Source organism: Micromonospora inaquosa (assembly GCF_003857055.1).
In the GTDB taxonomy this organism is placed as follows: Bacteria; Actinomycetota; Actinomycetes; order Mycobacteriales; family Micromonosporaceae; genus Micromonospora; species Micromonospora inaquosa.
This window is the reverse complement of sequence record NZ_QGSZ01000130.1, coordinates 1-53827: the sequence shown is the minus strand read 5'-3', so window position 1 is coordinate 53827 and position 53827 is coordinate 1. Positions and strand designations below refer to the sequence as shown.

Here is a 53827-nt window from a genome sequence, read left to right as displayed (position 1 = left end):
GCAACAAACAAATGTTGCCAAAGGAATCCCAACCAGCCAGCAAAAACTGACCAGTCCGGGGTATAAATCATAATTGGCACTGGCTTTACAAGCACCCTGTTGAGTTCTCAAAGAACAACCACACACCAACCAGAAGCCCCACCTCAGCGGAACCCCAACCGGGGCTTTCCGTACCCCGTACCCACCGCTATCAGCGCCAGGCACTTTTACTACGTTACCCGCCCGTTTCCGCCGTGTCAAACCGATGTTTCGCGGTCCGTCATGCTTCATTCGGTAATGCGGGCACCATGTCGTGACCGGCTTGCGCCGCTCTCGTCATGGATTCGGCAGGCCGGCCGTCGCGATTTCCCGCGACCCGCCCGGTGCCCTGCCGGTTCGTAACCATACCCGGTCGGTTTCGCCGCGCCAAATCCGCCTCGCGGCGTTTCTGGTGGCACCTCCCGGTCGGGGTTCCGGTGGGCATGCCCGCCCGACCCCCAGGCCGTTGGCCGGCGCTCCGGCCGTCTCAGGCTTTCGCCTGTTTCGTCCGTTCCGCGCTGGCAGAGAGAAAGTTACGCGTCCGGCGGGATGATCGTCAAATCCGCCGGACGCGTCCCCCGTCACATCGTCGACAGACGACTATTCGCCCAGCTCAACGCCGGCGAACGAACGCTTCCCCCGGCGCAGTACCAGGTATCGCCCATGCAGCAGATCGGCCGGCGAGACCTCGGCGTCCACAGCGGTCACCCGGTTGTTGTTGACGTAGGCGCCGCCCTCGGCGATCACCCGACGGGCCTCCTTGAGGCCATTCACCAGCCCCGAGTCCCGCAGCAGACCCGCCACATCCGGCAGTTCACCGGAGAGGCGTACGAGACCTGCCTCGGTCAGCGCCGCGCGCAGGGTCTCCGGCGACAGGTCGTCCAATGAGCCACGGCCGAAGAGCGCCTGGCTGGCAGCGATCGCCTGTCGGGTCTCGTCGGCGCCGTGCACCAACGTGGTCAGCTCCTCGGCGAGCGCCCGCTGGGCCAGCCGGGCCGCCGGCCGTTCAGCGGTAGCCTTCGCCAGCTCCTCCAGCTCGTCACGGGTCCGGAAGCTGAAGTACCGCAGGTAGCGGTCGACCTCCTGGTCCTCGACGTTGAGCCAGAACTGGTAGAACGCGTACGGGCTGGTCATCGTCGGGTCGAGCCAGACCGCGCCGCCCTCGCTCTTGCCGAACTTCGTACCGTCGGCCTTGGTGACCAGGGGCGTGGTGAACGCCTGCACGGGCCCCGCGCCCCGCCGTCGGACGTAGTCGACGCCGGCGGTGATGTTGCCCCACTGGTCGGAGCCACCGAACTGGAGCTGACAGCCGTGCCGCCGGTGCAGCTCGAAGAAGTCGTTTGCCTGCAACAGCTGGTAGCTGAACTCGGTGAAGCTGATGCCGGTCTCCAGCCGGGCCCGCACCACCTCCCGCGCGAGCATCTTGTTCACCGGGAAGTGTTTGCCGACGTCGCGGAGGAACTCGACGATCGACATCTCGCCGGTCCAGTCCAGGTTGTTGACCAACTGCGCCGCGTTGTCGCCGGTGTACGACACGAAGGGCGCGAGCTGCTCGCGGATCCGCTCGACCCAGCCGGCGATCACGTCGGTCGGGTTGAGCGCCCGCTCGGCGCTCTCCTTCGGGTCGCCGATCTGCCCGGTCGCGCCGCCGACCAGCAGCAACGGGCGGTGGCCGGCGAGTTGCAGCCGGCGGGCCATGAGGACCTGCATCAGGTTGCCGACGTGCAGGCTCGGCGCGGTGGGGTCGAAGCCCACGTAATAGGTGGCGGCACTCCCACCGTCGAGCAGCTCGCGCAGCTCGTCGAGGCCGGTCGAGTCCTGGATCAGGCCACGCCAGAGCAGGTCATCGGTCAGGGAGGCCCGCCCGGGGGGCGGGAGGCTGCTGTCGGTCACGGTCACCGATTCTCCCCCATCGTCGGCACGGACCCGTACCGGGTTTCGCGCAACTCGCCCCGGCTAGGCTTGCGCCCCGTTGATCGAGGAGGGCTTTGCCATGGAGATTCCGGATCTGACGGGCGGTTTGGTCGCCCTGCTCGGCCTCACGTTCGAGGAGGCGAGCGCCGACCGGGTGGTCATCAGCTGGCAGGTCCGCCCGGAGCTGCACCAGCCGTTCGGCATCCAGCACGGCGGGGTGTACTGCGCGGTCGTGGAGTCCGCGGCCAGCGTGGGCGGTGCCCTCTGGCTGGCCGACCGGGGCACTGTGGTCGGGGTGTCGAACCAGACCGACTTCCTGCGGGCCGTCCGCGACGGCGAGCTGACCGCCGTCGGCACTCCGGTGCACCGGGGCCGCAGCCAGCAGCTCTGGCAGGTGGAGATCACCGACGCCGATGAGCGGCTGGTGGCCCGCGGTCAGGTCCGGCTGCAGAACCTCTCGCCCGCCTGAGCGTCGACGTTCGGTGGGCAGGTCAACTGCGGGCCTCGTCCAGCACCGGCTCGGCGGCCTGGTCGGTGTCGACGTCGGCTTCGTCAGGCACCCGGCTGAGCCGTACCTCGGTGATCGCCCGGTGGTCGATGCCGGCCACGACCAGCACCCAGCCGTCCAGCGTGACGTCCTCCCCGGCGACGGTGGGGATGTGCCCGAGCCGGGCCAGCACCAGCCCGGCGACGGTGGTGTAGTCGCCGGCCGGTCGCGACGGCAGCTCCACGCCGATGTCCGGAAGGTCGTGCACCGGGAAGGTGCCGGGCAGCAGCAGCGCGCCATCGGGGTCGCGGCGTACCGAGTAGCCGTCCCGGTCGGTCTCGTCGTAGATCTCGCCGACGATCTCCTCCAGGATGTCCTCCAGCGTCACGATGCCGTCGACAGCGCCGCGCTCGTCCACGACGAGCGCGATGTGTTGACGCTCGGCCTTGAACTGACGCAGCGCGTCCACCACCGGTAGCGAGTCCGGCAGCAGCATCGGCGGTCGGGCGATCTCGTCGACCGGGCGGTCGTCGGGCACGCCCACCAGGTCACGCAGGTGGATCACTCCGGCCGTGTCGTCCAGGCCGCCGTGGCGCACGACCGGAGCCCGGGAGTGCCCGGTGGCGGCCAGCACGAGCCGCGCGGCCTCCGCGGTGGTTCCGCTGTCGAGCGTGAAGACCTGCAACCGGGGTACGAGGACAGCCCGCAACCGTCGGTCGGCGATCTCCACCGCGCCCGCGATGATGGTGCGCTGTTCCTTGGTGAAACCGTGGTTGCCGGCGACGATGTCGCGCAGCTCGTCCGGGCCAATCTCCTCCGGCTGGTGTTTGGGGTTGAGCCCGACCAGGCGGACCACCACGTCGCTGGTGGCGCCGAGCGCCCAGACGGCCGGCCGGGTGAAGGTGGCGAGCAGGTCCAGTGGGCGGGCCACCAGCAGCGCCCACCGCTCGGCGGACTGCATGGCGATCCGTTTGGGCGCCAGCTCGCCGAAGACCAGGGTGACGAAGGTCAGCGCGAGGGTGACCGCCACGATCGCCACCGTCTCGGCGGCGCCGCCGAACACCCCGAGCAGCGGCACCAGGGGTTTGGCCAGGGAGACCGCCGCGGCGGCGGAGGCCAGGAACCCGGCGAGGGTGATGCCGATCTGAATGGTGGCCAGGAAGCGGTTCGGGTCCTTGGCGAGGCGGGCCAGCACCCGCCCGGCCCGGCTGGTGCGCTCCAGCCGCTGGATCTGGCTGTCCCGCAGCGACACCAACGCCATCTCGCTGCCCGCGAAGAGCGCGTTGATCACGACCAGGACTCCGACCAGGGCCAGTTGGCTCCCGTAGCTCTGCACGCCCGGTTCGCTCCCTCGTGGTGGTGGCACCGGCCGCTACCCGCGGCCCCCGCCGGTCGGCGAGCCCGCCCGGCGTAGGCGTTGTCATTGCCCCGTCCGGTGCCGGCCGAATCCTGCCCAGGCGACGCTACGCCGAATCGGGCGGCGGTGACGCTACGCCGACGGGGGCAGCGGTGACGCTAGGCGGACGGGGGCGTGGATGACGCCGGGAGGTCGAGGACGTACGAGTCGCCCTCCGGGCGGAAGCCGAGCCGGTGGTAGTAGGGGGCGATCATCCGGGGCGGGCTGACCACCCGGTGGAAGCCGCGTTCGGTGAACAGGTGGCTGCGCCGGTAGACGAACTCGCCCGGGGTGAAGTCACGGAACTTCGGGGTCACATAGTCCAGGTCGATCTGGGCGACGCCGGGCGCCTCGGCGTGCGACAGCACCACACCGACCACCTCGTCGGCCGTGACCACGAGGAACGCCGAACACCCCGACGCGTCCGGATCCCAGTGGAAGTCGGGGTTGAACCGGGCGATGTCGGCGGCGTGCAGCCGCAGCGTGTGCGCGAGGAACTGGTCGCCGACACCGACCTCCACCACCTGGTAGGTCTTCTCGTCGTGCCGGGTGACGAGCATCCCGCGCAGGTACCAGATGTTGATCGCCGCGAGCACGACGTTGAGCCCGACCATGGGCCAGACCCCGATCGCGGCGTTGTAGCCGATCAGCACGACGCTGCCGACGAGGTTGAGCGCCCGAAGTCGCAGAACCCGCGACTGCAGCAGCGACCAGACCAGCACCGCGGAGCCGGCCCAGCCGACGAGATCCAACCAATTCACTCCGCGAGACTAGTGCCCGCCCAGGTCAGGGCCGTCGGCGGGCAGCTCCAGCAGCCACTCCTCGACGTCTTCGCCGCGGCCGTTCGCGTACCCCGAGTCTTCACCGACCACCACGAACCCGCACTTGCGGAGCACCGCGAGGGAGGCGGCGTTGTCCTTGGCGGCGCGGGCGTGCACCGGCCGGGGCAGCTCGCGCAGCAGGGCGGCCAGGGCCGCCGTGGCGTGGCCCCGGCCCCAGCGTTCCGGGTCGATCCAGTAGCTGACCTCGGTCTGGTCATCGACCGGGAAGGCGCTCACGTAGCCGACCACCTCGCCGTCGACCTCGACGGTGCGGACCCGGTTCGCCGGCTTGGTGAGCACCCGGGCCCAGTGCTGGGCGAACTCGCGACGGTCCGTGGGGTCCTTGGGGCCGAAGGCGGCCATCCGGTTGGCCTCCGGGTCCTGCTGGAACAGGAAGAACTCGACGAGGTCGTCCTCCAGGACCGGCCGCAACCGCAGATCGGAAGTCACCGGACGAGGGTACGCAACGGGGCTGTCGGAAAAAGAGGGACGCCGACTCAGCCGGTAACGCCGGGGCCGGCGCGTCCGGCCCCGCCAGCGCGGTCGGGCGGTCGACAATGACCTGACCGACCCAGGGAGCGCCGATGAACCGACCTGTCGTGGTGGGCGTGGACGGATCGCCGTCCAGCCTCGTCGCCGCCGAGCACGCGGCCCGGGCCGCGCTGCGCCGGTCCCGACCGTTGCTCCTGGTGCACGGATACCTGCATCCGTTCGGCTACGGCGTGCCGCTCAACCCGTACGAGATCGGGGTGCCGGTGCCCTCCGAGGAGGGGCAGAAGATGTTGGAGCGCACGGCGGCCGAGCTGACCGAGCGGTGGCCGGGCCTCGCCGTCGAGGGGCGTCAGGTCGCCGGTGGCCCCGGTGCCACCCTGATCGAGGAGTCTCACCGGGCCGAGCTGGTCGTGGTGGGCAGCCGTGGCCTGGGCGGGTTCGCCGGGCTGCTCCTCGGCTCGGTCGGCGCGCAGGTGGCCGCGCACGCGCACTGCCCGGTGCTGGTGGTCCGCCCGGACGAGCAGCCGATCCCGGTGGACGGCCCGGTGCTGGTCGGCGTCGACGGGTCCGAGTCGTCCCGACTGGCCGTGGGCTTCGGCGCCGACGAGGCGGCGCTGCGGGACGTGCCGCTGGTGCTGGTGCACATCGATCCTCCGGAGGGGGACCGGGCGGTGCCGGAGGAGATCGAGGAGTCGCAGGCCGCGTCCCAGGCCGAGGCGGTGCGGCTGTTGGCCGACGCCTCCGGCGCGGTGCGCGCCGAGCACCCCGACCTGGTGGTGCGGGAGCATCCGGTCCGGGCGGCCGGCGCGGCCCAGGGGCTCATCGAGGCCAGCGGCGCGGCGGCGCTGCTGGTCGTGGGCACCCGGGGCCGGGCCGGGTTCGCCGGTCTGCTGCTCGGGTCGGTCAGTCAGGCGGCGATCCAGCACGCGCACTGCCCGGTGCTGGTCGCCCGCCCGGTCAGCTGACCGGCGGGCCGTCACCTCGGCCGAGCATCTGCAGGAAGTCGGTGGTGAGGGCGAACGGGTCGGCCGGCCCGGTGGCCGGCGGCCGACGCTCGATCTGGTCGGCCAGCTCACCGGCGGCGCGCAGGATCCGAGCACGCAACGCGCCGTCGGCGGTGCCGTCCGCCCAGTCTTCCGGTGCGGCGAAGACCGCGGTCGGGACCACCACCGACCGGAGGTAGGCGAACATCGGGCGGACGGCGTGCTCCAGTGCCAGCGAGTGCCGGGCGGTGCCGCCGGTGGCACCGATCAGCACCGGCCGGTCGATCAGCGACTCGGAATCCAACACGTCGAAGAAGGACTTGAACAGCCCGTTGTACGAGGCGCTGAAGATCGGGGTGACGGCGATGATGCCGTCCGCCCCGGTCACCGTGTCGATGACCTCGCGCAACGCTGCCGGCGCGAACCCGGTGAGCATGTTGTTCACCACGTCGTGGGCGTACTCCCGCAGGTCGACGACGTGCAGCTGCACGTCGGAGCCGCGCCGGACCAACTCGTCGCGGGTAGCCGCGGCGAGCTGGTCGGCGAGCAGCCGGGTCGACGAGGGCTGGCTCAGCCCCGCCGAGATCACGGCCAGGGTGCGGCGGGTCATCGGGTCGCCCCCTCCGGCGCCTTGCCCGTCACGTCGTCGACGGCGTGCACGGTGCTGTCCTTGGCGCCGCCCGCGGCGGCGACCAGCGAGGCGTGGGTCGGCGCCGCCGGCACGTGCGCCGGGCGCAGCGCGTCGAACTCCTTGCGCAGCACCGGCACGACCTCCTCGCCGAGCAGGTCGAGCTGCTCCAGCACGGTCTTGAGCGGCAGCCCTGCGTGGTCCATCAGGAACAGTTGCCGCTGGTAGTCACCGACGTACTCCCGGAAGCCCAGGGTGCGGTCGATGACCTGCTGCGGGCTGCCCACGGTCAGCGGGGTCTCCCGGGTGAACTCCTCCAGCGACGGCCCGTGCCCGTAGACCGGTGCGTTGTCGAAGTAGGGCCGGAACTCCCGGACCGCGTCCTGCGAGTTGCGGCGCATGAACACCTGCCCGCCGAGGCCGACGATCGCCTGGTCGGCAGAGCCGTGGCCGTAGTGCGCGTACCGCTGGCGGTAGAGCGCGATCATCCGCTGGGTGTGCTCCTTGGGCCAGAAGATGTGGTTGGCGAAGAAGCCGTCGCCGTAGTACGCGGCCTGCTCGGCGATCTCCGGGCTGCGGATCGATCCGTGCCAGACGAACGGGGGCACGCCGTCGAGCGGGCGCGGCGTCGAGGTGAAGGACTGCAACGGGGTGCGGTACTTGCCCTTCCAGTCGACCACGTCCTCGCGCCACAGCCGGTGCAGCAGGTCGTAGTTCTCGATGGCCAGGGGGATGCCGGCGCGGATGTCCTTGCCGAACCACGGATAGACCGGGCCGGTGTTGCCGCGGCCCATCATGAGGTCCACCCGGCCGCCGGAGAGGTGCTGGAGCATCGCGTAGTCCTCGGCGATCTTCACCGGGTCGTTGGTGGTGATCAGCGTGGTGGCGGTGGACAGCAGCAGCCGCTCGGTACGCGCCGCGATGTAGCCGAGCATGGTGGTCGGTGACGACGGCACGAACGGCGGGTTGTGGTGCTCGCCGGTGGCGAAGACGTCCAGACCGACCTCCTCGGCCTTCAACGCGATCGCGACCATCGCCTTGATCCGCTCATGCTCGGTCGGCTCCCGACCGGTGGTCGGATCGACCGTGACGTCACCGACGGTGAAGATTCCGAACTGCATGACCAGCTCCTCGCGTGTCAACCGGGTGCCGTCGTGGTACCCGGACGCAGCTCACAACTTATTTGACGACGCAACTATTCCGTCGGCGGGACGCCTGGCAGTGGCGCCGGTCACCCCCGAAAACTGGACATTCGACTCGAAGGCCCTCTCGGTGGCGGCCGGTCAGCCGCCCGCCACCGAGGGCAACACCTGCACCTCCGCGCCGTCGCGGACCGGAGTGGCCAGACCCCCGGAGTGCCGGCAGTCTTCCCCGTCGACGAAGACGTTGACGTAGCGGCGCAGCTCGCCGCGCTCATCGCGGATGCGCCGCGCCAGCCGGGGATGCGCGACGGCCATCTCGTCGAGGACCGCCCGCAGCGTCCCGGCGGCGGTGACGTTCAGCCGACTCGCGCCCCCGGCCTCGCCGCGCAGCGGGCCGGGCAGCAGCACGGTGACCACGCTCAGACCGCCGCGGCGCGAACGCAGAGCACGTCGGGCAGGTGCGCCGCGACCACCGACCAGGAGTCACCCTCGTCGCGGCTGGCGAAGACCGAACCGGATCGGGTGCCGAAGTAGACCCCGCCGGGGCTGGCGTCGTCGGCGCACATCGCGTCCCGCAGCACCGCCGGATAGAACGGCCCCTCGGGCAGCCCCACCGAGAGCGGCTCCCACTTGCCGCCTGCGTCGGCGGAACGGAACACCCGGCAGCGGTGGTCGGTCGGGAACCGCTCACCGTCGGCCACCAACGGGAAGGTCCACACCATGCCGCCGCGCCCGGGGTGGGCCACCATCGGGAAGCCGAAGTCACTGGGCAGCCCATCGGCGATCGAGGACCAGGTGCGGCCGTCGTCATCGGAGCGGTAGACACCGTGGTGGTTCTGCGCGTACAGCCGCTCGGGGTTGCCGGCGTCCCGGGCGACCTTGTGCACGCACTGGCCGAACTCCGGCCACTCGTCGGGCATGAAGTAGGCGCGGATGCCGGTGTTGCCCGGCGCCCACGTCGCCCCGGCGTCCTCCGAGCGGTAGACCCCGCCGGTGGACATGGCGACCAGCAGCCGAGCCGGGTCACGCGGGTGGGGCAGCACGGTGTGCACGGCCTGACCGCCGAAGCCGGCCTCCCACTGGGGGCGGTGCGGGTGATCCCAGAGGGAACGGACCAGCTCGAAGCTGCGGCCACCGTCGGTCGACTTGAACAGGGCCGAGGGCTCGGTGCCGGCCCAGACCACGTCCGGCTCGTCGGGGCCGGCCGGCATCAACTGCCAGACCCGCCCGAGGGAGACGCCGGTGTCGGCCGGGAACGCGACCGGCGCCTGGTCGGGCTCGTCCCAGGAAGCGCCGAGGTCGTCGCTGGTGGCGACACTCGGGCCGAAGTGTGAGCTGGTCATGCCGGCGAGCAGCCGCGGGGTGGAACGACGGGTGTCGACCGCGACCGCGTACACACCGGTCATCGGAAAGTGCGGCCCGCTGATCTCCCAACTGCGCCGGTCGTCGGTGCTGGTGGCGAGAAACAACCCCTTTGCTGTGCCGATCGCGAGCAGCGTTGCCATAACGTCCTCCGAACCGTCGGTGAGCAGGTCCGGTGATTATGGCCACACCCCCCGACAGGCTCGGCCGCTCACACGCCGCCTCACGCGCTCAGCGCCGGATGCGGGGCACGTGCCGGCGGTACGCGCTGACCGTGGGATCGCCGTCGAGCCAGAACCGCCAGGGCAGGTCGTGCGCGCCGGTCACTCCCACCCGGGGGCCCGCCACCACCGCCTCCGGTGGCACCTGCCGGACCGGCGGCCGCAGCCGGACCGGGCCGTCGCCGAGCAGGTACGTCCCGTACGCCTCGCGGTCGATGCCGAGCGCGGAGCAGAGCCGGGCGGGCCCGCGGGCCAGGTCCACGTCGCGCCGGATGGCCGGTCGGCGCTCCCGTGCCGTGGCCAGCCCGTCAACCACCTCACCCGCGCGCAGCAGCACGGCGGTGGCCTCCCCCTCGACCCCGGTGACCACGTTGACGCACCAGTGCATCCCGTAGGTGAAGTAGACGTAGGCGTGCCCGGCGGGGCCGAACATCACGGCGTTGCGCGGGGTGCGGCCCCGATGGGCGTGCGAGGCGGGATCGCCGCCACTACCCGCGTACGCCTCGACCTCGGTGATCCGGACGGTGACCCCGCCGGCGTGCAACCGGCAGCCCAGCAGCCCGCGCGCCGCTGGCAGCAGTGGACCGGCGAGCAGGTCCGCCAGCGCCGCCAGGTCGGCGTCGCTGGTGCGGTCACTGGAGGACAGGGCCATGTTCCCGACGGTACCCATCCCGCCGCCCCGGCATCCGGGCGGGCGAGCCTCGCCCGGGTGTCGACGGCGGAGGCCGAGCACGGCCGACCTCAACAATCTGTTGACAACTGAACGTTGAGGGTGTGTGCTCGGGGTATGACGACGGACGATCCGTTCACCGCGCCCCACCCGGCCCGCGCCCGCGCCCACCGCACCCACGAGGCGTTACAGCGGATCAGCGAGCGGCACGCCGGCACCGACACCCAGCGGGGCCGGTGGGCCCACCCGTACGTGCTGGACCCGTGGGAGGCGGTCGCCCTGGTCACCGCGCTGGCCGCCGGCGGGGCCGAGCGCGAACCGGCCGAGGAGCCGATCGACGCCGCCGACCTGACCGCCGCGCTGACCCTGCTCCCCCACGTCCGCGCCGAGCTGGACGCCCTGGAGGCCGGCCTGTTGACGCTGGCCCGCGACCGGGGGCTGACCTGGCAGGCGATCGCGTACGGGTTGGGGTTGGGCAGCGCGCAGGCGGCCCGACAGCGCTACGAGCGGGTCGCCGCCCGCTCGTCCGAGCAGACCGCCGGATCCGGCGCGTCCTGAGCCGACACCCGGATCGGCACGTCTCGCCCGCGACACCGGTCGGGCGGGCACACTGTGCGCACGACGAGGAGGCACCCATGGAGCGCGCGGAGATGCTGGCGTACTGCCTGGCCAAGCCGGGAGCATGGCTGGACCAGCCATGGGAGGGCGACGAGGTGGTGAAGGTGGGCGGCCGGATCTTCGCGTTCCTCGGCAGCGCCGGGGGCAAACCGACGGTCGGCATCAAGTGCGGGCCGACCCGGGAGGTCGCCGACGAGTGGCTGCACCGGCACCCCGACGACGCCAGCGTGATGGCCTACATCGGCCGGTCCGGGTGGAACACGCTGCGCCTGGACGGCGGGATCGACGACGAGGAGCTGACCGAGGCGGTCGACTCGTCGTACGACATGGTGGTGGCCAAGCTCCCCAAGCGGGAGCGCCCGACGGCCTGAACCAGCTGCGGCGCCGGCGGCCAACGCCGACGCCGCAGCCCGGTCAGCGCGGGACGACCCGCTCGGCGGCCCACTCCCGCCAACTGGTCAGCCGGTCCGCCGCGTCGGCGAGCTGGTCGGCGACCGGGCCGGGGCCGGTGGAACCGGGGGTGGTCCGGGCCGCGAGGGCCGAGCGGACCGAGAGCACGTCGCGCACCGACGGGTCGAGGTGCCCGCTGATCGCGGCCAGATCCGCGTCGGAGACGTCGTTCAGCTCGCACTCCCGAGCCGCGCAGAGCGCCACCAGCTGGCCGGTGATCTCGTGCGCGTCGCGGAACGGCACATTGCGCCGGACCAGCCAGTCGGCGACCTCGGTGGCGAGGGAGAAGCCGACCGGGGCGGCGGCGACGAGGCGGTCCACCCGGACCGTCATCGTGGAGATCATTCCCGCCAGGGCCGGAAGCAGCAGCTCCAGGGTGTCGACAGCGTCGAAGGCCGGCTCCTTGTCCTCCTGCATGTCCCGGTCGTAGGTCATCGGCAGACCCTTGAGCATGGTGAGCACGGTCATCAGACCGCCGACCAGCCGCCCGGACTTGCCCCGGGCCAGCTCGGCGATGTCCGCGTTCTTCTTCTGCGGCATGATCGACGAGCCGGTGGCGAACGAGTCGTCCAGCTCCACCCAACCGAACTCGTGCGAGGTCCAGAGCACCACCTCCTCGCCGAGCCGGGACAGGTGCACCCCGATCAGCGCGGTGGTGAAGAGGAACTCGGCCACGAAGTCCCGGTCGGCGACCGCGTCCATCGAGTTGGCGAACGACGTACGGAAGCCCAGCTCCTTGGCCACCGCCACCGGGTCCAACGGGAGCCCGGAACCGGCCAGGGCGCCCGCGCCCAACGGGCTGATCGCCGCCCGGTGGTCCCAGTCGCGCAACCGCTCCAGATCACGCAGCAGCGGCTGCACGTGGGCCAGCAGCCAGTGCCCGAAGGTGACCGGCTGGGCGTGCTGGAGGTGGGTCATGCCCGGCGCTGCGGTGTCGATGTGCCGCTCGGCCTGCTCGACCAGCGCCTCGGCCAGCTCGACCAGCCGGCTGGCCACACCCCGGGCGTGGTCACGCAGGTAGAGCCGCAGGTCGGTGGCGACCTGGTCGTTGCGAGACCGGCCGGCGCGCAGCTTGCCACCGAGGCTGCCGAGGCGCTCCAGCAGGCCGCGCTCCAGCGCGGTGTGCACGTCCTCGTCGTCGATGGTGGGGCGGAACGACCCGGAGGCGCAGGCGGCCTCCAGGTCGTCCAGCGCGGCCAGCATCCGGCCCAGCTCCTCCGGATCGAGCAGGCCGGCGCCCGCGAGGACCCGGGCGTGCGCCCGGGAACCGGCGATGTCGTACGGGGCCAGGCGCCAGTCGAACTGCACGCTCACCGACAGTCGGGCGAGCGCCTCGGCGGGGCCACCCGCGAACCGGCCACCCCAGAGGCTCGTCCGGTTGGTGGCGGCGCTGTTCTCGGTCAGGCTCTTGTCGTCCACGTCGCCCATCATTGCTCTACTTGCCTTTCGCTCGCGACTGCGGGGCTCACGCGCCGCGCTCGCTCGGTTTCGTGCTGGCACGGGTCACCGAGCATGACCCGCTCGGTCACGGGATGGTTCCTTCGACTGCGTCTTCCCGGCGGGCCCAGCCAGCGAGCTTGTCGCCGAGTGCCGCCCCGCCGACGGCCTCACGGGCCACGACGAGGATGGTGTCGTCGCCGGCGATGGTGCCGACGATCTCCGGCAGGCCCGCCCGGTCCAACGCGCTGGCCAGATATTGGGCTGCGCCCGGCGGTGTCCGCAACACCGCGATGTTGCCGCTGGAGTCGACCCCGTTGAGCAGTTCGCGCAGCAGCCGTACCAGCCGGGCCGGGGCGGCCTCGGCGTCGCGCAACGGTCGCTGACCGTCCTCGGGGATCAGGTAGACGGCCGGACCGTCGCCACCGCGCACCTTGACCGCGCCCAACTCCTCCAGGTCCCGCGAGAGGGTGGCCTGGGTGACGCCCACGCCGTCGGCGGCGAGCAGGTCGGCCAGTTCGGTCTGCGACCGGATCGCCCGGTCCCGGATCAGCTCCACGATCCGGGCGTGCCGGGCCGCGCGCGTCAGCGGCGCGGTCATCGGGATTCCCCGGTGCGGGTGTCGCCGGTCGCGACGCCCTCCGTCGCGGTGCCCTCCGTCGCGGTGCCCTCCGTCGCGGTGCCCAGCAGGAACGTCAGCAGCGCCTTCTGGGCGTGCAGCCGGTTCTCCGCCTGGTCGAAGACCGCGCTCTGCGGGCCGTCGAGCACCTCGTCGGTGATCTCCTCGCCACGGTGCGCGGGCAGGCAGTGCAGCACGATCGCGTCCGGCGCGGCCTGGCCGAGCAACTCCTTGTTGACCTGGTACGGCAGGAACGGAGTGATCCGGTCCAGCCCGTCGGACTCCTGCCCCATCGACGTCCAGGTGTCGGTGGCCAGCACGTCGGCGTCGCGTACCGCCTGGGTCGGGTCGGTCAGCACCCGCACCGACCCGCCGGTCTCCGCCGCGATCTGCGCGGCCCGTTGCACCACCTCCGCATCCGGCGCGAACCCGGCCGGGCCGGCGATCCGCACGTGCATGCCGGCCATCGCCCCGGCCAGCAGGTACGACTGCGCCATGTTGTTCGCGCCGTCCCCCACGTACGCCAGGATGCGACCGGCCGTGCCGCCGAACCGCTCGCGGATGGTGAGCAGGTCGGCCAGCAACTGGCACGGGTGGAACCCGTCGGTGAGCGCGTTGACCACCGGCACGCTGGCAGCGCTCGCCACCTCGGCGATCCGGTCGTCGCCGTGGGTCCGCAGCACGATCGCCGCGACGTAGCGGGACAGCACGCGCCCCGCGTCTGCGAGCGACTCGCCCCGGCCGAAGTGGGTGGCCTGCGTGTCCACCACCATTGAGTGCCCGCCCAGCTCGGCGACCCCGGCGTCGAACGAGATCCTGGTCCGCAGGCTCTGCTTGTCGAACAGCACCGCCACCGAGCGGGGGCCGGCCAGCGGCCGGTGGCCGAACCGGTCCGCCTTCATCCGGGCCGCCAGGTCGAGGACCGCGGACTGTTCGGCGGGCGAAAGGTCGTCGTCGCGCAGGAAGTGCCGGGTCATCGAGTCGTTCCCGTCGTGGTGGCCAGGGTGGATGGTGCGATCTCCGCGCCGGCCGCGGCCGGGGCGGTCGCGTCCAGTGCGGCGGGTAGCGCCGCGAGGAAGGTGTCCGCCTGGGCGGCGGTGAGGATCAACGGAGGAGCCAGCCGAACCACACCCGGCTGCACCGGGTTGACCAGAAAGCCGGCTTCCCGCAGCGCCTCGGCCAGCACCGACGCCACCGGTGCGGTGAGCACCACGCCGAGCAGCAGACCGGCACCGCGCACCCCGGCGATCAACGGGTGGCCCAGTGCCTCAATGCCGCGACGTAGCCGCTCACCGACCCGCTTGACGTTGTCGAGCAGGCCCTCGTTGGCGATGGTCGCCACCACGGCGAGCGCCGCCGCGCAGCTGACCGGGTTGCCGCCGAAAGTCGTGCCGTGCGAGCCGGGGGTGAGCAGGTCCGCGGCCCGGCCGAAGGCCAGCGTGGCCCCGATGGGCAGCCCGCCACCCAGCCCCTTGGCCAGCGTGATCACGTCCGGCTCCACGCCCTCGGCCTGGTGCGCGAACCAGTGCCCGGTGCGCCCGATACCGGTCTGCACCTCGTCGAGGACCAGCAGCGCGCCGTGCCGGGCGGTGATCTGCCGGGCCGCGGCGAGATAACCGGCCGGCGGGACGAGCACACCGTTCTCACCCTGGATGGGTTCCAGAATGACCATGGCGGTGGCGTCGGAGACGGCCTCCTCCAGGGCTGCGACATCGCCGTAGTCGACGTGGGTCACCTCGCCGGGCAGCGGCCGGAACGGATCGGACTTCGCCGGCTGGCCGGTCAGGGCGAGGGCACCCATGGTGCGGCCGTGGAAGCCGCCCCTGGTCGCCACCACGTGGGTGCGCCCGGTGCGCCGGGACAGCTTGAACGCCGCCTCGTTCGCCTCCGCGCCGGAGTTGGCGAAGAAGACCCGGCCGGGCCGGCCGGCGAGCGCCAACAGCAGCTCGGCCAGGGTGACCGGCGGCTCGGCCACATAGAGGTTGGAGACGTGCCCGAGGGTGGCGACCTGCTTCGACACCGCCGCCACCACCGCCGGATGGGCGTGACCGAGAGCGTTGACCGCGATGCCACCCACCAGGTCCAGGTACTCCCGGCCGGCGTCGTCGACCACGACGGCACCGGCGCCGGAGACCAACGCCAACGGCGGCGTGCCGTAGTTGTCCATCATGGACTGCTTCCACCGCTGCGCCAACGTGCTCATGTCGCGTCCGTCCCGTCTTCCGGCACCACCATCGTTCCGAACCCTTCCGAGGTGAACACCTCAAGCAACGTGGAGTGCGCCACCCGACCGTCGACGACGTGCGCGGCGGGCACACCCCCACGCACCGCCCGCAGGCAGGCCTCCATCTTCGGCACCATCCCCGACTCGAGGGTGGGCAGCAGCTTGGCCAGGTCGTCCGCGGCGATCTCGGAGACCAGGCTGGTGGTGTCCGGCCAGTCCGCGTACAGACCCGCCACGTCGGTGAGCACCACGAGCTTGCGGGCCCGCAACGCGATGGCCAGCGCCGCCGCCGCGGTGTCCGCGTTGAGGTTGTGCAGAACCCCCTCCACGTCCGGCGCCACCGTGGAGATCACCGGAATCCGACCCGCCGCGATCAGATCGGTCACCGCGGACACGTCGACCGACTCGACGTCCCCGACCTGACCCACGTCGACCGGCACCCCGTCCACGTACGCCGGACGACGCACCGCGGTGAACAACCGGGCGTCCTCACCGGAGAGGCCGACGGCGTACGGACCGTGCGAGTTGATCAGACCCACCAACTCCCGGCCCACCTGACCGACCAGCACCATCCGGACCACGTCCATCGCCTCGGCGGTGGTCACCCGCAGACCACCCCGGAACTCGCTGGCGATGCCGAGGCGACCCAGCATGGCGGAGATCTGCGGACCACCGCCGTGCACCACCACGGGCTTCAGGCCGGCATAGCGCAGGAAGACCATGTCGGCGGCGAACGCCCGCTGCAACTCCGGATCGGTCATCGCGTTGCCGCCGTACTTCACCACGACCGTCGAGCCGGAGAAACGCGCCAACCAGGGCAGTGCCTCGATCAGCGTCTCCGCCTTGACCTGGGCGCGAGCCAGGTCGCTGCTGAGACTCACAGTGCCGCCCTTTCGTTCGCGACGGCGGGACTCCGCTGCGCTGCGTTCCTCGCGCTCACAGTGCCGCCCTTTCGTTCGCGACTGCGGGACTCCGCTGCGCTGCGTTCCTCGCGCTCACGTTGAGTACGCCGAGTTCTCGTGCACGTACGCGTGGGACAGATCGTTGGTCCAGATCGTGGCGGCCGACGTGCCGGCGTGCAGGTCGATCCGGATCGTCACGTCCCGACCGGTCAGGTCGACCTTCGAGCGGTCCTCGGCGGCGGCACCGCCCCGGCACACCCACACCCCGTTGACCGCCACGTCCACCTCGTCCGGTTCGAACGCCGCAGCGGTGGTGCCGACGGCGGCGAGGATCCGCCCCCAGTTGGGGTCGTTGCCGAACAGCGCGGTCTTGACCAGGTTGTTGCGGGCCACCGTACGGCCCACCTCGACCGCCTCGTCCTCGTTTGCCGCGCCGACGACGTCGATCGCGACCTGCTTGGTGGCGCCCTCGGCGTCGGCCACCAACTGCTGAGCCAGGTCGTGGCAGGCCTCGGTGACGGCAGCGGCCAGCTCGGCCGGCGTCGGCTCGATGCCGCTCGCCCCGCTGGCCAGCAGCAACACTGTGTCGTTGGTGGACATGCAGCCGTCGGAGTCGACCCGGTCGAAGCTGACCCGGGTGGCCGCCCGCAACGCCTCGTCCAGCGTCGCCGGCCCGGCGACCGCGTCGGTGGTCAACACGCAGAGCATGGTGGCCATCCCCGGCGCGAGCATTCCGGCGCCCTTGGCCATGCCGCCGACCGTCCAGCCGCTCCCCCGGGCCACAGTGGTCTTCGACCGGGTGTCCGTGGTCATGATCGCCTCGGCGGCGGCCAGGCCACCGTCGCGGGACAGCCCGCGAATCGCCGAGCTGACGCCCGGCAGCAGCTTCGGCATCGGCAACCGCTCACCGATCAACCCGGTCGAGCAGACCGCGACCTCGCCTGCGCCGAGGATCAACCGTGGGCTGACCGAGGTCAGCGCGGCGGCGGTGTGCTCGGCGGTGGCGTGGGTGTCCTGGAAGCCGGCCGGGCCGGTGCACGCGTTGGCGCCACCGGAGTTGAGCACCACCGCGCGGACCACGCCGCCCTGCACGACCTGCTGGCTCCAGAGCACCGGCGCGGCCTTGACCCGGTTGGTGGTGAAGACGCCGGCCACGCCGGCGTCCGGGCCGTCGTTGACCACCAGGGCGACGTCCGCGCCGCCGCTGGCCTTGAGGCCGGCGGCCACACCGGCCGCCCGGAACCCCCGAGGGGTGGTGACGCTCACGGGGTGACCCCCCAAATCGACAGCCCCGTCGTCTCCGGCAGGCCGAGCATCAGATTGGCGTTCTGTACGGCCTGACCGGCCGCGCCCTTGCCCAGGTTGTCCAACGCGCTGAGCACGATCAGACGACCCGAGTCGACGTCGACGGTGGCCTGGAGGTGACACGAGTTGGAGCCCAGGGTTGCGGCGGTGTGCGGCCAGCGGCCCTCCGGCAGCACGTGCACGAACGGCGCGTCCGCGTACGCCCGCGCCAGCACCTCCTGCGGGTCCACGCCGCGCGCCGGCACCGCGGTGACAGTGGCCAGGATGCCGCGCGGCATCGGCGCCAGGACCGGGGTGAGCGACAGGCCGGTCGCACCGCTGGCCTGTTTGATCTCCGGCACGTGCTGGTGGGTGCCGACCCGGTACGGCGACAGGTCGCCCATCACCTCGCTGGCCAGCAGGTGCGGCTTGGCCGCCCGGCCCGCGCCGGAGGTGCCGGAGGCGGCGACCACCACCACGTCGGCGGGGCTGGCCGCGCCATCGGCGATCAGCGGAGCGAGCGCCAGGGTGATCGCGGCGGCGTAGCAGCCGGTGTTCGCCACCCGGGTGGAGCCGGCGATCAACTCCCGCTGACCGGGCAGCTCGGGCAGGCCGTAGGTCCACTGCCCGGCGTGCGTGCCGCCGTAGTACTGCGCCCAGGCGTACGGGTCGGCCAACCGGTGGTCGGCGCCCAGGTCGACGATGCGCACCTCGGGCGGAAGCTGAGCCGCGAGGGCCGCCGACTGGCCGTGCGGCAGAGCCAGGAAGACCAGGTCCGCGTCCGCCAGGATGGCCGGATCGGTCTCGCCGAGCACCAGGTCGAGCCCGGTGAGCTGTGGGTGCACCACGTCGACGCGGTGCCCGGCCTGGCTGTGCGCGGTGGCGGCGACCAGGTCGAACTCCGGGTGCCCGGCGATCAGGCGCAGCAGCTCGCCCCCGGCGTACCCGCTCGCTCCGGCGACCGCGACTCGAATCCCCATACCCACCTCCGCATGACTATGCAGCGAAGATTAACAAGGACGACTCACGAGTGCAAGTTCATGCAGCCCACTGCATGGTAATGAATAGATCGACTCCATGAAGGCAGGTCCCCCATCCCGGCGAGCGGGACGTTCTTCATGCTTCCGGCTCCTCCTCTGGTCGCGGAGAGCCGATCTCAGTCATCCGGTCGGAGCGGGTGTGTCGGGAGGGCCAGCCAAGGAAGCGATCGAACATGTCACTGGCGCAACCGGTGGTGGTGGGGTTGAGCTTATGCAGGTCGTCGATGGCGTCATGAAGGAGACTGGCCAGGTAGAGAAACAGGCTGACCGGGTTGCCGTCGTACTCGGCAACGAGAGCGAGCTTCGCCCGGCCACAGGGCCAGGGTTGCCCGCAGGCCCGGCAAAGCCAGATCGGACGCAGCGCGGTGTGCTCTCTGGGCCCGTAGTCGAGGCGTTGGGCTTGGGTAGGGCGCGTGGGCTCTTCGTGGGTCCGAGCGGAAGAAGGCGCTCCGGTGGAATCAAGCGGTTCTCGCTCCTGGGCACTCATCTTTTCCCCCACTCAATAGGTCGGGCTTGGGCTGGCAGCGGAACGGACGGGAGCTCGCGCAGTCGTCACGCCTTGTGTAGCGGCTTCTGCTCTCGCCCGGTCCGGCCATGCGTCTACACAAGCCCCGGCGATCGCTGACGCCCAGCGCGGCAACGGCGCAGAACTGACGCATCCCCATTGCGTCACACGGTGTGAGCTGGATGAATGGACCGTGACGGATGGCGGCGAAGGGAGGCGGCACGTCGTGGCAGATAGGCGTCGGCACCTGCTCGCCCAGCGCCGCAAGACGATCGGTCTGAGCCAGGAACGCCTCGCCGAAGCCCTCGGCGTCGATCGCTCCACCATCGTGCGGTGGGAACGGGCGGAGACTGACCCCCAGCCCTGGCACCGGCCGCGTCTCGCCGCAGCCCTCAAGCTGTCGATCGAGGCACTGGCCGACCTCCTGGCCGACGTCGGCCAGGCACCGTCACCGCCCGATGAGCGTCTCAGCTACGTGCTGCGCAACCCCGGCCGCGTCGACCTGATCGCCGTGGCGCACCTGAGGGAGCGCGTGCAGCGCCTCGACGAGCGCTACGATCAGACGCCCTCGACGCTCCTGCTCGCCGGGGCCGGGCAACTACACGGTCAGGCAATCTTCCTTCGCCAACACGCCAGCAACGGGCCGGTCCAGCGCGAACTGGCGGCAGCAGTCGCCGAGTCCGCGACCTTGATGGGTCAACTCGTCTGGGACGCCTCGCAGCGGCGCGACCATGTCACCAGCGCCGCCTACTTCGATCAAGCGATCAGCGCAGCCCAGGAAACGCGAGACCCGGTCACCGAGGCTAACGCGTTGCTCCGCAAGAGCTACCTCGCCCTCTACGGCACCAAACGACCCGACACCGGCCTTGTCCTGACGACGCGCGCCGCCGCCGTCAGCCACACCGACAGTCACGTCATCGCCGGCCTCGCCCAACTGCATCGGGCCGAGGCACACGCGATGCTCGGTCAGGCCGGGGACTGCTCCGACGCTCTCGGTACCGCTGAAGCTCACTTCGCCGCCGTCGACGCCCGAGACCCAGCTACCGACATCTTCTGCCCCAGCCACTACACAAGACTCGCGGGCTCCTGCTGGCTCTCCCTCAACAAGCCAGACCAAGCCGTGCGAGCGCTCGGAGACGCCCGAAACCTGATCGCCGCACGCCGCAAATCCACCGCCGTCATCCTCGGCAATCTCGCCCTCGCCAGCATCCTCCAACGCGACGTCGACGCCGCAACGTCCTACCTGCATCAGGCCATCGACGTCATCGAACGGACCCGTGCCGGCGGCGGACTCAACCTCACCTTCGCCGCCGCCCGACAGCTACGCCCCTGGCGCAACGAGCCCTCGGTCCAGGACGTGAACGACCGACTCCTCACACTCATGAGCCCATAGGAGCATCAACGTGACCGACATCGACCGCGCCAAACACGCCGTTCGGCAACACGTATGGGACCTCCTTGAACGTGACGGCACCGCCCCACTTGGCGTGCACGGTCACATCCCCGACTTCGTCGGCAAGGAAGAGGCCGCAGCCCGCCTCGCGGAACTGGACGTATGGAAGAAGGCCCGAGTAATCAAGTGCAACCCGGACCGGGCACAACTTCCCGTCCGGGTACGAGCCCTGCAAGAAGGCAAGCTGCTCTACATGGCGGTCCCGAAACTCGCTACCCCCAAGCCCTTCTATCTGCTCGACCCCGCCAGCCTCACCGCACCAATCGAGACCGCAGCTACGAGTAGCGGTGCGCCGCAGGTCGCTCCCACCGTGGAACCCGCCGAAATGCGCCCGGTGGACCTCATCGTCTGTGGCAGCGTCGCAATCAGCCGCCAAAGCGGCGTGCGGGTCGGCAAGGGCGCCGGCTACTCCGACCTGGAGATTGCCCTCCTCACCGAGGCCGGACTCGTCACCACCGAGACCGCCATCGCCACCACGATCCACCAGACCCAACTCCTCGACGATGCGCTGCCCGACGCGGACCATGACTTCAGCGTCGACTTCGCGATCACGCCGAACGAGGTAGTGGCTTGCAGACGCGACCGGGGACGGCCGGCCGGCATCATCGGATCAAACCTTCGCCGAGATCAGCTCGACAGCATTCCCATACTGCGCGCCTGAAGACGGCAGGACACGTGGCTCGTGTACCTAAAGCTCCTCGGTCATGGCGCCAACTGCCGGTGCCATGAAATTGAAAACGGGCTTCGGCGCGGCGTCACTTGTCCACGGTCACCCGAACACATTCCAGCCAGTCCGTCCATGCTGCCGAATCAGTAGGATTCCCATCGGCCTCGAGGGAAATATCACCCAATAGCGTGAGTAGATCATCCCCCGCCCGATTTGCGAATTGCCAGATGAACCTTGACATCGCCTCAAATGCTTCACGTTCATCCATTGAATAGCTACCCACGAGAACCTCCGCAACGGGGTGCCGTATTCAATCCACCATTTTTAAGGCTCTGGCCAGGTGAAGAATCACCTGGCCAGAGCCTTAATTGCAGGTGCGCCGTCAAAGACTCGGACCCCGAACCCGCGGATCAAGAGATCGCGGGGGTGGGGCGGCGGCACCCGTCAGGCGCCGCGCAGGGTGGCGCCGAGGCGCTCCGCCGCGACGGCGACCGCCGCGTCCCGTGCCGCGACCGCCTCCTCGACGGTGAGCGTCCGGTCCGGTGCCCGGAAGGTGAGCTTGTACGCCAGCGACCGGCGGCCCTCACCGAGCTGCGCACCGGAGTACACGTCGAAGAGCCGCACGTCCTCCAGCAGCTCACCGGCGCCCGCCTCCAGCGCCCGGCGCACCTGCTCCGCCGGCACCGAATCGTCCACCACCAGCGCCACGTCGATCAGCGCCGGCGGGAAGCCGGAGACCGTCGGCGCGGGCGTCACCGGGGTCGACGGCAGCGTGTCGAGGTTCAGCTCCATCGCGCTGGTGCGGCGGGGCAGCTCCAGCGCCGCGACCACCAGCGGGTGCAGCTCACCGGCGTGTCCGACGACTGAGCCGTCGACCAGCAGCTCGGCGCAGCGGCCCGGGTGCCACGGGGCGTACTCGGCAGCGCGCACCTCGACCCGCTCGTCGGGGATCCCGGCGGCGGCCAGCACGTCACGGGCCGCCTCGATCGCGTCCGCCCAGCCGGCCGGTCGACCCGGCCCCCACCAGCCGGCCGGGTCCAGGTCGCCGGCGAGCACCACCGCGACGTGCACCGGCTGCGCCGGCACCACCGCGTCGGCGGCAGCGAACTCCTCGTCGGTGGGGCGTCGGTCCACGCCCATCGCCGGCGGGCTGCCGGCACCGACGCGCGGGTGGAAGACCGCGCCGATCTCGTAGAGGGCCAGGTCACGGTGACCCCGGCCGAGGTTGCGCTTGAGGATGCCGAGCAGCGGGCCGAGCAGCGTGGTGCGCAGCAGCGGCTCCTCCTCGGACAGCGGGTTGGCCAGCCGCACCGCGGGCCGACGCGGGTCGTCGGCCGGCAGGCCGAGCTGATCGGCCAGCTCCGGAGACACGAACGGGTGCGCGAGCACCTCCACGTACCCCCGCTCCGCCAGCGATCCGGCGACGGCCCGACGGCGACGCTGCCGCGGGGTCAGACCGCGGCCCGGAGGCGCGGTCGGCAGCACCGACGGCACCCGGTCGTACCCGTCGAGGCGGACCACTTCCTCGACCAGGTCGGCCGGGTCGGTCAGGTCGGGTCGCCAGGTCGGCGGGGTGACGCTCAGCACCGTCCCGACGCCGCTGGCCACGCCGACCGCGCCCGGGTCCTCGGACAACCGGTCCGCGCCCTGCGCCACAGTGCAGCCGACCCGCTCCAGCAGGGCCACCACCCGCGCCGGCGGGTACTCGACACCCACCCGCCGGGTCGGCAGGTCCGCCGGCAGACTGATCGGGGTACGCGGCCGGACGTGGTCGATGTCCAGGATCTCCGCGCTCGGGGTGCCTCCGCCGTGCTCGGTGAGCAGCCGCACGGCACGCTCCAGCGCGACCAGCGCCACGGCCGGGTCGACGCCCCGCTCCCAGCGCTTCGCGGCCTCGCTGAACAGCTTGTGCCGGCGGGCGGTGCGCCCGACCATCGCCGGGTCCCAGTGCGCCGCCTCGAAGAGCACGGTGGTGGTGCCGGCGACGACCTCGCTGGTCTCGCCACCCATCACCGCGGCGAGGGAGATCGGGACGCCGTCACCCTGGCCCCCGAGGGCGCTGTCCAGCCCAGCGTCGCAGATCACCATGTCGTCGGCGGTGAGCACCCGGGTGACGCCGTCGAGGGTGGTCAGCTTCTCCCCCGCCTCGGCGCGGCGGACCACCAGCGACCCGACGATCCGGTCGGCGTCGAAGGCGTGCATCGGCTGGCCCAGCTCCAACATCACGTAGTTGGTGATGTCGACCGGCAGCGAGATGCTGCGGATGCCGGCGGTGACGAGCCGCTGCCGCATCCAGGACGGGGTCGGCGCGGTCGGGTCGACGCCCCGGACCAGGCGGGCCGTGAACCGGTCGCAGCCGACCGTGTCGCGGACCTCCACCGGGTACGCCGGCGTCTGGGTGCCGCCCGGAGCCGGCGCCAGGGCCGGGTCGCGCAACGGCACGTCGATCGCGTGCGACAGCTCCCGGGCCAGGCCGCGCAGGCTCAGCGCGTACCCCCGGTCGGGGGTGACCTCCAGATCGAGCACGACGTCGTCCAGGCCGACCACCGGGCGCGCGTCGTCCCCCGGCTTGGCCGTCACGTCCGGCCCCAGCACGATGATGCCGGAGTGGTCGTCGCTCACGCCCAACTCCTTCGCCGAGCAGATCATGCCCGCCGAGTTGTGCCCGTACGTCTTGCGGGCGCCGATGGCGAAACCGCCGGGCAGCACGCCGCCGGGCAGAATCACCACCACCCGGTCACCGACAGCGAAGTTACGCGCCCCGCAGACGATCTCCTGCGGCTCGCCGGTGCCGTTGGCGGCACCCACGTCGACCCGGCAGAACCGGATCGGCTTCTTGAAACCGGTCAACTCCTCGATCTCGCGGACCTCGCCGACGACCAACTGGCCGGTGACGGACGCGGCCAGGTCCACCACGGACTCGACCTCGATGCCGAGGTCGACCAGGGCCTGCTCCAGGTCACCGGTGGGCAGGTCGGCCGGGAGGTCGACGTACTCCCGTAGCCAACTGACAGAAACTCGCATGACTTCAGACCACCGTTCCCGTGTCTCGTACCCGCATCGCCTACGCCCCGGTCCCGAGCGCGCGGCTGAACCGCACGTCGCCCTCGAAGAGATGGCGGATGTCGCTGACCCCGTGCCGGACCATCAGGGTCCGGTCGATGCCCATGCCGAAGGCGAACCCGGAGTAGACCTCCGGGTCGACGCCGCAGGCGCGCAGCACCCGCGGGTTGACCATGCCGCAGCCACCCCACTCGACCCACTGCGGGCCGTCCCGGTGCTCCGGGAACCACACGTCGAACTCCGCCGACGGCTCCGTGAACGGGAAGTAGTGCGGCCGCCACCGGGTCTTCGCCTCCGGGCCGAACATCGCGCGGGCGAAGTGGTCCAATGTGCCCCGCAGGTGCGCCATCGTGATGCCCTTGTCGACCACCAGGCCCTCGGCCTGGTGGAACACCGGGCTGTGGGTGGCGTCGATCTCGTCGGTGCGGTAGACGCGGCCCGGCACGATCACGTAGATCGGCGGCTTGCGGCTGAGCATCGTGCGGGTCTGCACCGTCGACGTGTGCGTGCGGAGAACAAGGCCCGAGCCCTCCGGCGCGATGTGGAAGGTGTCCATCAACCCCCGCGCCGGGTGGTCGGCGGGAATGTTCAGCGCGTCGAAGTTGACCCACTCCAGGTCGACCTCGGGCCCCTCGGCCACCTCGTAGCCCATCCCCACGAAGAGGTCGCTGATCGACTCCATCAGGGTGCTCAACGGGTGCCGGGCGCCACGCGGACGCCGGTCGTAGGGCAGGGTGACGTCCACCCGCTCCTCGACCAGCACCCGCTCGGCCTGCTCGCGCTCCACCACCTCGGCGCGCTCGGCGTACGCGGACTCGATCGCCCGGCGGGCCTCGTTGACCCGCTTGCCGGCGTCGGATTTCGCGGCCGGCGGCAGCGCGCCGATCTCCCGGCGGGCGAGGGAGACCGGTGACCGGTCACCCAGGTGCACCGAGCGCAGCGCGGTCAGCGCGTCCGGGTCGGCGGCGGCCTCGAACGCCTTCGTGGCGTCCGCGACGGCCTCGGCCAGGGCGGTGGGGTCGAGCAGGGCGACCTGCTTCGGGTCGTACGGATCGTTGCGGTAGCTCATGGCGTACGGGCACTCCCTCACGGCGGCGCCAGCCCTCCACGGGCGGCTAAGCGAGTCTACGGACGCGCGGCTGTGCCGCAGCCCGCCGGTAGGAGTTGCGCAGGGAGCAGGTCAGGCCCGCCGCCCGCCGACACCGGCGGGCTGGCTAAACGAACGCCGTCTCGCGTTCATGGCCGGATGCTCTCCCCTGCTGTCAGTCGCGCTCTCAGACGCGCCGGAGGCGGTCACCTCAGCGCTGCGCTCTCGCCGAAGCGTACAGGCAGACCGCGGCGGCGGCAGCCAGGTTGAGGCTCTCCGCGCGCCCGTACAACGGCACCCGCACCCGGGCGTCGGCGGCGGCGGTCAACTCCTCGGGCAGGCCGTGCGCCTCGGAGCCGAACAGCCAGGCGGTGGGCCCGACGAGCCGACCGTAATCGGTCAGGTCGTCCAGGTCGTCGTCGCCGTACCCGGTGGTGGCGAAGATCGACAGCCCGGCGGCGCGCAGCGCGTCGACCACCGCGAGCGGGTCGGTGGCGCGCACCACGTCGACGTGGAAGAGGCTGCCGGCCGAGGCCCGCACACACTTGCCGTTGTACGGGTCGACGGCGTCGCCGGCGAAGACCACGGCACCCGCACCGGCGGCGTCGGCGGTGCGCAGCACCGTGCCGGCGTTGCCCGGGTCGCGGATCTCGGCGAGCACCGCCACCAGCCGGGGCCCACCCGCGAGGGCCTGCTCCAGCGACACGTCCAGGTGCCGGCAGACGGCCACCAGCCCCTGCGGGGCGACGGTCTCGGCCAGCGCGGCGAGGGCGTCGTCGGTCACCTCGGAGACCGGCACGTCGGCGTGGGCCGCCGTGGCGGCCAACTCCGGGTAACGGTCGAGCGCGGTGGTCGTACCAAAGAGTTCGGTGACGACCCCGGGCCGTGCGAGGGCCTCGCGGACCGCCTGCGGGCCCTCGGCCAGGAAACGGCCGGTGGCGTCGCGGTCCCGGCGGCGTTGCAGGCGGCGGGCGGCGACAACCCTGGGGGTACGCGGGGTGAAGGCCATGGTGTGCGTTCCTCCGACACGATTGAGGCGCCCCCCGGACGGCGGTGCCGACACGGGAGACGCCTCGCTCTGGTGCGTGGGGATCAGGCGGCCTGAGCCGCCGCGCCGCCGGTACCCTCGGCCGTGACCGCGGCCCGGGCCAGCTCGACGATCGCCGCGAAAGAGGCGGCGTCGTTGACAGCCATGTCGGCCAGGATCTTGCGGTCGACCTCGATGCCGGCCAGACGCAGGCCCTGGATCAGACGGTTGTAGGTCATCCCGTTGGCCCGGGCGCCCGCGTTGATCCGCTGAATCCACAGCTGCCGGAAGTCGCCCTTGCGGTCGCGACGGTCCCGGTAGGCGTACTGCATCGAGTGCAGCACCTGCTCCTTGGCCTTGCGGTACAGGCGGGAGCGCTGACCGCGGTAACCACTCGCGGACTCCAGCAGGGTACGACGCTTCTTCTGGGCGTTTACAGCCCGCTTGACGCGTGCCATCTCAACTCCTTCTTACGTAAAGGTGGCGCGCGTCAGCGGCCGAGCAGCTTCTTGATGCGCTTGACGTCGGCCTTGGCCAGCACGACCGTGCCGGTCAGCCGGCGGGTCTGGGTGGAGGGCTTCTTCTCCAGGTTGTGGCGGAGGCCGGCCTGCTGGGCAACGATCTTGCCCTTGCCGGTCACCTTGACCCGCTTACCCATACCCGTGTGGCTCTTCATCTTCGGCATGTGGAACGTCTTCTCCCCTGTTACTCGCCGCTGGTGTCGGCGGCGAGGCCGGTGTCACCGGCTGCTGCGGTCTCGCTGACCGCCGCGGTCTCATCGGCTTCCGGAGCGGCGGACTCGTCCCCTACCCGGTCCCGAGGTCCGCCGCGAGACGCCGTAGCGGCGACCGCGGAGGCCTTGACGGCCCGATGCGGGGCGAGAACCATGATCATGTTTCGGCCGTCCTGCTTCGGAGCGGCCTCGACGTATCCCAGGTCCGTGATCTCGGACTCGAGCCGGCGCAGGAGCCGGTAACCCAGCTCCGGGCGGCTCTGCTCGCGACCGCGGAACATGATCGTCACCTTGACCTTGTCGCCCGCCTTGAGGAACCGCACCACGTGACCCTTCTTGGTCTCGTAGTCGTGCGGGTCGATCTTCGGCCGAAGCTTCATTTCCTTGATGACGGTCTGCTGCTGATTACGCCGCGCTTCGCGCGCCTTGAGTGCGCTCTCGTACTTGAACTTGCCGAAGTCCATGAGCTTGCACACCGGCGGGCGCGCCATCGGCGCAACCTCGACCAGGTCCAGATCGACGTCCGCGGCCAGCTGAAGAGCGCGCTCCAGCGGGACGATGCCCACCTGCTCACCCTCTGGGCCGACCAGTCGGACCTCACGTGCCCGGATCTGCTCGTTCACGCGTGGTTCGACGCTGATGGGGCCTCCTCGAGTCGTTTCTGCCTTGTCGCCGACCCCTGCGGCTCCCAGGAGGGAACCGACCCGAAAAGTAGAAGGCCCCGGCGTATGCCAGGGCCCGCTCGACCGGCCAGCACGATCACAAGGATCGCGCATCCGGTGCCGGGACATGCCCGGAACCGGTGACCGGACCCGGCCACCGTAGCGGTGACTCAGGTGGGAGCAGGCGCTCCGCTTTCAAGGCTGTCTGCTCGCACGCGGAGACAGCCTGGTCGACTTGATAACACTACACCGGCGCCCCGCCCGCGCCCAAACCGGGCACGACCTGCGGCCCCGGAGGCACCGGGCCAGCCGGTCGGGCGGCCGGGGTCAGCGGTCGGCGGTGCGCTCGGCGAGGCGGGCCTGGTGGGCCTCGTGCAGCCGGCGCAGCGCGCGGACCCCGTCGACTGCCAACTCCTTGTCGGCGGCCTGCAGGGCGACCAGCGGCAGCAGGTCGTCGTCGTGCAGCTCCAGGCTGGCCCACGGCGCGCCCCGGTCGAACCGGACGCCCCGGACAACCTCCCAGGGCAGCTCGTAGGAGCTGACCACGTTACGCACCCGGATGCCCCGCGCGTCCGCCTCCACCCGCGGACGGGTGAAGAGCAGGAAGCCCAGTGCCCCGAAGATGCCCAGGCCGATCATGGCGATCTGGTCGCCGCGCTGGAAGCTGCCGTAACCGTCGCCGGTCGGGCCACTCAGCGACGTGGCGACCAGCCCGAACACCACCACCAGGGCAACCGCCGCCGACCAGCAGACCACGCGAATGCGGCGGGGCTTCAGGCGGACCAGCTCGGTTTCACTCACCCCACCAGTCTGCCACCCGCACTCGCCCATCAAACGCACCACCCGCCGAACCACCCCGGACCCTAGGCCCCTGTCGGGCGAGAGGATCGCGCCGATCTTGCAGTTTCGGCTGTCGACATGGGGTGATATGCCCCTTGCGTCGGCACAGAAAGTGCAAGATCGCGGAGCAGGGTCCCGCGGGCGCCGGGGCCGCGGGCGGGAACTGTCAGAGGCGGCAGGCGTGGATGTTGGTGACGAGGATGGCGCGGGCACCCAACTCGTACAACTCGTCCATGATCCGGTGCACGTCGTCGCGGAGCACCATCGCCTGCACCGCCACCCAGCCCTCGCGGTGCAGCGGCGACACGGTGGGCGACTCGATGCCCGGGGTGAGCCCACTGGCCCGGTCCAGCAGACCGGCCGGCACGTCGTAGGCGAGCATCACGTAGCGGCGGGCCACCAGCACCCCGTGCAGGCGGCGCAGCAACTGCTCGGCCTGCGGCTGCGCGGGTGCGCCGGCGCGCCGGACCAGCACCGCCGACGAGCGCAGCAGCGGCTCGCCGAAGACCACCAGGCCCGCCTGGCGCAGGGTCGCGCCGGTCTCCACCACGTCCGCGATCACGTCGGCGACGCCGAGGCGTACGGCGTTCTCCACCGCGCCGTCGAGGCGGATCACGTCGGCCTTGACCCCCACCTCGCCGAGGTGCCGCTCGACCAGCCCCGGGTACGCGGTGGCGATCCGGTGACCACCGAGTTCCTGAACGGAGGCGATGTCGTCGGGGCGGGCGGCGAAGCGGAAGGTGGCCCGACCGAAGGCGAGGTCGACGACCTCCTCGGCCGGCGCGGCCGAGTCGATCAGCAGGTCCCGGCCGGTGATCCCGAGGTCGAGGTCACCGGAGCCGACGTAGGTGGCGATGTCCTTCGGGCGCAGGTAGAAGAATTCGACGTCGTTGGCCTCGTCCCGGCAGACCAGGTCCTTGGGGTCGGTGCGCTGGCGGTAGCCCGCCTCGCGCAGCATCTGGGCGGCCGGCTCGGCCAGGGTGCCCTTGTTGGGAATGGCGACACGCAGCATGACGGAGTGCTCCTTCGATCCGGATGGCGATCAACGGGGTGGGGGGCACTCACAGATGTCGGTAGACGTCCTTGAGCTCGAGACCACTGGCGAGCATCAGCACCTGGACCTGGTAGAGCAGCTGCGAGATCTCCTCGGCGGTGCGCTCCGGCCCCTCGTGCTCGGCGGCCATCCACGACTCGGCCGCCTCCTCGACGACCTTCTTGCCGATGAAGTGCACGCCCTTGTCCAGCGCGGCGACGGTGCCCGAGCCCGGGGTGCCGGCGGCGGCCTTGGCCTGCAGCTCGGCGAACAACTCCTCGAACGTCTTCACGGGGAACGATTCTTCCAGCCACCCGGACGAGGCCCCGCGTCCGGGTCCGCCGGAATCCAGCAAGCGGACAATTCCCTATCAACATGGTGGGACAATTGTCGATCGATGGTCATGGAGCCCTACGCTGTCCGCCATGGCCAGCAGCTCACGTCTCCTCGCGCTCACCCTCGCCGGCGCCGTCGTGGTAGCCACCGCCGGATGCGCCCCACAGGACGAGAAACCCACCCCCACCGTCACCGCCGCGCAGACCTGCGCCAAGGACAGCCTGCCCACGCGTACGCCGGGCAAGCTGACCATCGCCACCGACCAGCCCGCGTACGAGCCGTGGTTCTCCGACGACAAGCCGGACAACGGTGAGGGCTTCGAATCCGCCGTCGCGTACGCGGTGGCCGAGAAGCTCGGCTACGCCCGCGCCGACGTCACCTGGACGCGGGTCAAGTTCGACACCGCTATCGCGCCGGGCCCGAAGGACTTCGACTTCGACATCAACCAGTTCTCCATCACCGAGGAGCGCAAGCGGGCTGTCGACTTCTCCGCGCCGTACTACCTGGTGCGGCAGACCGTCATCGCGTTGAAGTCCTCGAAGATCGCCGGCCGGACGTCGCTGGCCGAGCTGCGCGACGCCCGGCTCGGCGCGCAGGTCGGCACCACCAGCTACCAGGCGATCACCGACGTGCTCAAGCCAACCGCCGAGCCCCAGGTCTACAACAGCAACGACGACGCCAAGAAGGCACTGCAGAACGGGCAGCTCGACGGTCTCGTGGTGGACCTTCCGACCGCCTTCTACATCACCGGCGCGGAGATCACCGACGCGGTGATCGTCGGGCAGGTGCCGCAGGTCGGTACGCCCGAGGCGTTCGGGTTGCTGCTGGACAAGAACTCCCCACTGACCTCCTGCGTGACCGACGCGGTCGGTCAGCTCACCACGGCGGGCACACTGAAGCAGTTGGAGCAGAAGTGGCTCGCGCAGGCGGCGGGGGCGGCCGAGCTGCGGTGACTCTTCTGGATCATGTGCCGTCCGAGACGCAGCTGCGGCGATCGGCGTACCGACGTCGGCAGACCGTCCACAGCGTGCTCGTCGCGGCGTTCTCGACGGCGGCGCTCGGCACGCTGCTGGTGATCGCGGTGACCGGGGCACCGGGCTGGGACCGGGTCCGACTGTCGTTCCTGGATCCGCAGATCGCCCGCGACGCGCTGCCGGCGGTGCTGAGCGGGCTCTGGCTCAACATCCGGCTGCTGGTGTGCTGTGCGATCGGCGCTCTGCTGCTCGGGCTGGTGATCGCCGTGCTGCGGACGCTGCGCGGGCCGGTCTTCTTCCCGGTCCGCGCGCTGGCCGCCGGCTACACCTACACCTTCCGGGGCCTGCCGCTGATCATCGTGCTCTACCTGCTCACCCTCGGCGTGCCGGGGCTGCGGTTGCAGGGCATGCCGCCGGTGCTGGTGCTGGGTGGGATCGCGTTGGTCCTCACCTACGGCGGCTACCTCGCCGAGGTGTTCCGGGCCGGCATCGAGTCGGTGCACTCCAGCCAACTCGCCGCGGCCCGCTCGCTGGGCCTGACGTACCGGCAGACGATGCGGCACGTGGTGCTGCCGCAGGCCGTCCGCCGGGTGGCGCCACCCCTGCTCAACGATGTGGTGGCGTTGCAGAAGGACGTGGGGCTGGTGTCGCTGGCCGGGCCGATCGACGCGGTCCGCGCCGCCCAGATCGCCACCGCCCAGACCTTCAACTACACGCCGTACATCGTGGCGGGGGTGCTCTTCGTGCTGCTCGCGATCCCGCTGATCGCGGTCACCGACTGGGTGACGCTGCGCGCGGCCCGCCGACAGTCGGGGGGCTGAGCCGTGCCGTTGCTGCGTTGTCGGGGCCTGCGCAAGGAGTTCGGCGGGCACGTCGTGCTCGACCAGCTCGATCTGACCGTCGCCGAACACCAGGTGGTGGCACTGATCGGCGCGTCCGGGTCCGGCAAGTCGACACTGCTGCGCTGCGTCAACCTGCTGGAGGAAATCGACGACGGCACCATCGAGTTGGACGGGGAGGACATCTCCGATCCCCGGGTGGACCCGGACCGGGTCCGCCGGCGGATCGGCATGGTGTTCCAGGCGTACAACCTCTTTCCGCACCTGAGCGTGTTGGACAACATCACCCTCGCGCCGCGCCGCGTACACCGCCGGGGCCGGGCGGAGGCCGAGGCGCAGGCCCGGGAGTTGCTCGACCGGGTGGGGCTCGGCGCCAAGGCGGACGCCTACCCCGACCGGCTCTCCGGCGGGCAGCAGCAACGGGTGGCGATCGTCCGGGCGCTGGCCAACTCACCTCGACTGATGCTGCTCGACGAGGTCACCTCCGCGCTCGACCCGGAGCTCGTGGGCGAGGTGCTGGCGATGATCCGCGACCTGAAGGCCGACGGCATGACCATGGTGCTGGCCACCCACGAGATGGGCTTCGCCCGGGAGGTCGCCGACGAGGTGTGCTTCCTCGACGCCGGACGGGTCGTCGAGAGCGGCCCGCCCGAGCAGGTGCTCGGCGAGCCGACGCAGCCTCGGACCCGGCAGTTCCTGCGCCGGATCATCGAGGCTGGTCGGCTGTGAGGGTGCCTCAGCCGCTGAAACCGACCCGTTGGGCGTTGCCCGCCGCCACGGTCCGCACGGCCAACGCCGCGTCGAGGGCCGCGACCGTGGCGGCCCAGCCCTTGTCCTCCGCCGAGCCGGGCAGACCGGCCCGGTCGCGGGCCTGCTCGATGGTCTCCACGGTCAACACCCCGTGCGCCACCGGCTTGCCCTCGTCCAGCGCCACCCGGGTCAATCCGTCGGTGACCGAACGGCAGACGTAGTCGAAGTGGGCGGTGGCGCCGCGGACCACCACGCCGAGGGCGACCACCACGTCGCAGCGGCGGGCGAGGGCCTGCGCCACCACCGGCAGCTCGACCGACCCGGCAACCCGGGCGATCACGGAACGAGCGCCGCACGCCTCGGCGGCGGCGACCGCACGCTCCAGCATGTGGTCGGTCAACTCGCCGTGCCAGCGGGCGGCAACGACCCCGACGGTCAGCCCCGCGGCGTCGACCGCCTCGACTCCCGGCTCACCGAAACCCGCCATCGTCATGCTCCGATCTCGTCGTTGGCGACCGGACGCCCCAGCGGCGCCTCGGCCCCCTCGTCCAACTCGTCCAGCAGGTGACCCATCCGGTCCCGCTTGGTGCGCAGGTAGCGCATGTTCTCCGGGTGCGCGCCGACCGGCAGGCTCTCACGGCCGGTGATGGTCAACCCGTACCCCTCCAGCCCGGCCCGCTTGGCCGGGTTGTTGGTCAGCAGCCGCATCGACCGCACGCCCAGGTCGTAGAGGATCTGCGCGCCGGTGCCGTAGTCACGGGCGTCGGCCGGCAGACCCAGGTCGAGGTTGGCGTCGACGGTGTCGCGACCAAGGTCCTGCAACTGGTACGCCTGCAGCTTGTGCAGCAGCCCGATGCCGCGCCCCTCGTGCCCACGGACGTAGAGCACCACGCCCCGGCCTTCCTTTCCGACCCGGGCCAGCGCGGCGTCCAGCTGCGGCCCGCAGTCGCAGCGCAGCGAGCCGAACACGTCCCCGGTCAGACACTCGGAGTGCACCCGGACCAGCACGTCCTGGCCGTCACCCAGGTCACCCAGGACCATCGCGACGTGTTCGGCCGGGTCGTGCTCGGCGCGGTAGCCGAGCGCCCGGAACACCCCGTGCCGGGTCGGCATCCGGGCGTCGGCGACCAGCTCGACCTGCTTCTCGGTCCGCCGCCGGTAGGCGATCAGGTCGGCGATGGTGATCAGCGTGAGGCCGTGCTCGGCGGAGAACTTCTCCAGGTCCGGCAGGCGCATCATGGTGCCGTCGTCGTTGACCAGCTCGCAGAGCACGCCGGCCGGACGCAGCCCGGCCAGCCGGGTCAGGTCGATGCCCGCCTCGGTGTGCCCCGGCCGGCGCAGCACCCCGCCCTCTCGGGCGCGCAGCGGCACCACGTGCCCGGGGCGGGCCAGGTCGGTCGGGTCGGTCGCCGCGGCGGCGAGCAGCCGGCTGGTGTGCGCGCGGTCGGCCGCCGAGATGCCGGTGCTGACCCCCTCGCGGGCGTCCACGGTCACCGTGTACGCGGTGCCGCGCCGGTCCTGGTTGGTGTGGTGCATCGGCGGCAGGTCGAGCCGGTCGGCTTCGCTCTCGGTCAACGCCACGCAGACGTATCCGGAGGTGTAGCGCACCATGAACGCCATCAGCTCCGGCGTGGCCAACTCGGCCGCGAAGATCAGGTCGCCCTCGTTCTCCCGGTCCGCGTCGTCGACCACCACGACCGGCCGGCCGGCAGCGATGTCCGCGATGGCCTGCTCGATATCCCCAAAACTGGTCACGCCATGGCCTCCGTGTAGATGGGCGTGCGGACGGTGGTCGTCGCCCGCGAGGTGCGCCACCAGGCGACGAAACCCCAGACGCAGAGGGCGCCGTAGATCAGGTACATGGCGGCCGACGGGTAGAACCCGCCGCGCAGCAGCAGCGGCACGCCGACCGCGTCCACCGCGATCCAGAGCAGCCAGAACTCCACCCAGCCGCGCGCCATGCCGTAGGTGGCCAGCAGACTGCCGGTGAGGATCCAGGCGTCGGGCAGCGGGCCCCACGAGCCCAGCGCCTTGAGCACCGGGTACGCCGCGGCGGTGCCGAGCACGGCGGCCACCAGCAGCATCAGCCGCTCCCGGCCGGTGGCCCAGCGCGGGACGACCGCGGCCTGCCCGGCGTCGCCGCGACGGTTGCGCTGCCAGCGCCACCAGCCGTAGACGCTGACCGCGAAGAAGAACACCTGCCGGCCGGCCTGCCCGTACAGGTCGTGCTCCTGCGGGGTGGCGAACACCCCGCCGAGGAAGACGGTGAGCAGCAGCGCGTTACCGATCATGCCGACCGGCCACGCCCAGACCAGCCGGCGCAGCCCGAGCAGCGCGGAGATCAGCCCGAACGCGTTGCCGACGATCTCCCGGGCCAGCACCGGCGAGCCGGCGACCTGCACCTGGGCGTCCAGCAGCCAGCTGAGCGGGCCCATCAGGCCACCCCGCCCGGGTTCGCGGCCAACCCGCGAGCGTCGGTGAGCCGGTCGCCGAGCAGCCGTTCGACGTACTTGGCCAACACGTCGACCTCCAGGTTGACCGGGTCACCGACGCCCTTCGCGCCGAGCGTGGTCAGCTTGAGCGTGGTCGGGATCAGCCCCACGGCGAACTCGTCAGCACCGACCGCGGCCACTGTCAGCGAGACACCGTCGATGGTGATCGAGCCCTTCTCCACCACGTACCGGGACAGGGTGGCGGGCAGCCGGAACCGGACGGTCTCCCACTGCTCGGCCGGCTCCCGGGAGATCAGTTCACCGACGCCGTCGACGTGGCCCTGCACCAGGTGCCCCCCGAGCCGACTGCCGAGCGCGGCGGCCCGCTCCAGGTTGACCGGGTCGCCGGGGCGCAGCGCACCCAACGCGGAGCGGCGCAGCGTCTCCCCCATCACGTCGGCGGTGAAGACCCCGTCGGCCACCTCCACGACGGTCAGGCAGACACCGTTGACGGCGATCGAGTCGCCGTGCCGGGCGTCGGACGTGACCAGCGGGCCGCGTACGCCGAGCAACGCCGAATCGCCCGCCGTGGGCGCGACCCGCACGATCTCGCCCAATTCCTCAATAATGCCGGTGAACATCTCAGCCCTCCCTTTTACGGGGCAAAGCAGTGATCCGGAGATCCGGACCGATCTGCGTAACGTCGACGAACTCCAGATCGATGGCCTCAGCGATGGTGGTCACTCCCGCGTCGACCAGAGCGGTCGGGCCGGCGCCGAGCAACCGCGGCGCGACGTACCCGACGATCTTGTCGACCAGGCCGGCCCGCAGGAACGCGCCGGCCAGCCGGGGGCCGCCCTCCAGCAGCACCGCGCGGACCCCGCGCTGGTGCAGCGCCGCGAGCAGCGCCGGCAGGTCGACCCGACCATCCGGGTCGGCGCCGACCTCGTCGGCGGTCGCGATCCACGTCCGCGCCGCGCCGTCACGGACCCGGGCGTCCGCCGGGGTACGCCCCGAGCTGTCCACCACCACCCGCAGCGGCTGCCGGATGGCCAGGCTGCCGTCGCGCAGGTTGCGGGCGGTCAACCGGGGATCGTCGGCGAGCACGGTGCCCACCCCGGCGATGACCGCGTCGACGGTGCCGCGCAGCGCGTGCACGTCGATCCGGGCCGCCTCCGAGGTGATCCACATGCTGGTGCCGTCCGCCGCGGCGGAGCGCCCGTCGAGCGTGGCGGCGTACTTCCAGATCACATACGGCCAGCCCCGGCGCATCGAGGTCAGCCACGCCACGTTGCCGGCCTCGGCCTCCTCACCGCGTACCCCCAGATCGACCCGGACCCCGGCGGCGCGCAAGGTGGCGGCGCCCCCGGACGCGACCGGGTTGGGGTCGGGTACGGCGATGACCACCCGGCCCACCCCCGCCTGGACCAGCGCGGAACTGCAGGGGCCGGTGCGGCCGGTGTGATCACAGGGTTCCAGAGTGACGACAGCGGTGCCGCCCTTGGCCCGCCGCCCGGCCTGCGCCAGCGCGACGATCTCGGCGTGCGGCCCGCCGGCGTACGCGTGGAAGCCCTCGCCCACGACCTCGCCGTCGGCGTCGAGCAGCACGCACCCGACCACCGGATTGGGGCTGGTGGTGCCGAGCCCGCGCGCCGCCAACTCGATCGCACGCCGCATCGCCTCATCAACGGAGACGCTGGCCATCGCCCTGCCCCTGCCCTCTCACTCGCCGGTCCGCGCGCGGGCGGTCAGGGAGGCGGTGGCCATGGGGCCACGGGCAGGCGGTGGCGGATTCCGGGAACGGCACAGCCGCCCCCGGGGGGTCGGCACGGCACGCTGAAGCCAGCGGCCGACTCGGACCCGTCCGTCCCGCGCGCTGTCTCCCATCCGGACTGTCTGGGCGCGGACGAACCGCCCCCAACCGTCGGCCCCGGATTTTCACCAGGTCCACCGGGCGGCACAGCCGTCCGGGTCGCGGGCTGACCACGGTTGGACCGTGGATCACCGCCGGTTCGGAATTTCACCGAGTCCCGCCAGCGCGTGGTGGGTACACGGGAAGTCTTACATGCCGATCCGGCTCTGCCGCCACCTAGGCGAGCTACTTCACAGCGTTATCACGCTCAGGTGACGCCGCGTCGCCGGTCCACGGCCACGTACGAACCCGGTTGACTCTTGGCGACCGTCTTCATCTCCGAGGCCATCGCGATCGCTTCGAGGGGGTCGGAGAATCGCTTGGCGGCGTCGGAGAGGGAAACCCCGATGGAGAGCGTGACCAGGGCGGCGCGACGGATGTTGCCCCGCCGGTCCTTCAACTCGACGAAGCCGCGCTCGCGGTCGGTCGGGTCGTAGAGCGTGTCGGCGGCGTTCTCGAAGTCGACAACCGCCTGGGAGGTCAGTGGGCGCACCTGGTCCGGGGCGCAGACGATGACGAAGTCGTCACCGCCCACGTGGCCGAGGAAGGCCGGCGGCAGCCCGACGCCCACCACCGCCCGGTGCAGGCTGCGGGCCAGCGCGGAGATGAAGTCGTCGCCACGGACGAAGCCGTACCGGTCGTTGACGCTCTTGAACCGGTCGATGTCGACGTAGCCGACCGCGTAGTCCACGCCCTGTCGGACCCGGTCGCTGATCTCCCGACGGATCCGGCTGTTGCCGGGCAGCCCGGTCAGCGGGGAGACCTCCCGGAACTCCTTGTTGCGGCGCAGGGTGGACGACACCCGGGCCACCAGCTCGGCGGTGTCGAACGGCTTGACCAGGTAGTCGTCCGCGCCGGCGCTGAGCCCGTGCACCTTGTCGACGGTCATCCCCTTGGCGGTCAGCATGATCACCGGAAGGGCGGAGGTCATCGGGTCGGCGCGCAGCCGCCGGGTCAGCTCCAGCCCGTCGATGCGGGGCATCATGAGGTCGACCACCGCCAGGTCCGGCCGCTGGCGTTCGATGACCTCCAGGGCCTCCTGGCCATCGCTGGCGTGGATCACCTCGAAGCCGTGCAGCCGCAGGTTGAACTCGACGAAACGAGCGATGTCCGCATCGTCGTCCACAACGAGAATGATGTCCTTGCGGTCGGCCTCGGGCTCCACCTCAGGCCCCGGGAGCCGCGCGTTCCGCCAGTGCCCGCAGGTGCCGTACCGCCTCCGCCGGGTCGGCGGCCCCGTACACCGCGGTGCCGGCCACGAACGCGTCAGCGCCCGCGGCGGCCGCCTGCTCGATGGTGTCGGCGGCGATCCCGCCGTCCACCTCGATGCGCAGCTCCAGGTGCCCGGCCGACACATGCCGCCGGGCCGTCCGCACCTTCTCCAGCAGCTGCGGAATGAACCGCTGCCCACCGAAGCCCGCCTTGATCGTCATGATCAGCAGGGTGTCGAAGCTGGGCAGCAGGTCCAGATAGGGCTCGATCGGGGTGTCCCGGTCGATGGCCAGACCCGCCTTCGCACCGGCCGAGCGCAGGTCCTTGGCCAGCGCCACCGGGTCGCCGGACGCCTCCGCGTGGAAGGTGACGTTGTACGCCCCGGCGTCGGCGTACCCGGGGGCCCACCGGCGCGGATCCTCGATCATCAGGTGCACGTCGAAGGGCATCGCCGTGACAGCCCGCAGGCTCTGCACCACGGGCAGCCCAATGGTCAGGTTCGGCACGAAGTGGTTGTCCATCACGTCGACGTGCAACCAGTCCGCGGCGTCCTCGACGGCACGGACCTCTTCGGCGAGGCGGGCGAAATCGGCGGCCAGGATGCTCGGCGCGACGATCGGCGGCGGTACGGTCACCGGGCCAGTGTACGAACGTGGCCACCCGCCACCCGCATCGCGGCATCAACTCCGACGCGCTGTGACCCAGCAGTGACCAGTGGTGCAGAATTGAACGCTCCGGACCCCCGAATCCGGACGAACAGACATCAGCGGCTGGCCGAACGACCGAAACGCGACGACACTCCAACCGGGACGGTGCCGTAGGCTGCACGCCCGCCGGGGTATCGCCGCGGGGCGCGGTGACCGGCCGCCAGCTCCCGGGAGGGCGGACGATGCGACGGTGGCTTCCAGCGCTGGTGCTGGCCGGCGTCACGACGATGCTGCTGATCGGCTGTACGCCGGCGCGGGGCGCGGACGGTGATCTCACCGACGACTGGCCGACGCTGCGGGTGCCGAAGCCGTTCACCCCCGCCACCGACACCTGTCTGCCGAGGATCACCGCGGTCGTGCAGGCCAGCACGTACGAGACGGTGGACTGCGCACGCAACCACGTGGCCGAGACCATCCACGTCGGCACCTTCACCGGCCCCGACGCGCTGACCGAGGCGCGACCGGAACCCGGATCGTCGGCGCTGCGCACGGCTCGCGCCGAATGCGACCAGCGCGCCCGGGAGGTGCTCGGCGGTGACTGGCACACGGCCAGACTCGCGCTGTCCCTCGCGCTGCCGTCCGCGCCCGCCTGGGCCGGCGGCGCCCGCTGGTTCCGCTGCGACCTCAGCGAGACCGGCAGTATCGACAACACCCGCCCGGTGAACCGCACCGGCAGCCTGCGCGGAGCGTTGATCGGCGACACGCCCCTGACGCACCGCTGCTTCGACCCCAAGCTGATCGGCGACAACCTCAACTACATGGCGCCGGTGCTCTGCACCGAGCCGCACCGCGCCGAGTTCGTGGGCGTCTACCAGGAGCGGGACATGAGCTGGGCGGACTTCGTCAAGTCCGCCCAGCAGTCACACCAGCGCTGCATGGCGCTGATCGCCGAGTACGCGGCAGTGCCCAACAACAGCGAGCTGCCGTACCGGGCCGGGTCCATCTACTACCCGCCGTCGCAGCGCGAGTGGGAGGAGGGCGATCGTGGAGTGCGCTGTTTCCTGTGGAGTGACGACCGCAAACTCACCCGCTCGATGCGCGATGTCGGCCCCGAGGGACTGCCCGCGATCTGAGCACCGGTGCCGTATGCTGCTGCGCCGTAGCGCTACCGACCGGCTGGGTCCGGTCTGGGGCCACCAGCGGCGGGAGGTCGGGATGCGACGGTGGTTGGCGGCGTTGGCCGGGGGTGGGGCACTGGCCCTGGCGCTGGCCGGGTGCGGCGGACCCGCCGGACTCGACCGTGACCTCATCGACGACTGGCCGGCGCCCGTCGCGGCGCAGCAGTTCGTCCCCGCCGCCGACGTCTGCCACCAGAGCTCCCAGCAGGTCGGCTTCCTGACCGGCTACAACCCGACGGCGTGCACCGAGGCGCACCGGGTGGAGACCATGCACGTCGGCACCCTCACCGGCCCCGGCGCCGAGGGCGGCACGCCCCCGCAGCCCGGCTCGGCCGGCATGCGGGCCGCGCAGGCCGGGTGCGACACCGCGGTCAACAAGGCGGTGGGCGCCGACTGGCGTTCCGGGCGGCTCGGCCTGACCGTCGTGCTGCCGTCGCCGCAGGCCTGGTCGGGCGGGGCCCGCTGGTACCGCTGCGACGTCACCGAGATCGCCAGCATCGACGACACCGCTGTCGATCTGCGCACCGGCAGCCTCCGCGGCGCGTTGTCCGGCGCGGCCCCGCTGGCGTACCGCTGCTTCAACCCGAAGCTGGTCAAGGACGACATCGACGAGATGGTGCCGGTCTCCTGCACCGCCAAGCACCACGCCGAGTTCGTCGGCGTCTGGCAGGCGCCCGACGTCAGCTACACCACGTTCACCGGCGACGTGAAGCGGACCCACCGGGCCTGCCAGACGATGATCGCCAAGTACGCCAAGGTCCCGGACAACCCCCAGCTGGACTTCCGCGCCGGAACGATCTACTACCAGCCGTACGAGGAGGAGTGGCGCAACGGCAACCGGGGCGTGCAGTGCTTCCTCTGGATCTCCGACCGGGACCTGACCCGCTCGATGAAGAACGCCGGCACCAAGGGCCTTCCGGTCACCTAGGGGCACACCGCGTCCGGCCGGTCGGGTGACCGGCCGGACGCCGGTGGCGGATCAGCCTCGGCGCAGGACGGCGAGGAACATCGCATCGGTGCCGTGGCGGTGTGGCCACAGCTGCACGGTTGGCCCGTCGCCGAGACCGGGCATGCCGGCCGGCAACAGCGGCCGGGCGTCCACGAAGTCCACCGGAACCCCACTGCGGCGGGCCGCCTCGGTCACCGTCACGTGCGTCTCGACGGTGTGCGGCGAGCACGTCACATAGGCGACCAGGCCGCCCGGTCGGACCGCCCGCAGCGCCGCGCCGAGCAACTCCCGTTGCAGCCGGGTCAGCGGCGGCAGATCGGACGGCTGGCGACGCCAGCGCGACTCCGGCCGACGACGCAGCGAGCCCAGCCCCGTGCACGGCGCGTCCACCAGCACCCGGTCGAAGTGCTGCTCCGGCAGCTTCGGGTCGCCGCCGACATCCCGGCCGTCCATGGTCAGCACGGCCACCGGCAGGTCCCGGGTGGCCAGGGAGACCAGTCGGGCGCGGTGCTCGGCCACCTCCACGGCGGTCACCCGGGCACCCCGCTGCGCGGCCAGGGCACCGAGCAACCCCGCCTTGCCACCCGGGCCGGCGCACAGGTCCAGCCAACGCCCGTCCGGGCCGTCCAACGGCGCGGCGGCGAGCGCGGCGGCCACCAACTGGGAGCCCTCGTCCTGCACGTGGGCACGGCCGTCGACCACCGCCGGGATGTCGCCCGGCGCGCCGCCGGGCAGATAGACGGCGTACGGCGAGAAGGCACCGGGCGCACCGCCGACCTGGTCGGCCAGCTCGACCGGGTCGATCAGGCCGGGTCGGGCGCACAGGTGCACCGGCGGGCGCTCATTGTCCTCGATCAGGAGCCGGGCCGTCTCGCCCAGGTCGCCGCCGAGCGCCTCGGAGAAGGCCCGCACGATCCACTGCGGATGGCTGTACGCCAAGGCGAGGTGCCCGATCGGGTCGGTCTCCATCGGCGGGGCGAGCTTCGCCACCCAGGCGTCCGCGTCACGGGTGGACACCTCCCGCAGCACCGCGTTGGCGAAGCCGGTGGCACCCGGTGCCACCGACCGGACCAGGTCCACCGTCGACGAGACCGCGGCGTGCGCCGGCACCCGGGTGTGCAGGAGCTGGTACGCCCCGAGCCGCAGCGCGTCGCGTACCGGCGGGTCGATCCGGGCCACGTCCCGGCCGGCCGCGTCAGTCAGGATCGCGTCCAACGTGCCCAGGTGGCGCAGGGTGCCGTAGGTCAGCTCGGTGGCGAAGGCCGCGTCCCGACCGAACAGCCCCTCGTCCCGCAGGATGATGGGCAGCACCAGGTTGGCGAACGCGTCGTCCCGGTGCACCGCCGCCACCGCCTCGTACGCGGCACGGCGCGGTCGGTCCAGCGGCGGCCGGACCGGGCGACGATCCCCGCCACGGCCGGTCGACGGGCCGGAGCGCGTCGGTCGGGTTCCCTCCGGTGCCGTCACGCGAATTCCTCTCCAGTGCCGACCCGGACGCCGCGCGCCCAGTCGGTAGCGCCCATGGCCCGCTTGCCCGCGGCGCGGACCTCGCCGAGCCGCACCGGCACGGTCGCCGTGCCGACCAGCACCCGGGACTTCTCCACCAGCAACTCCCCCGGCTTCAGTTCGGGGCCGTCGGGCACCGGGACGACCGGGCCGAGCTTCACCCGCTCGTCGCGGAACGTGGTCCAGCCGCCGGGTGCGGGCGTACAGGCCCGGATCCGCCGGTCCACGGCGAAGGCCGGGTCGGCCCAGCGCACCCGCGCGTCGTCCACTGTCAGCTTCGGCGCCAGCGACACTCCGTCGGCTGGCTGCGGCTCGGCGCGGGCGGTGCCGTCGGCGATCGCGTCGAGCACCGCCACCAGCAGCCCGGCGCCGGAATCGGCGAGCCGCTCCAGCAGGTCGCCGGAGGTGTCGGCGGCGCGGATCTCGTCGGTCAGCGTGCCGTAGACCGGGCCGGTGTCCAGGCCCTCCTCCAGCTGGAAGACGCTGGCCCCGGTCAGCTCGTCACCGTGCAGCACGGCGTGCTGCACGGGCGCGGCGCCCCGCCACGCGGGCAGCAGCGAGAAGTGCAGGTTGATCCACCCGTGTCGGGGGATCTCCAGGGCCGCCGGCGGCACCAGCGCGCCGTAGGCGACCACCGGCACGCAGTCCGGCTCCAGCTCACGCAGCCGGTCGAGGAACTCCGGGTCGCGGGGACGGGCCGGGGTGAGCACCTCGACGCCGTGCTCGTCGGCCCACGCGCCGACCGGGGAGCGGGACAGGCCCCGCCCCCGCCCGGCGGGCGCGTCGGGCCGGGTGACCACGGCCACCAGCTCGTGTCGGGACGCGGCGACGGCGGCCAGGGCGGGAACGGCGACGGCCGGCGTACCGGCGAAGATCACGCGCATCCGGATCAGCGCCCCAGACCGAAGGGGTCGCTGATGTGCGGGCTGAGCTTGACCGTGGGCGGGGCCGCCGCGTCGTACCACTCGGCCTGGCGGATCGCCTTCATGGCCTCCTTGCGCCCCTCCGGGTCCAGTCGGTCCAGGAAGAGCACCCCGTCGAGGTGGTCGGTCTCGTGCTGCAGGCAGCGGGCCATCAGACCGGTGCCGACGATCTGCATCGGGTCACCGAACGAGCTGAAGCCCTTGGCGACGACGTTCTGCCGACGCTTGGTGTCGAAGTAGAGCCCGGGGATGGACAGGCAACCCTCGGGGCCGTCCTGTTCCTCCTCGTCGGGGAACTCCAGCACCGGGTTGATCAGGTGCCCGAGGACGTCGTCGACGTCGAAGGTGAACACCCGCAGGCTCACACCGAGCTGCGGCGCGGCCAGGCCGGCGCCGTTCTGCTCACGCATCGTGTCGGTGAGGTCGGCGACGAGCCGACGTAGCTCGGCATCGAAGTCGACCACCGGATCGGCCGGCGTGCGCAGCACCGGATCCCCAAACAGACGGATGGGCTGGACGGTCACGCGGGACGGCTCCTTCTTCGGGTGGACGAGCGGTGCCCCACCAGTCTACGGAGTGCCCGGCGGGACGCCGGGCGGCGCACCTCGATCAACCACCGCCGGTGTGCCCAGCGTCACCGGCGGCTCCCGCGTCCGGGGACTCGGCCCGGGTCAGCAGGTCCCGTATCCGCTCGCTGTCCGGATGGCCGAGGTCGTCGAGGATGCCCAGCGCCCGCCGCCAGGTACGCACCGCACCGGCCGGGTCCCCCGACGCGTGCCGGCGCACCCCGAGCCGGGGCAGGGTGTCCGCCTCGTCGTAGCGGTCGCTGATCCGCCGGTACAGCCGCAGCGCCCGCCCGTAACAGCGGATCGCCTCGCGGTGCTCACCCAACTGGGCGTGGATGAAGCCCAGGCTGTCCCAGGTGTTCGCCTCACCGTGCCGGTCACCGGTCGGGCGCAGCAGCGCCAACGCCTCCCCGCAGTGCGCGAGTGCCGGCCCGTACTGGCAGAGCTGGGCGTGCGCCCAACCCACCGCCTTGCGGGCGCTCGACTCCCCCGCCAGGTGGCCGGCGGCCTGGTAGAACTGCCCGTCCGGGAAGCGGTCGGCGACCCGGTGCGCCCGGCGCCCGGCCGCCGCACGACGGGGAACGAGGTCAACGAGATGCGATCACCGCGCGGCGGGGACAGCCGACAGCCCGGCACCCACCAGAATCCAGCGGAGAGCGATCCGGCCCGCCACGGCTCACGCTCACGCCGCCGCTGACGCGCGCCCGGTAAGGACACGCCGTGCCGGCCCCGCACCAGCCGATCCCGTCGCCAGAGGATCCGCTGTCATCGGCCGTGGCCCGCGTCGACCGCACGGCGCTGGGCGAGATCGAGGCGCACGCCCGAACAGGGATCACGCGGACCGTCCCCGGCGACGTCATCGACCCGGACGCCCCGCCGCTGCCGCTGCCGCTGCCCATGTTCGACTTCCGCCGACGCGACTCAGCAGCCCGCCACCGACCGCCCTCAACCACGCCCGATCCCGGCGGCTTATTCGGCATCAGCACCCTCACGCCCACAGCTGAAAACTACTAACCAAGATCGCCGGAAGCACCGTTAGCGAGACAGCCCCCCGGTCAGTCGCGATCTACGATGGGGACGAGGCGCTGCGCCCTCGGGGGCGATACGAGGGTTTTCCGCTCGTGATCAAGGATCGAGTACAGGAGAGAGTCTCTCCAGGCTCCGTTGGTGAAGACGTGGTCTCTGAGACGGCCTTCGGGAGTAAGTGCGAGTCGGGCGAGCAGGCGCTGCGATGCATGGTTGTCCGGGCCGCACGCTGCTTGGATGCGGTGTAGCCGCAGGGTGTTGAAGCCGAAGTCGAGCATGAGAGTGGCGGCTTCGGTGGCGTACCCCTTGCCCCAGTCCTGGGCGCGAATAGCGTAGCCGAGTTCGCCGCTGCGGTCACGTCCGAGTCCGATGCGGATGAACCCGATGAGAAGATCGGCGTTGTTGGCGACGGCGAGGTAGTAGTCCGGGCGCGGTTCTGCCTGTGCGCGTTCGATGTCCTGTGCCAGGCGTGCGGTCTGTTCTGCCCGGCTGCGGGGGTCGAAGCTGAGGGTGTGGGTGACTTCGGGGTCGCCGACTACCGCCATCGACGCGTCCAGGTCGTCGGTCCGGAACTCGCGCAGGGTCAGGCGGGGACCGGTGATCGTCACGGGGAACACGATGATGACGGTAGTCGGACCGGTGGGTATCGGTTAGGCGGGGAGGGCCGCGGCGGGGACGCGGCAGAACGCTTCGATTTCCTCGCGCAGGTGCCGTGCCACCGGGGAGTTGGCGTGGTGCCGGCTGCGCAGCGCCTGGTGGACGCGCGTGGCGCTGGTGAGGATGCCGCCGATGCGCCGGTCGGGTTCGAGTGCGAGGACGGGAGCGAGCGCCTGTTGAGCGCCGTCGACGTGGCCGGCGTTGACGCGGGCGAGGGCGAGTTCGGCGCGGGCGCCTGCCTCGTCGCTGAATGAGCGGTCTTCTGGGCGGCCGTGCTCGAACAGGTCGAGGGCAGACAGCGCCTCGGACTGGGCCCGGTCGTGTTCACCGTCAAGGCAGACGTATGTTCCGGCAGCGTAGTAGCTCTGCTTGGCCTGCGGGAAGGCGAGCAGGCCGCCGATGGCGTCGAGGTCGTCGGGTCGGTGGACGGCTCGCTGGTCTACGGCTCGTCCGAGTGCGTGGCTGGCCTCGTCGGGGGAGTTCATGACCGCCCAGGCGCGGGCCTCCAGGGCGGGTAGCCAGGACGCGACAGAGCCGGAGACGTTGGCGGCGAACTCGGCGCCGCTCTGGGCGTAGCGCACCGCTTCTTGTGGGCGGCCGGCCCAGTAGGCAATGAGGCCTTGCAGGCCGCGTGCCCATGCCCGAAGTCCCTGGTGGTCGGCGTTGTCGGCGCACACGTACAGGGTCCGGGCGTGGGTCATGGCTTCGTGGAAGCGACCGAGGTCCTGGCTTGCCTTGGCGATCAGGCCGGACACGACTCCCGCCAGCAAGTAGAGGTCCCGGCTCAAAGCTGGCTTCTGCCGGCCTTCCAGGAGTTGGAAGACGGCTTCCTGTTCTGTGAGGAGGTCGCTCATGATCGAGGCGAGCGGGTCGTGGATGTAGGCGTTGGCGAGGTGGACGACGTCGTCGCGGAGTTGGGCGATGGCCTCCGGGCCGACGTTGTCGATTTCAGCGAATGTGGCGAACCGTGCCGCGCGCCGTGTTGCCATCGCAACCTGCCTTTCTAGGGGGTCCGACGAGCGGCCAGGCTCGTCCGTTGGTGTGAGTGGTTCCGCCTGCGGAGTAGGTGAGGTGGGGCCGACGGGCGCAGCGGTGACCGCTCCGCTTGTCGGCAGCGCCGGCAGCGGTCCGGTGGGGGCCGGCGAGAGCAGATCGGCCATCGGGTAGCCCCAGAACAGGCGGGCCATGCGGCGTTGCGACGGGCGCGGAGCGGTCTGCACGTCACCGGCGATCCACCGCCTCAGCGTGCGCACACTGAGGGTGGCGTCTTCGTCGTTGTCGCGTGCGCACCGCTCGAATCTCGCCACGATCTCGCTGTGGGTGCGCTCGTCGCGGTCGATGAGGACCGCGAGCAGCGTGAGTCTCTGTTCCGACATCCCCGACCCCTTTCCGGACGGATCTAGCCATGACGGTAGGACCGTTCGCCGTCCGGCAACCAGTCCTCCGGGCTCCGGCTGGCGATAAGGCCGATCGATGTCCCCCTTATGACAGCTCAACGGCAGTGATCCGGCCCGGGTGTGCGCTTCTAACGGCATGGTGCTCATCGCCAGACTCCGATGCAAGACCAAACGCATCTACGCGGCCACGCACCGTTGCATCCACCGACTGGAGTTGGGACAAGCCCTCGGCCCCCGGGGCGAGCAGCGCCGCGTAGGAGGGCACGTCGGATGAAGGGGGTGAGGCAGATGTGCCACCGAGCTGCGTTACTCGCGGAGCGTGTCGTGCGCTCGTCACCCTCACCGGCGAGCCCCACTGTGTTCGGAGTTCCCCGGCGGCGCGTGACTGCGGCTCCGCGCTGCCGGGTGACGTGGTGGCCGCGCCGCCAGCACGGCTGGGCGACCCGAAGCCCGGTCTTGCTGGCGGCTCGGCCACCCACCTGGGCCACGTCGGCGAGCGACGGGGGCGACAGGAAGGTGCTCGGCGTGCTGAGTGCGGCGCGGCTGCCCGTAGCAGCCGTCGAGTCACGGGCCGGGAGAAGGAGGTGAAAACGCTAGGACGAACACCACCGCTCGTAGTGGCGGCCCTGCCAGCCGGCTAGCTCCGCAGGACCGCCCGACCACCGCAAACGGTCACATCCCACTTGGAGAGGAATTGCCGCGATGACGGTAGCCACTGCCGACCTTATCAAGGTCGACCTGCCCACGCCGTTCACCAAGACCTGGGAACGCATCCCCGGCATCACGATCGACGGACCGACGCTGACGATCAAGCCCGAGGAGTTCTTCTTCCGCTACGAGAGCCCGAACTGGCTGCTGTGCGACTGGCAGCGGGTCCGCGACGAGCTGCTCCCGGCGGTAGAGAGCGAAGACCTGACCATCGAGCAGCTCGCGCTGGACTTCGTCAAGGAGCACGCCTACTCCACCACCGACCCGGCGCAGGTGCTGCGCACCGCGCACGACGTGTACGCCTACATGTTCCGGGAGGAGCACCTGCAGGACCCCGGTCTCGACTTCGTGCCGGACGGGACGCTGCGGATGCTGCGCGAGTGCGGCACCCTGATGGCGCTCAACCGGGTCGAGCTGGACGGGCACATCAGCAACGTGTCTCCGGCCTGGATGCTGTGCGCCGCCGCCCGGGTCGTCTACGATCTGGACAAGGCGACCGCTGAAGTGCTCGACGAGCTGTATCACGGCACCTGGTTCAACGAGTCGCGTCGACGCGAGAGCATCCTCGCGCACGCGACTCTCGGCGGCAGGCTGGTCCACGCCTGCCAGGGCGCTCCCAACATGTCCGGCGGCTGCGTCGTGCCCTTCGGCACCGACGTCGAAACGATGCGCCGCGAGCTGGCCGGCATGCGCATGCCCTGGATCGAGCGGACCCTGGCCCCGCTGACCTGACAGAGAACCGGTGGCCGCGCGGCGTCAGCGCCGCTTCGCCCTGCCCGCGCGGCCACCTCCATCCGAACCGGTGGCCGCGCGCAGCATCCCCCGCGCTACGCGCGGCCACCCCGGAAACCTTCCAGGAGTGGCAGTGACTATCGCTAGGGACACCAGCGGCCGGGTCGTGACGGTCCGGGACATGCTCGACGGCATCGGTACCTCGCTTAAGTACACCAACTACCAGCTCGACACGGCCGGCGCCGGTCACGAGCCCCACCCGTGGAACTGGACAGAATCCGCCGGCCACTTCCGCAGTGTGATGACCAAGGAAGCCGAACTCGCCGAGCACGTCGCCCGCACCATTGACCGCTGGGTCAAGGCCAACCCCCACGCCGACGCGGCGAACCTGGCCGCGATGCGTGCCGCCTCCAAGGACCTCAAGGCCGCCGCCCGAAGCCTGGTCAACCTCGGCAAGAAGATGCGCAATGTGCAGGCCTGCCTCGACGTGACCAAGTCGTAAGCCATCATGGGCGCGAGCATCTCCACGACGATCAACCGGCAGGCGTGGGACCGGCAGGCACGCCTCGCGTTGCCGCATGACCGACCGATGACACCGCGCCGGGTCGAGTGGACGCAGTATCCCGGGCTCGGCCCAGGCACCGAGCTGTTCGGCGACGTCCGTGGACTGGCTGTGGCCGAACTCGGCTGCGGCAGCGGCGACAACCTCGCCCCACTGGCCGTCAGCGGTGCCCACTGCATCGGCGTGGACCTCGCACCGGCACAGATCAGCCGAGCGCGCACCCGCTGGGGGCACCTGCCGGTCCGTTTCCACTGCTGCGACGCGCGTGCCTTCCTCACGCGATCCCGTCCGCTGGACATCTGCTTCTCCATCTTCGGAGCGGTTGGCCTCTGCCCGCCCGAGCAGCTCCTGCCGCTGGTCGCCCAGCACCTGCGTCCCGGCGGCCGGCTGTTGTTCTCCGTGCCTGATCCGCGTTGGCTCGGCCCACGCCGCTGCGTGATGCGACTGGTTGACGGAAGTCACGTGCCCGTCGCCCGTTGGCTGTCTGGTCCGGAGGGCTGGAAGGCCGCCGTCCGCGCGGCTGGGCTGCGATGCCTGCACATCGAGGTGATCAACGCTCCGACCGGAGACGGCACCTGCTGCCTCCTCGTCCACGCACAAAAGCCATCGGAGCAACCGATGCCTGTACCGCTGCCCCCAACCGGGACCCAGCCTTCCCAAACCCGCCGACTACCGGATCGCACACCTGCTGCACTGCCGCCGTAGCCCAACGAGGGCGGCCCGACGAGACGCGTGAAGGTATTCCTACCCGGCAGTGACGGGTCCGCCTCCCCATGGGACTCGGGCCTGCCACTCCCGCGCCAACTGCGATGGACTCCTCGCAGACCAGCTCGCGACGCCGTTGCATCGGCCAATCAGGAAGCCGAAGACAGCCAGGTCGGCTGCGATCAGTCGAGGGCCGCTGGCCGGCGCGGCGGCGAAGGTAGCGCGACACGGTAACCCCACTGTTTCTCCAATTCCCGATTACCTCACATCCGAAAGGTTTGCGATGTATGACCAAGATGAGCTGGCCCGCTACGGCTATCGGCAGGAGTTAGCCCGGAGGCTTCGGTTCCGGGACTTGATCGCCTATGGCCTCGTTTACATGGTGCCGATCGCGCCGATGGCAATCTTCGGCAGCGTCTACGCCGGCTCCGGTGGGATGGTGGCTCTCGCGTACGCCATCGGCGTGGTGGCGTTGGTCTTTACCGCGTTCTCGTACGCGCAGATGGTCAAGGCGTTCCCGATGTCGGGCAGTGTCTACAACTACGCCGGTCGGGGCATCAGCGCGCCGGTGGGTTTCCTGGCCGGCTGGGTGATCCTCCTGGACTACGTACTCGTGCCGGGGCTGTTGTATCTGGTGGCGTCGGTGGCGATGCACGCCACGGTCCCGGCGGTGCCGGTGTGGTTGTGGCTGCTGGGGTTCGTGGCGGTCAACACGGTCGTCAACTCGGTCGGGATCCGGATGACCGCGGTGGTCACTCGGGTCATGCTCGTCGGCGAGTTGATCGTCCTGGCGATCTTCTTGGCCATTGCCGGCTGGGCCCTCGCCTCGGGCAGGGGCCGGTTCAGCTGGGAGGCGTTCTACAACGCCGACACCTTCACCTGGCCGCTCGTCGCGGGCGCGGTGTCGATCGCGGTGCTGTCGTTCCTCGGCTTCGACGGCATCAGCATGCTGGCCGAGGAGACCAAGGGCGGTTCCCGGCAGATCGGCCGAGCCATGGCCGCCGTCCTGATCCTGGCCGGGGTGCTGTTCATCGCCCAGACGTGGCTGGCCGCGATGCTCGTGCCTGACCCCGGTGCGCTCCTCGGGCAGGGGGATCCGAATGGCACCGCCTTTTACGACGCCGCTCGGGTGGCCGGCGGCGGCTGGTTGGCGACGCTGTGCGCGGTCGCGACGGCGATCGCGTGGGGTTTGCCGAACTCGATGGTCGCGCAGGTCGCCACCTCGCGGCTGCTGTATGCGATGGCCCGTGACCGGCAACTGCCGGCGTTCCTGGCGAAGGTGTCGATCCGCCGCAGCGTGCCGATCAACGCGACCCTGCTCACCGGGTTCGTGTCCCTCGCCCTGGGCCTGTACCTGGCGACTCGGGCGGACGGGATCACCCTGTTATCGTCGCTGATCAATTTCGGGGCGATGGTCGCGTTCCTGGTCCTGCACGTCTCCGTGGTGGTGCACCACCTCATCCGCAGACGAAGCGGCAATTGGTGGGCGCACCTGGTCATGCCCGGGGTCGGGTTCGCGATCCTCGCCTATGTCGTGGTCAACGCGAACATCGCCGCGCAGCGCCTCGGCCTGGCCTGGCTCGCCCTCGGTGTCGTCGTTCTCGCCGGCCTGTACCTGGCCGGCCGCCGGCCGGTGTTGTCGGGCCTGGCGCCCGCGCAGCCGCAAGCACGCGACGTGGAGCGGGTGTGACAGCCATGGACACGATCACCTACCGTCCCGCCCGCGACGAACTGGCCTACACCTTCGGCGGACGGATGCCGGTGGCCCACGTCCGCTCCGGCGACATCCTGCAGGTGCACACCGAGGACTGCTTCGGCGGCCTCGTACGGGGGCCAGCGGACCTGCCGTCACAGGTGTGCAAGATGCCGTACCTGAACCCGGTGTCGGGGCCGTTCTTCGTCGAGGACGCCGAGCCCGGCGACACCCTCGCCATCCACCTCGCCGCCATCACACCCACCCGCGACTGGGGCGTCTCCTCGACGTTCCCGCACTTCGGGGCGCTGACCGGTACGTCCCACACCGCCACCCTGCAGCCGCCACTTGAGGAGCGGGTCTGGGTGTACGACATCGACCGACAGGCCAACACGGTCCGCTTCCACGCCACCGAAACCGACCACACCGCCGACCTGCCGCTCGACCCGATGATCGGCACGATCGGTGTCGCTCCCGGCGGGTTCGAGGCCCGCTCCACGATCGTCCCCGACACGCATGGCGGGAACCTCGATACCCCCGAGCTGCGCGGCGGGACCACCCTCTACCTGGGGGTGAACGTGCATGGGGCGATGCTCGCCCTCGGCGACGGACACGCCCGCCAGGGCGAGGGCGAGGCCTGCGGCGTCGGGGTGGAGATTGCCACAACCACCACCCTCGCCATCGAGGTCATCAAGGGAACCGGCACCGCCTGGCCCCGGGTGGAGACCGACACGTCGATCATGTCGGTGGGCTGCGCCCGCCCCCTAGAAGACGCCTACCGGATCGCCCACCGCGACCTCGTCGGCTGGGCCAGCGACCTGACGGGCTTGGAGGAACTCGATGCCTACCAGCTGATCTCGCAGGCAGGTGGGGCGCCGATCGGCAACGTGTGCGACCCGAACTACACGGTCCTCGCCGCCGTCGACAAGGCGCTGCTCCCGGCCCCGAGCCCCGCCTACGGTGGGGTGCACGCCCGGTTGCGGCAGCGTGCGACCGGTCTGCGGTAGGAGCGAGCTGATGACCGCGTCGATTCCCCAACTGCCGCTGCGTGACGAGTTGTTCCTGCTCGGCCACAACGACGACACCGGCCAACCCCACATCCACCGCCAGGCCCTCGCCCTCGGCATGGCCGGCGCGGTCCTGATCCACCTGGTCCTGGCTGGGCGGATCGCCCTCGACGACACCGAGGACGACCGCCCGGCCGGGAGGCGGCTGTGGCTGCACCTCTACCGGCCCGTCGGTGACCTGATCGCCGACACCGCCATCGCCTCTGTCCGCTACGCCAATCCCGCCCCGACGCTGCGGGGATGGCTGACATGGTTCGCCGACGACCTGTACGAACGTACCCGCGCCGGGTTGCACGCCGGTGGGATCCTGCACCGCAGCACCCATCGCCGCCTCGGCGGGCTCGCCCGCACCGACCGGTACCTCGCCACCAACACCAAATGGGCCGTCGTCGCCCGGGCCCGGCTGCGCTACCTCGCCGCCGGCCGCGACCAACCCGACAACCACACCGCCGCCCTCGCCGGTCTCGTCGCCGTTCTTGGCCTGACCGAGCACCTCTACCTCGGCGAGGACACGACCGCCCTGACTACTCATTTGCGCACCATCGCCGCCCAGCACCACCGCCCGGTACGGGAGATCACCGCCGCGGTCGACGCCGCGGTAGGCGACCTCGCCACCGCCGCGTACCGATGACTACCGAAGGAGAACAATTCGATGAACGCTGACGTGCGCATCCGCGCCGCCCGGTGGGCGGACAAGGAGCCCGTGGCGTCGCTGATCGCCGCAGCTCTGCACCCCACGCCACTCGCCGCGTGGCTCGTGCCCGACCCGGCCGTGCGGCGTCGGGTGCTGACCGACGTCGCGGCGATATGGGTGGAGCACGCGATGTTTTACGGCGACAGCCACGTCACCGACGACCTGTGCGCCGCGACTGTCGGGTTCCACCGCTACCGGCCCATCCCACCACCGGCCAACTACCGCCACCGGCTCACCGACGCCGCTGGCCCGCACACCGACCGCTTCGACCAGCTCGACAACCTGCTGTCCGCGTCCCGACCGAGCGAACCGCATCACCACCTGGCGTTCCTCGCCGTGCACCCCGACGCCCGAGGCGCCGGCCGGGGCAGCGTGCTACTGGCGCATCACCGCAACCGACTCGACCGCATCGACCTGCCCTCGTGGACCGACACCACCACAGACGCCCACACCCTGTACACCCGCCACGGATTCAGCCCCCGACCGCCGATCACCCTGCCGGACGGGCCGGTCCTGCGCCCGATGCGCCGCAACCCCGACCGCCGCCTCGACACCTGGCCCCGCAACCTCGCCCGCCCCACCGC

At 71.2% G+C, this 53827-nt stretch carries 58 protein-coding genes and 1 riboswitch; of the genes, 19 read left to right on the top strand and 39 right to left on the bottom strand.

What is annotated here, in order from left to right; translation table 11 throughout:
* Nucleotides 1-618 precede the first annotated feature (618 nt).
* Complete coding sequence (tyrS, locus tag DLJ59_RS04295; RefSeq protein WP_124771210.1) at nucleotides 619-1911, bottom strand: tyrosine--tRNA ligase; 1293 nt, start codon at nucleotides 1909-1911, stop codon at nucleotides 619-621.
* A 100-nt stretch (nucleotides 1912-2011) separates the two neighbouring features.
* Here tyrS and DLJ59_RS04290 point away from each other — a divergent pair, with 100 nt between their 5' ends.
* Complete coding sequence (locus DLJ59_RS04290; RefSeq protein ID WP_030335766.1) at nucleotides 2012-2401, top strand: PaaI family thioesterase; 390 nt, start codon at nucleotides 2012-2014, stop codon at nucleotides 2399-2401.
* A gap of 22 nt (nucleotides 2402-2423) precedes the next feature.
* Here the strand turns inward: DLJ59_RS04290 and DLJ59_RS04285 are convergent, their stop codons facing one another.
* From DLJ59_RS04285 to DLJ59_RS04275, 3 genes are all read right to left on the bottom strand, one after another.
* On the bottom strand, nucleotides 2424-3755 hold the full coding sequence (locus DLJ59_RS04285) for a hemolysin family protein (RefSeq protein ID WP_124771205.1): 1332 nt from the start codon (nucleotides 3753-3755) through the stop codon (nucleotides 2424-2426).
* A gap of 179 nt (nucleotides 3756-3934) precedes the next feature.
* Nucleotides 3935-4576, bottom strand: coding sequence for a hypothetical protein (locus DLJ59_RS04280; RefSeq protein WP_124771204.1), 642 nt, complete (start codon nucleotides 4574-4576; stop codon nucleotides 3935-3937).
* Between the two features lie 9 nt (nucleotides 4577-4585).
* On the bottom strand, nucleotides 4586-5086 hold the full coding sequence (locus tag DLJ59_RS04275) for a GNAT family N-acetyltransferase (protein ID WP_124771203.1): 501 nt from the start codon (nucleotides 5084-5086) through the stop codon (nucleotides 4586-4588).
* A gap of 134 nt (nucleotides 5087-5220) precedes the next feature.
* Here DLJ59_RS04275 and DLJ59_RS04270 point away from each other — a divergent pair, with 134 nt between their 5' ends.
* On the top strand, nucleotides 5221-6093 hold the full coding sequence (locus tag DLJ59_RS04270; RefSeq protein WP_124771202.1) for a universal stress protein: 873 nt from the start codon (nucleotides 5221-5223) through the stop codon (nucleotides 6091-6093).
* On the opposite strand, the gene DLJ59_RS04265 is transcribed toward DLJ59_RS04270, so the two are convergent.
* From DLJ59_RS04265 to DLJ59_RS04245, 5 genes are all read right to left on the bottom strand, one after another.
* The gene (locus tag DLJ59_RS04265; protein ID WP_124771201.1) at nucleotides 6086-6721 is read right to left on the bottom strand and encodes an FMN reductase; all 636 of its coding nucleotides are present in this window, start codon (nucleotides 6719-6721) and stop codon (nucleotides 6086-6088) included. The genes DLJ59_RS04270 and DLJ59_RS04265 overlap by 8 nt on opposite strands.
* A complete protein-coding gene (locus DLJ59_RS04260) occupies nucleotides 6718-7860 on the bottom strand; it encodes an LLM class flavin-dependent oxidoreductase (protein WP_124771200.1) in 1143 nt (380 codons plus the stop codon). Before DLJ59_RS04260 ends, DLJ59_RS04265 begins: the two co-directional genes overlap by 4 nt.
* A gap of 162 nt (nucleotides 7861-8022) precedes the next feature.
* The gene (locus DLJ59_RS04255) at nucleotides 8023-8298 is read right to left on the bottom strand and encodes a ubiquitin-like small modifier protein 1 (protein ID WP_124771199.1); all 276 of its coding nucleotides are present in this window, start codon (nucleotides 8296-8298) and stop codon (nucleotides 8023-8025) included.
* A 2-nt stretch (nucleotides 8299-8300) separates the two neighbouring features.
* A complete protein-coding gene (locus DLJ59_RS04250) occupies nucleotides 8301-9386 on the bottom strand; it encodes a WD40/YVTN/BNR-like repeat-containing protein (RefSeq protein WP_124771198.1) in 1086 nt (361 codons plus the stop codon).
* Nucleotides 9387-9474: 88 nt separating this feature from the next.
* Nucleotides 9475-10116, bottom strand: coding sequence for a DNA-3-methyladenine glycosylase (locus DLJ59_RS04245; protein WP_124771197.1), 642 nt, complete (start codon nucleotides 10114-10116; stop codon nucleotides 9475-9477).
* Between the two features lie 135 nt (nucleotides 10117-10251).
* Here DLJ59_RS04245 and DLJ59_RS04240 point away from each other — a divergent pair, with 135 nt between their 5' ends.
* Both DLJ59_RS04240 and DLJ59_RS04235 read left to right on the top strand, forming a co-directional pair.
* The gene (locus DLJ59_RS04240; RefSeq protein WP_124771196.1) at nucleotides 10252-10692 is read left to right on the top strand and encodes a DNA-binding protein; all 441 of its coding nucleotides are present in this window, start codon (nucleotides 10252-10254) and stop codon (nucleotides 10690-10692) included.
* A 77-nt stretch (nucleotides 10693-10769) separates the two neighbouring features.
* Nucleotides 10770-11123 (top strand): MmcQ/YjbR family DNA-binding protein, encoded by a 354-nt coding sequence (locus tag DLJ59_RS04235; protein WP_124771195.1) that lies wholly within the window; start codon nucleotides 10770-10772, stop codon nucleotides 11121-11123.
* A 43-nt stretch (nucleotides 11124-11166) separates the two neighbouring features.
* On the opposite strand, the gene argH is transcribed toward DLJ59_RS04235, so the two are convergent.
* The 8 genes from argH to DLJ59_RS04195 all read right to left on the bottom strand — a co-directional run bounded on the left by argH (nucleotide 11167) and on the right by DLJ59_RS04195 (nucleotide 19069).
* On the bottom strand, nucleotides 11167-12630 hold the full coding sequence (argH, locus tag DLJ59_RS04230; protein WP_124771194.1) for an argininosuccinate lyase: 1464 nt from the start codon (nucleotides 12628-12630) through the stop codon (nucleotides 11167-11169).
* Nucleotides 12631-12727: 97 nt separating this feature from the next.
* The gene (locus DLJ59_RS04225; protein ID WP_124771193.1) at nucleotides 12728-13240 is read right to left on the bottom strand and encodes an arginine repressor; all 513 of its coding nucleotides are present in this window, start codon (nucleotides 13238-13240) and stop codon (nucleotides 12728-12730) included.
* On the bottom strand, nucleotides 13237-14235 hold the full coding sequence (argF, locus tag DLJ59_RS04220; protein ID WP_167493817.1) for an ornithine carbamoyltransferase: 999 nt from the start codon (nucleotides 14233-14235) through the stop codon (nucleotides 13237-13239). The genes DLJ59_RS04225 and argF overlap by 4 nt, the downstream gene beginning before the upstream one ends.
* Nucleotides 14232-15461 carry an acetylornithine transaminase gene (locus DLJ59_RS04215; protein WP_124771192.1) on the bottom strand — a complete coding sequence of 410 codons (1230 nt, stop codon included), beginning with the start codon at nucleotides 15459-15461 and terminating at the stop codon, nucleotides 14232-14234. The genes argF and DLJ59_RS04215 overlap by 4 nt, the downstream gene beginning before the upstream one ends.
* Nucleotides 15458-16363 carry an acetylglutamate kinase gene (gene argB, locus DLJ59_RS04210; protein WP_124771191.1) on the bottom strand — a complete coding sequence of 302 codons (906 nt, stop codon included), beginning with the start codon at nucleotides 16361-16363 and terminating at the stop codon, nucleotides 15458-15460. Before argB ends, DLJ59_RS04215 begins: the two co-directional genes overlap by 4 nt.
* A 114-nt stretch (nucleotides 16364-16477) precedes the next feature.
* Nucleotides 16478-17650, bottom strand: a complete 1173-nt coding sequence (gene argJ, locus DLJ59_RS04205; RefSeq protein WP_124771190.1) for a bifunctional glutamate N-acetyltransferase/amino-acid acetyltransferase ArgJ — start codon at nucleotides 17648-17650, stop codon at nucleotides 16478-16480.
* The gene (gene argC / locus DLJ59_RS04200) at nucleotides 17647-18648 is read right to left on the bottom strand and encodes an N-acetyl-gamma-glutamyl-phosphate reductase (protein WP_124771189.1); all 1002 of its coding nucleotides are present in this window, start codon (nucleotides 18646-18648) and stop codon (nucleotides 17647-17649) included. The genes argJ and argC overlap by 4 nt, the downstream gene beginning before the upstream one ends.
* A gap of 136 nt (nucleotides 18649-18784) precedes the next feature.
* A complete protein-coding gene (locus DLJ59_RS04195; RefSeq protein WP_124771209.1) occupies nucleotides 18785-19069 on the bottom strand; it encodes a hypothetical protein in 285 nt (94 codons plus the stop codon).
* 370 nt (nucleotides 19070-19439) lie between these two features.
* Here DLJ59_RS04195 and DLJ59_RS04190 point away from each other — a divergent pair, with 370 nt between their 5' ends.
* Both DLJ59_RS04190 and DLJ59_RS04185 read left to right on the top strand, forming a co-directional pair.
* On the top strand, nucleotides 19440-20606 hold the full coding sequence (locus DLJ59_RS04190; RefSeq protein ID WP_124771188.1) for a helix-turn-helix transcriptional regulator: 1167 nt from the start codon (nucleotides 19440-19442) through the stop codon (nucleotides 20604-20606).
* A gap of 10 nt (nucleotides 20607-20616) precedes the next feature.
* The gene (locus tag DLJ59_RS04185) at nucleotides 20617-21327 is read left to right on the top strand and encodes a 5-formyltetrahydrofolate cyclo-ligase (protein WP_124771187.1); all 711 of its coding nucleotides are present in this window, start codon (nucleotides 20617-20619) and stop codon (nucleotides 21325-21327) included.
* Between the two features lie 450 nt (nucleotides 21328-21777).
* Here DLJ59_RS04185 and pheT read toward each other — a convergent pair whose 3' ends face one another.
* The 9 genes from pheT to DLJ59_RS04140 all read right to left on the bottom strand — a co-directional run bounded on the left by pheT (nucleotide 21778) and on the right by DLJ59_RS04140 (nucleotide 30070).
* Nucleotides 21778-24357, bottom strand: a complete 2580-nt coding sequence (gene pheT, locus DLJ59_RS04180; protein WP_124771186.1) for a phenylalanine--tRNA ligase subunit beta — start codon at nucleotides 24355-24357, stop codon at nucleotides 21778-21780.
* A 40-nt stretch (nucleotides 24358-24397) separates the two neighbouring features.
* A complete protein-coding gene (gene pheS / locus DLJ59_RS04175) occupies nucleotides 24398-25465 on the bottom strand; it encodes a phenylalanine--tRNA ligase subunit alpha (RefSeq protein ID WP_124771185.1) in 1068 nt (355 codons plus the stop codon).
* Nucleotides 25466-25694: 229 nt separating this feature from the next.
* Entirely contained in the window at nucleotides 25695-26492 is a 798-nt protein-coding gene (locus DLJ59_RS04170; RefSeq protein WP_124771184.1) for a TrmH family RNA methyltransferase, read from the bottom strand.
* Between the two features lie 83 nt (nucleotides 26493-26575).
* Nucleotides 26576-26968 (bottom strand): 50S ribosomal protein L20, encoded by a 393-nt coding sequence (gene rplT / locus DLJ59_RS04165; RefSeq protein WP_030488429.1) that lies wholly within the window; start codon nucleotides 26966-26968, stop codon nucleotides 26576-26578.
* A 32-nt stretch (nucleotides 26969-27000) separates the two neighbouring features.
* A complete protein-coding gene (gene rpmI, locus DLJ59_RS04160; RefSeq protein ID WP_007458415.1) occupies nucleotides 27001-27195 on the bottom strand; it encodes a 50S ribosomal protein L35 in 195 nt (64 codons plus the stop codon).
* Between the two features lie 20 nt (nucleotides 27196-27215).
* Nucleotides 27216-27866 (bottom strand): translation initiation factor IF-3, encoded by a 651-nt coding sequence (gene infC / locus DLJ59_RS04155; RefSeq protein WP_124771183.1) that lies wholly within the window; start codon nucleotides 27864-27866, stop codon nucleotides 27216-27218.
* Nucleotides 27867-28232: 366 nt separating this feature from the next.
* Nucleotides 28233-28706 carry a PH domain-containing protein gene (locus DLJ59_RS04150; RefSeq protein ID WP_208648544.1) on the bottom strand — a complete coding sequence of 158 codons (474 nt, stop codon included), beginning with the start codon at nucleotides 28704-28706 and terminating at the stop codon, nucleotides 28233-28235.
* A 205-nt stretch (nucleotides 28707-28911) separates the two neighbouring features.
* Complete coding sequence (gene hisG, locus DLJ59_RS04145) at nucleotides 28912-29757, bottom strand: ATP phosphoribosyltransferase (protein WP_030488425.1); 846 nt, start codon at nucleotides 29755-29757, stop codon at nucleotides 28912-28914.
* 49 nt (nucleotides 29758-29806) lie between these two features.
* Entirely contained in the window at nucleotides 29807-30070 is a 264-nt protein-coding gene (locus tag DLJ59_RS04140; RefSeq protein ID WP_030335709.1) for a phosphoribosyl-ATP diphosphatase, read from the bottom strand.
* Nucleotides 30071-30203: 133 nt separating this feature from the next.
* On the opposite strand from DLJ59_RS04140, the gene DLJ59_RS04135 reads away from it, so the two are divergent.
* Genes DLJ59_RS04135 through DLJ59_RS04125 form a run of 3 tightly spaced genes read left to right on the top strand, consistent with a single transcriptional unit; the run spans nucleotide 30204 to nucleotide 32656 of the window.
* Nucleotides 30204-31067, top strand: coding sequence for an ABC transporter substrate-binding protein (locus tag DLJ59_RS04135; protein WP_124771182.1), 864 nt, complete (start codon nucleotides 30204-30206; stop codon nucleotides 31065-31067).
* Nucleotides 31064-31909 (top strand): amino acid ABC transporter permease, encoded by an 846-nt coding sequence (locus DLJ59_RS04130; RefSeq protein WP_124771181.1) that lies wholly within the window; start codon nucleotides 31064-31066, stop codon nucleotides 31907-31909. Before DLJ59_RS04135 ends, DLJ59_RS04130 begins: the two co-directional genes overlap by 4 nt.
* A gap of 3 nt (nucleotides 31910-31912) precedes the next feature.
* Nucleotides 31913-32656 (top strand): amino acid ABC transporter ATP-binding protein, encoded by a 744-nt coding sequence (locus tag DLJ59_RS04125; RefSeq protein ID WP_124771180.1) that lies wholly within the window; start codon nucleotides 31913-31915, stop codon nucleotides 32654-32656.
* 7 nt (nucleotides 32657-32663) lie between these two features.
* Here DLJ59_RS04125 and ribH read toward each other — a convergent pair whose 3' ends face one another.
* The 7 genes from ribH to rpe all read right to left on the bottom strand — a co-directional run bounded on the left by ribH (nucleotide 32664) and on the right by rpe (nucleotide 38868).
* Nucleotides 32664-33164: a 6,7-dimethyl-8-ribityllumazine synthase gene (gene ribH, locus DLJ59_RS04120; protein ID WP_124771207.1), complete on the bottom strand. Its 501-nt coding sequence runs from the start codon at nucleotides 33162-33164 to the stop codon at nucleotides 32664-32666.
* Nucleotides 33165-33166: 2 nt separating this feature from the next.
* A complete protein-coding gene (locus tag DLJ59_RS04115) occupies nucleotides 33167-34432 on the bottom strand; it encodes a bifunctional 3,4-dihydroxy-2-butanone-4-phosphate synthase/GTP cyclohydrolase II (protein WP_124771179.1) in 1266 nt (421 codons plus the stop codon).
* The gene (gene pnuC, locus DLJ59_RS04110) at nucleotides 34429-35112 is read right to left on the bottom strand and encodes a nicotinamide riboside transporter PnuC (protein WP_124771178.1); all 684 of its coding nucleotides are present in this window, start codon (nucleotides 35110-35112) and stop codon (nucleotides 34429-34431) included. The genes DLJ59_RS04115 and pnuC overlap by 4 nt, the downstream gene beginning before the upstream one ends.
* Nucleotides 35112-35750, bottom strand: a complete 639-nt coding sequence (locus DLJ59_RS04105; protein ID WP_124771177.1) for a riboflavin synthase — start codon at nucleotides 35748-35750, stop codon at nucleotides 35112-35114. The genes pnuC and DLJ59_RS04105 overlap by 1 nt, the downstream gene beginning before the upstream one ends.
* A gap of 1 nt (nucleotide 35751) precedes the next feature.
* Nucleotides 35752-36813, bottom strand: coding sequence for a bifunctional diaminohydroxyphosphoribosylaminopyrimidine deaminase/5-amino-6-(5-phosphoribosylamino)uracil reductase RibD (ribD, locus tag DLJ59_RS04100; RefSeq protein ID WP_124771176.1), 1062 nt, complete (start codon nucleotides 36811-36813; stop codon nucleotides 35752-35754).
* A 167-nt stretch (nucleotides 36814-36980) separates the two neighbouring features.
* A riboswitch (FMN riboswitch) is annotated at nucleotides 36981-37151 on the bottom strand.
* 78 nt (nucleotides 37152-37229) lie between these two features.
* The gene (locus DLJ59_RS04095) at nucleotides 37230-38186 is read right to left on the bottom strand and encodes a response regulator (protein ID WP_124771175.1); all 957 of its coding nucleotides are present in this window, start codon (nucleotides 38184-38186) and stop codon (nucleotides 37230-37232) included.
* 1 nt (nucleotide 38187) lies between these two features.
* A complete protein-coding gene (gene rpe / locus DLJ59_RS04090; RefSeq protein WP_124771174.1) occupies nucleotides 38188-38868 on the bottom strand; it encodes a ribulose-phosphate 3-epimerase in 681 nt (226 codons plus the stop codon).
* A gap of 254 nt (nucleotides 38869-39122) precedes the next feature.
* On the opposite strand from rpe, the gene DLJ59_RS04085 reads away from it, so the two are divergent.
* Both DLJ59_RS04085 and DLJ59_RS04080 read left to right on the top strand, forming a co-directional pair.
* Nucleotides 39123-40013: a septum formation family protein gene (locus DLJ59_RS04085; protein ID WP_124771173.1), complete on the top strand. Its 891-nt coding sequence runs from the start codon at nucleotides 39123-39125 to the stop codon at nucleotides 40011-40013.
* Between the two features lie 82 nt (nucleotides 40014-40095).
* Nucleotides 40096-40986 (top strand): septum formation family protein, encoded by an 891-nt coding sequence (locus DLJ59_RS04080; RefSeq protein WP_124771172.1) that lies wholly within the window; start codon nucleotides 40096-40098, stop codon nucleotides 40984-40986.
* Between the two features lie 51 nt (nucleotides 40987-41037).
* Here DLJ59_RS04080 and DLJ59_RS04075 read toward each other — a convergent pair whose 3' ends face one another.
* From DLJ59_RS04075 to DLJ59_RS04060, 4 genes are all read right to left on the bottom strand, one after another.
* On the bottom strand, nucleotides 41038-42474 hold the full coding sequence (locus tag DLJ59_RS04075; RefSeq protein WP_124771171.1) for an RsmB/NOP family class I SAM-dependent RNA methyltransferase: 1437 nt from the start codon (nucleotides 42472-42474) through the stop codon (nucleotides 41038-41040).
* Nucleotides 42471-43397, bottom strand: a complete 927-nt coding sequence (gene fmt / locus DLJ59_RS04070) for a methionyl-tRNA formyltransferase (RefSeq protein WP_124771170.1) — start codon at nucleotides 43395-43397, stop codon at nucleotides 42471-42473. The genes DLJ59_RS04075 and fmt overlap by 4 nt, the downstream gene beginning before the upstream one ends.
* A gap of 5 nt (nucleotides 43398-43402) precedes the next feature.
* Nucleotides 43403-43960 (bottom strand): peptide deformylase, encoded by a 558-nt coding sequence (gene def, locus DLJ59_RS04065; RefSeq protein WP_124771169.1) that lies wholly within the window; start codon nucleotides 43958-43960, stop codon nucleotides 43403-43405.
* Nucleotides 43961-44045: 85 nt separating this feature from the next.
* Nucleotides 44046-44468 (bottom strand): tetratricopeptide repeat protein, encoded by a 423-nt coding sequence (locus tag DLJ59_RS04060; protein ID WP_244235817.1) that lies wholly within the window; start codon nucleotides 44466-44468, stop codon nucleotides 44046-44048.
* 254 nt (nucleotides 44469-44722) lie between these two features.
* On the opposite strand from DLJ59_RS04060, the gene DLJ59_RS04055 reads away from it, so the two are divergent.
* Nucleotides 44723-45016: a hypothetical protein gene (locus DLJ59_RS04055; protein ID WP_124771168.1), complete on the top strand. Its 294-nt coding sequence runs from the start codon at nucleotides 44723-44725 to the stop codon at nucleotides 45014-45016.
* Nucleotides 45017-45057: 41 nt separating this feature from the next.
* On the opposite strand, the gene DLJ59_RS04050 is transcribed toward DLJ59_RS04055, so the two are convergent.
* Nucleotides 45058-45645: a GNAT family N-acetyltransferase gene (locus tag DLJ59_RS04050; RefSeq protein ID WP_124771167.1), complete on the bottom strand. Its 588-nt coding sequence runs from the start codon at nucleotides 45643-45645 to the stop codon at nucleotides 45058-45060.
* A 33-nt stretch (nucleotides 45646-45678) separates the two neighbouring features.
* On the bottom strand, nucleotides 45679-47229 hold the full coding sequence (locus tag DLJ59_RS04045) for an NsdA family TPR-like regulatory protein (protein ID WP_244235816.1): 1551 nt from the start codon (nucleotides 47227-47229) through the stop codon (nucleotides 45679-45681).
* Nucleotides 47230-47784: 555 nt separating this feature from the next.
* On the opposite strand from DLJ59_RS04045, the gene DLJ59_RS04040 reads away from it, so the two are divergent.
* From DLJ59_RS04040 to DLJ59_RS04010, 7 genes are all read left to right on the top strand, one after another.
* On the top strand, nucleotides 47785-48522 hold the full coding sequence (locus DLJ59_RS04040; RefSeq protein WP_124771166.1) for a hypothetical protein: 738 nt from the start codon (nucleotides 47785-47787) through the stop codon (nucleotides 48520-48522).
* A 133-nt stretch (nucleotides 48523-48655) separates the two neighbouring features.
* Complete coding sequence (locus DLJ59_RS04035; protein WP_124771165.1) at nucleotides 48656-49024, top strand: hypothetical protein; 369 nt, start codon at nucleotides 48656-48658, stop codon at nucleotides 49022-49024.
* 6 nt (nucleotides 49025-49030) lie between these two features.
* Nucleotides 49031-49789 (top strand): class I SAM-dependent methyltransferase, encoded by a 759-nt coding sequence (locus DLJ59_RS04030; RefSeq protein WP_124771164.1) that lies wholly within the window; start codon nucleotides 49031-49033, stop codon nucleotides 49787-49789.
* 283 nt (nucleotides 49790-50072) lie between these two features.
* Complete coding sequence (locus DLJ59_RS04025; RefSeq protein ID WP_124771163.1) at nucleotides 50073-51479, top strand: APC family permease; 1407 nt, start codon at nucleotides 50073-50075, stop codon at nucleotides 51477-51479.
* A complete protein-coding gene (locus tag DLJ59_RS04020) occupies nucleotides 51476-52489 on the top strand; it encodes an acetamidase/formamidase family protein (RefSeq protein ID WP_124771162.1) in 1014 nt (337 codons plus the stop codon). The genes DLJ59_RS04025 and DLJ59_RS04020 overlap by 4 nt, the downstream gene beginning before the upstream one ends.
* A 10-nt stretch (nucleotides 52490-52499) precedes the next feature.
* A complete protein-coding gene (locus DLJ59_RS04015; RefSeq protein WP_124771161.1) occupies nucleotides 52500-53180 on the top strand; it encodes a GOLPH3/VPS74 family protein in 681 nt (226 codons plus the stop codon).
* A gap of 21 nt (nucleotides 53181-53201) precedes the next feature.
* Nucleotides 53202-53827: GNAT family N-acetyltransferase (locus DLJ59_RS04010; protein ID WP_148096927.1), on the top strand; the 626-nt coding region annotated here is incomplete at its 3' end.

What these genes read in the sequence shown, in the direction of transcription:
- DLJ59_RS04105 (WP_124771177.1), bottom strand. Translation starts at nt 35,750, where the DNA reads ATGTTCACCGGCATTATTGAGGAATTGGGCGAGATCGTGCGGGTCGCG.
- pheS (WP_124771185.1), bottom strand. Translation starts at nt 25,465, where the DNA reads ATGAGCTACCGCAACGATCCGTACGACCCGAAGCAGGTCGCCCTGCTC.
- argH (WP_124771194.1), bottom strand. Translation starts at nt 12,630, where the DNA reads ATGGGCGACGTGGACGACAAGAGCCTGACCGAGAACAGCGCCGCCACC.
- DLJ59_RS04270 (WP_124771202.1), top strand. Translation starts at nt 5,221, where the DNA reads ATGAACCGACCTGTCGTGGTGGGCGTGGACGGATCGCCGTCCAGCCTC.
- DLJ59_RS04245 (WP_124771197.1), bottom strand. Translation starts at nt 10,116, where the DNA reads ATGGCCCTGTCCTCCAGTGACCGCACCAGCGACGCCGACCTGGCGGCG.
- ribD (WP_124771176.1), bottom strand. Translation starts at nt 36,813, where the DNA reads ATGGCCAGCGTCTCCGTTGATGAGGCGATGCGGCGTGCGATCGAGTTG.
- hisG (WP_030488425.1), bottom strand. Translation starts at nt 29,757, where the DNA reads ATGCTGCGTGTCGCCATTCCCAACAAGGGCACCCTGGCCGAGCCGGCC.
- DLJ59_RS04215 (WP_124771192.1), bottom strand. Translation starts at nt 15,461, where the DNA reads ATGAGCACGTTGGCGCAGCGGTGGAAGCAGTCCATGATGGACAACTAC.
- DLJ59_RS04235 (WP_124771195.1), top strand. Translation starts at nt 10,770, where the DNA reads ATGGAGCGCGCGGAGATGCTGGCGTACTGCCTGGCCAAGCCGGGAGCA.
- pheT (WP_124771186.1), bottom strand. Translation starts at nt 24,357, where the DNA reads ATGCGAGTTTCTGTCAGTTGGCTACGGGAGTACGTCGACCTCCCGGCC.
- pnuC (WP_124771178.1), bottom strand. Translation starts at nt 35,112, where the DNA reads ATGGGCCCGCTCAGCTGGCTGCTGGACGCCCAGGTGCAGGTCGCCGGC.
- argC (WP_124771189.1), bottom strand. Translation starts at nt 18,648, where the DNA reads ATGGGGATTCGAGTCGCGGTCGCCGGAGCGAGCGGGTACGCCGGGGGC.
- ribH (WP_124771207.1), bottom strand. Translation starts at nt 33,164, where the DNA reads ATGGCGGGTTTCGGTGAGCCGGGAGTCGAGGCGGTCGACGCCGCGGGG.
- DLJ59_RS04030 (WP_124771164.1), top strand. Translation starts at nt 49,031, where the DNA reads ATGGGCGCGAGCATCTCCACGACGATCAACCGGCAGGCGTGGGACCGG.
- DLJ59_RS04040 (WP_124771166.1), top strand. Translation starts at nt 47,785, where the DNA reads ATGACGGTAGCCACTGCCGACCTTATCAAGGTCGACCTGCCCACGCCG.
- DLJ59_RS04045 (WP_244235816.1), bottom strand. Translation starts at nt 47,229, where the DNA reads ATGAGCACCATGCCGTTAGAAGCGCACACCCGGGCCGGATCACTGCCG.
- DLJ59_RS04085 (WP_124771173.1), top strand. Translation starts at nt 39,123, where the DNA reads ATGCGACGGTGGCTTCCAGCGCTGGTGCTGGCCGGCGTCACGACGATG.
- DLJ59_RS04135 (WP_124771182.1), top strand. Translation starts at nt 30,204, where the DNA reads ATGGCCAGCAGCTCACGTCTCCTCGCGCTCACCCTCGCCGGCGCCGTC.
- DLJ59_RS04015 (WP_124771161.1), top strand. Translation starts at nt 52,500, where the DNA reads ATGACCGCGTCGATTCCCCAACTGCCGCTGCGTGACGAGTTGTTCCTG.
- DLJ59_RS04025 (WP_124771163.1), top strand. Translation starts at nt 50,073, where the DNA reads ATGTATGACCAAGATGAGCTGGCCCGCTACGGCTATCGGCAGGAGTTA.
- DLJ59_RS04240 (WP_124771196.1), top strand. Translation starts at nt 10,252, where the DNA reads ATGACGACGGACGATCCGTTCACCGCGCCCCACCCGGCCCGCGCCCGC.
- DLJ59_RS04170 (WP_124771184.1), bottom strand. Translation starts at nt 26,492, where the DNA reads ATGGCCTTCACCCCGCGTACCCCCAGGGTTGTCGCCGCCCGCCGCCTG.
- DLJ59_RS04290 (WP_030335766.1), top strand. Translation starts at nt 2,012, where the DNA reads ATGGAGATTCCGGATCTGACGGGCGGTTTGGTCGCCCTGCTCGGCCTC.
- rplT (WP_030488429.1), bottom strand. Translation starts at nt 26,968, where the DNA reads ATGGCACGCGTCAAGCGGGCTGTAAACGCCCAGAAGAAGCGTCGTACC.
- DLJ59_RS04225 (WP_124771193.1), bottom strand. Translation starts at nt 13,240, where the DNA reads ATGACCGCGCCGCTGACGCGCGCGGCCCGGCACGCCCGGATCGTGGAG.
- rpmI (WP_007458415.1), bottom strand. Translation starts at nt 27,195, where the DNA reads ATGCCGAAGATGAAGAGCCACACGGGTATGGGTAAGCGGGTCAAGGTG.
- DLJ59_RS04260 (WP_124771200.1), bottom strand. Translation starts at nt 7,860, where the DNA reads ATGCAGTTCGGAATCTTCACCGTCGGTGACGTCACGGTCGATCCGACC.
- DLJ59_RS04250 (WP_124771198.1), bottom strand. Translation starts at nt 9,386, where the DNA reads ATGGCAACGCTGCTCGCGATCGGCACAGCAAAGGGGTTGTTTCTCGCC.
- fmt (WP_124771170.1), bottom strand. Translation starts at nt 43,397, where the DNA reads ATGCGCGTGATCTTCGCCGGTACGCCGGCCGTCGCCGTTCCCGCCCTG.
- DLJ59_RS04080 (WP_124771172.1), top strand. Translation starts at nt 40,096, where the DNA reads ATGCGACGGTGGTTGGCGGCGTTGGCCGGGGGTGGGGCACTGGCCCTG.
- argF (WP_167493817.1), bottom strand. Translation starts at nt 14,235, where the DNA reads ATGACCCGGCACTTCCTGCGCGACGACGACCTTTCGCCCGCCGAACAG.
- DLJ59_RS04265 (WP_124771201.1), bottom strand. Translation starts at nt 6,721, where the DNA reads ATGACCCGCCGCACCCTGGCCGTGATCTCGGCGGGGCTGAGCCAGCCC.